This is a genomic window from Actinoplanes sp. NPDC026670 (assembly GCF_040638175.1).
In the GTDB taxonomy this organism is placed as follows: domain Bacteria; phylum Actinomycetota; class Actinomycetes; order Mycobacteriales; family Micromonosporaceae; genus Actinoplanes.
Map to the genome: position 1 here is coordinate 1 of NZ_JBEZXU010000065.1, position 56109 is coordinate 56109.

Below are 56109 nucleotides of genomic sequence, written 5' to 3' on the forward strand. Positions count from 1 at the left end.
GCGTGCTGGTGCCCACCGCTACGGGCCCACCCCTCGCCGGGTACCACCGGCAACTGCAACGCGCGGTGGAACGCGGCGAGCTCAGCCCCGCCAGCGACGTGCCGGTCATCGCCTATGTGCTGTTCCAGGCCGTGGTCATGTGGGAGCCGGCGCACGGCAGCCCGCCGTCGGACCCGGATCTGTCCCGGATCCTGACGGCGGTGCTCACACCTACGGCTTGACCGGCCGATATTCGACGTGTCGCCCCTGACGGGCGTCCAGCCGCTCGCCGTCCGGGAAGACGATCTCCGCGGTGGCGCCCGCGGGCACCTCGACCTCGACGAGCAGGTCCCCGTCCGCCAGCCGCCAGCTCACCGTGATGAGACCCTGTGGGCTATCGAACGTGCCCCGTGCCCAGCCGATCCGCTCGTCCGGCACGGGCGCGACGACGAAACGTTCCCACGCGATGGAGCCGGGCGCCTGCCGCAGACCCAGGGTGTGGGTGTGCAGGAAACGGATCACCGCGCCTTTGCTGTAGTGGTTGAGCGAGGCGGTCGCGGTGCCGTCGGCGCTGACCCCGTCCCAGTCCTCCCAGATCGTGGTGGCGCCGCGGTCGAGCATGCCCAGCCACGACGGTGAGGTGCGCTGGAACAGCAGGTCGTAGGCGACGTCGGCGTGACCGGTGTCGGCGAGCACCGGCAGCAGGTCGGCGGTGGACAGGAACCCGGTGCCCAGATGCGTTCCGGCGGCACGGATCAGCGTGACCAGCTCGCCGGCGAACGTTGCCCTCAACTCGGGCGGCACCAGGCCGAAGGCGAGAGCCCGGACGTAGAAGGCCTGCCTGCGTTGGCCGCCGTCGAGGAACTCCGTCTGCCAGGCAGCGCGAACCTGCTCGGCGATGCCGGCGTACCGGATAGCCTCCTCGTCGCGGCCCAGCTCAGCCGCGACCTGGGCCAGGGTCCGGACCGAGCGGTATAGGTACGCCGTCCCGACCTCTCCCTTGTCGGCCATGAACCATGCCATCGGGTTGGCGGCGGGCCCCGGGTCGCCGGGTTCCAGCCACTCACCCCAGTGGAAGGATCCGTCCCAGAGGTACTGCTCGTGCGGCAGCGGCTCGGCGCTGCGCTCGACCCGGGACGGGTGCCGGGCGTCGCGGGCCTTGCCCAGCGCCCACTCGACCCACCGGACTATGGCGTCGACGTTCTCGGCCAGAACTTGGCGGTCACCGTAAGTCTCGTAGAGCACCCAGGGCACCGTGACGATGGCGTCGCCCCAGCCGGCGGAGCCGGTGATGTGGCCGGCCTCCGGGTTGTCGATCACCTTGAGGCGGGCGTGGTCGGGGGAGGTGTTGACGATGCGGCCGTCGGCGAGCTGGTCGTCGCGCACCGAACGCAGCCATTTGCGGCTGAAGCCGTCGACGTCGTACAGACGGGCTGCGGTGGGAGCGAAGACTTGATAGTCGCCGGTCCAGCCGAGTCGCTCGCGGGTGGGGCAGTCGGTGGGGACGTCGACGGCGTTGCTGCGGAAACTCCAGTCGGCGATCTCGTGCAGCCGGTTGATGTCGTCGTCGCCGCAGGTGAACGTGGCGGTGCGCGGCAGGTCGGTATGCACCACCTGCATGACCAGAGCATGCGGGTCCAGGGGTACGTCTCCCCGGCTGATCCGGGCGTACCGGAAGCCGTGCACGGTGTGCCGGGGCTCGAACACATCCCCGGGTGTTCCGGCGGAGACGACCTGGTCGCGTTGCACGAACGGGATCGGCGGCTGTCCCGGCTTTGCGCTGTCCAGGTGCGAGGTGGTGAGGTCGCCGGTGGCGTCGAGATGCTCGCCGTGGTCGATGACGGTACGGGTGCCGGCCGGGCCGAGGTCGGACAGCCGGATCCAGCCGGCGGCGTTCTGGCCGAAGTCGGCGATCCACGAGCCGTTCGCGTGGCGCTGGAGCGAGCGTGGGCGCAGCTGCTCGATCCGGCGCACCGGCGGGGCGGTTGAGACGTCGACGGGCGGGGCGGTGACCGCGTCGACGAGCACCGGCGCCGGTGCCGGCGCGGCGTAGGTGAAGTCGGTGGTCTGCCCGTTCATCAGGTCCGCGGCCGTGACGGCGCTGGGCTGGGAGGTCCAGTCACCGCCGGACCGTACGACCTGCGTACGGCCGTCGGTGTAGCGCAGGTGCAGCTCCACGCGGGCGGCGGTGCGCTCGCCCCACGCGCCGGGTTTGCGCCAGGTGCCGTTCATGCCGCGGTACCAGCCGTCGGACAGCAGCACCTCGACGGTGTTGTCGCCGGGATGCAGGGCGGCGGTGACGTCGTAGGCCTGGGCGTACAGGGTGTCGGCGTAGGAGGTGGCGCCGGGGGTGAGCTCGGCGTCGCCGGCGCGGTCGCTGTTGACGAAGGCCTCGTAGACGCCGAGCGCGGTGGCGTAGAGCCGGGCGCGCGCCACCTCACCGGTCACCTCGAAACGGCCGTGCAGCGTGTAGGCGGGTCGCTGCCCGAGCGGTGGCGTGGTGGTTTCGGCGGGGGAGATCCAGGATGCGGTCCAGTCCTCGTCGAGCAGACCCACCTCGAAGGTGTGCCAGGGCGAGTCGCCGACCTGCCATTGGACCGTCTGGCCGCTGGTCAGGTCGCGCCAAGGCCAGGCGACGAACAGGTGTTGCGACACGGTGGCGGCCGGCATCGCGACGCCGTCGACGCGGGCGTGCGCATGCCAAGTGCTGCCGCGACCGGGTTTCCAGGACAGCAGGGGCCGGGCCGAGGGCGCGTCGATGCTCAGGTCGTAGGGAGTGGTCACCGTGAAGTCTCCTCGATCGGTACGGGGGTGCCACGGGTGACGCCGTTGGTGTTGAACGTGTCGACGGCGACCCAGTAGGCGTGTCCCGCATTGAGTGAACGCAGGTCGAGTGCGGTGGCGCCGTCGACCTGCCAGCAGTGGTAGAGCTTGTCCGGGGCCAGCCCGTAGCGGACGTTGTAGCCGCGTGCCCCTGCGGCGGCCGGCCAGCTGATGTGTGCGGTGAGCGGGTCGGTGCGCCGGGCGGACGCCCGCGCCGCGGCCGGCAATGGGCCGGTGCCGAGCCCGAAGACCCGCAGCCCGGTGACGGCGAAGGCGGTGCCGAGCGGATGCCGGCCGCCGGTGACCCGAACGAACCGCAACGGCTGCGGCTCGGCCAGCACGACGAGGTCGTGTGAGCGGCCGTCGCTGGTGGCGTCGCGCAGCGGCGTCCACGTCGTGCCGTCGGCGGAGCCTTCCAGCAGAAACGGTGCGGCGACATCGCCGGTGTCGATGAATCGGTGTCCGAGCAGCCCTTTCTGGCCGGGGTCGGACGGTGCGGGCGGGTCGCCGGGGCCGTCTTCGATCGGGTTGACCTGGATGGCGTGGGTGAGGCTGTCGGCCGGTAGTGCGACGGTCAGCCATTCACCGGGCTCCGTGGTGGCCGCTTTCCACCAGGTGCGGATGTCCTCGGTGACGGCCAGGTGGGCGGGGTGCGCCGGGTCGGTGCTTGAGGCGGTCACCGCGCAGCCGGCCGACAGCAGCATCCAGCGGCCGGTCAGCGACCACGGGTCGGCTGGTGCGTCAGGCAGCGCCAGCGGGTAGTCGGCGAACTCTTGGTTGCAGAAGAACACCCCGTCGTCGTCGAAACCGGCCGGGAACAGGCCGAGGCGCCGTTCGAAGTCGTGGTGCACCGAGATCCGCATGGTCGCCGCGTGCCACCAGTTGCCGTGCTCATCTTGAAACGTCGATCCGTGCCCGGCGCCGGTGACGAAGCCGCCCGGTTTGCTGGAGAACGGGGAGTGCGGTTCGTACTCGAACGGGCCGAGTGGGGAATTGCCGATGTAGGTGCCGTCGGCGTAGCCGTTGAACTGTGTCGCTGGTGCTGCGTACTGCAGCTGGTAGCGGCCCGCGTGTTTGACCATCCAGGCGCCTTCGATGAACGGGCGGCGGCCGAACATCAGGCGCATGACGAATGGACGCTTGATCCGTTCGGGGTCGAAGTCCTCGGCGGGCCGTTCCCAGCCGTGCTGGTCCGGTCGGCCGCCGATGAGCGCGACCGGTTTGCCGATGCGGCGCAGGGTGGCCCGGTCGAGTTCGACCCCGCGGATCGGGGCGTTCGCCGAGCAGCCCTCGTACAGGTAGACGCGGCCGTCGTCGTCTTGGAACAGGTTCGGGTCCCAGAACGCGACCTCGCCGGGGATCACTTCCCAGTCTCCGGCTTTGGGGCCGGCGCTGCGGTAGAAGTCGCATGGCTTACCGCGCCGGGAGGCGCAGACGACGAGCCGGCCGTCGATCTCCCGTACGTCCGGGGCGTAGTCGTAGACCGGCAGGCCGGGCGTGGCAACGAACTCCCAGGTGTGCAGGTCGCCCGAGTGCCAGAAGCCACCGGACATGGACGCGAACAGGTAGTAGCGGTCCCGGTAGCGGACCACCGACGGGTCGGCCGCCTCCCGGAAGACCCGTCGGCGCCGGCCGTTGACGACCTGCTGCACGCGGTAGGACAGGTCGATCGGGTTACAGATCAGCAGGGTCACGGCAGACCCCGGCGTAGCTGGGTCAGGCAACTGGTCAGCAGGTCGGCCAGATCCGTGTCGGTGGTGCTCTGCGCCCAGTGGGCCACCGAGGTGCTGATCGCGGTGACAGCCGCGCCGGCGAGCAGGTTCGCGAAGGTGGCGGTGTGCACTTCCGTGCTGGTCCGTTCGTTGATGGCCCGGGCCAGGGAGAGCCGGCTGTGCTCCAGCACCACCAGGTTCTGCGCCAGCATGGCCGGGTTGTCGCCGATCACCCGCATGAGAGTGGCGAAGACGGTGCGGTCGCCGCACATCTGCGCGACTGCCGGCGGCAGTACCGCCAGCAGACAGTCCCAGATCGGCTCTTGTGCGGGGCGGGCCCGGATCTGGTCGGCCAGGGTCAGATGCTGCTGGGCGAGTTCGTCGAGGATCGCCTCCTCGCGGTTGCGGAAGTGGTACCGGAAGGTTCGCGGCGCCATGTCGGCGGCCGCGGACACCGATTCGGGTGTCACCGCGTCCAGGCCCTGTTCCAGCATCATCGACCACGCGGTGCGGCTCAGCGTCGCCCTGGTCGCCGCCTTCTTGCGTTCCCGAAGTCCCGGCTGGGTCACGGCATCGCCCTTTCTCGCAGGTACCGCACCGACTCCCCGATCGCGGTGAGCGGGTCGGCCGCGTGATCGAACTCGATCACGTGCAGGGGTACGTTGCCAGCCACGTCCAGAGCCGCGGCCACGCCCAGTTCACCGGCACCGACCGGCCGCTGCCCGAGCAGTACGGCGTCGTAGCTCGCCGCCGACACGAACGGGTCGGCGACAACCGAGCCGTCCTTCACGTGCACCGCGTGGACCCGGGACCCGAGCCGCTGCAGCAGTGCGGGAAGGTCCTGCCCGGCGAGCGCCGCCCAGTAAAGGTCGACCTCGAGCAGCACCGACTCGTCGAGCAGGGAGACGAAGTATTCGTATGCGCTGACATCGTCGAAGCGCTGGTGGAACTCGAAGGAATGGTTGTGGTGGCCCACGCGCAGTCCGAAGCCGGCCGCTGTCTCGGCGGCGGCATTGAGCCGGGCGGCGGTGGCCGCCACGTCTGCGGGCGTGCGCCAGCGTTGCGGTGACGTCATCGGGTCGAAGACGACATGGGCACCTACGGCCCGCGCCGCCTCTAAGGCGATCGCGGGTGGCGGCAGCGGCACGAGATGCCCCTGGTACTCGATCTGGTCGGACAGCAGCGGCGCGTGCGCGGTGGGTGCCGCGAGGCCGTGTCGGGCGAGGGCAGCTGCCAGTTCGTCGGGCCGGTCGAACACCGTATAGGGCTCGACAGCGTCGATGCCGAGAGCCGCCAGCCGGGCGAGTGTGCCGTCGAGGTCGGCGGCGAGCTGGTCGCGCACGCTGTAGAGCTGCACTGACAGCCGAGGGCTGCGGGCAGCGTGTTCTGTCATGCCCCCACCATCGCTCTTGGTTGCAAAATTTGCAACTTTGCCGTGGAGGCAAGCATTATCGGGTGATGGTCGACAACAAGCGGCAACCGATTGACCGGCTCGCCGGCCCACGGCTCAGATGAACGCCATGAGCCCCCTTCTCTCCCGCACCACGCCGGGTGATCGGCCGGAGCGGATCGTGCACCTCGGTCTCGGCGCGTTCCACCGCGCTCATCAGGCCTGGTACACCGACCGCGCCGCAGACGCCGCCGACTGGGGCATCGTCGCGTTCACCGGCCGTAGCGCCGGGCTCGCCGAGCGGTTGACCGCGCAGCAGGGCGTCTACACGCTCGTCGAACGAGCGCGGGAGGGCGACCGGTTCGCCACCGTCGCCAGCATCGTGCGGGCCGTTCCCGGCACCGACACCCGGGAACTCACCCGGATGCTGGGCCATCCGCGGACGGCGCTGTTCACCCTTACGGTCACCGAGGCGGCCTACCGGCTGGCGCCGGGCGGCGGCCCCGACCTGTCCGATCCCGCGGTGGTCGCCGACATCGAACTGCTGAGAGCGTCATTGCGGGTACGGGCGGAGCACGGCGCCACGGCTCCCGGCACGGTGCTCGGCCGTACCCTGATGGGTTTGGAAGCGCGCCGCCGGGCCGCCGCGCCGCCGCTCGCGATCGTGCCGTGCGACAACCTCGCCGCGAACGGCGAAGCCGTGCGGCTCGCCCTGGAGACGCTCGCCGAACAGGTCTCACCCGAACTGCGTGACTGGCTGCCCACCGGCGTCTCGGTGGTCTCCACGTCGGTCGACCGGATCACCCCGCGCGTCACCGCGGAGGAGACCGCCAGGGTGCAGGCGGCGACCGGGGCGCGAGACGAGGCGCCGGTGGTCACCGAGCCGTTCTCCGACTGGGCGCTCTGCGGCGACTTCCCGTCCGGCCGGCCGGCGTGGGAAAGCGCCGGAGCACGGTTCGTCGCCGAAATCGGCCCGTGGGAGACCCGCAAGTTGTGGCTGCTCAACGGCGCCCACACGCTGCTCGCCGCCGCCGGCCGCGGGCGGGGACACACCACCGTCGCGCAGGCCTTCACCGATCCGGCCTGCCGCGCCGAGGTCGAGGCGCTCTGGGACGAAGCCGCCCGTCACCTGCCTGATCTGGAGATCGACGACTACCGCAAGGCCCTCGCCGAGCGGTTCACCAACCCCCGCATCGAGCACCGCCTGGCACAGATCGCCGAGGACGCGCTCACCAAGCTGCGGCTGCGCATCGTCCCGGTCGCCCGGCTCGAACGCGCCGCCGGCCGACCCGCCACCGGGTGCGCGACAGCGATCGCCGCCTCCGGCTTCGACCTGACCGAGATCGACCCGCGGCTCGCCGCGGACGACGCCTTCCGCACCACCGTGCAACAGATGAGGACCCTGCGATGACCACCTTTCCCGACGGCTTCCTCTGGGGCGCGGCCACCGCGCCGCACCAGATCGAGGGCAACAACGTCAACAGCGACTTCTGGGCGGCCGAGGGCGCGATGCCCGGCATGGAACGCAGCGGCGACGCCTGCGACAGCTACCACCGCTACGCCGAGGACATGCGCCTACTCGCCGACGCCGGCCTGAACTCCTACCGGTTCGGCATCGAATGGGCGCGCATCGAACCCGAGCCCGGCCTGATCTCCCGGGCCGAACTCGCCCACTACCGGCGCATGATCGACATCGCCCTCGACCTCGGGCTGACGCCGGTCGTCACCCTGCACCACTTCACCAACCCGCGCTGGTTCGCCGCCGAGGGCGGCTGGATGGGGGAGCGGGCGATCGACCGGTTCCGCGCCTACGCCGAGACCGTCACCGGCATCCTCGACGGGGTGCCGTGGGTCTGCACCATGAACGAACCCAACATGCTCGCCATCATGACGATGATGGCCCGGCTCGCCGCCTCCGGCGAGTGGCAGAGCCCGACCGTCGACACCGGCGAGCGCCCGGTGCTGCCCAGCCCGGACCCTGCGATCGGCCACCGGCTGGTCGAGGCCCACCACGCCGTCCGCGACATCGTCCGGGAGCGGACCGGCGCCAAGGTCGGCTGGACCATCGCCAACCAGGCCCTGGTGGCCCGGCCCGGCGGTGAGGAGAAACTGCGCGAGGTCCGGTACGCCCGGGAGGACCTGTACTTGGACGGCGCCAAGGGCGACGACTTCGTCGGCGTGCAGTCCTACTCCAGCATGTGGGTGAACGAGAACGGCATCGAGCCGCACCCGGTGCACCCGGACAACACCCTGGTCGGCACCGCATGTCGGCCGGACGCGCTCGCCATGGCGGTCCGCCACACCTGGGAGCGCACCGAAGGCGTGCCGATCGTGGTCACCGAGAACGGCATGGCCACCAATGACGACGAGCGCCGCATCGCGTACACGAAGGCAGCTCTGGAAGGCCTCGCCGAGACCGTCGCCGATGGTGTGGACGTGCGCGGCTACCTGCACTGGAGCCTGCTCGACAACTACGAATGGGGCCACTGGGCGCCCACCTTCGGGCTGATCGCCGTCGACCGCGAGACGTTCGTGCGCACCCCCAAACCGAGCCTGGCCTGGCTCGGATCCGTCGCCCGCCGGAACGGACTCTGACATGCTCAAGCCCCGCCCCACCCCCACCCGCGAGCAGATCAGCCTCGACGGGCTCTGGCACTTCTCGGTCGGCGACGCGTTCGACCCGGACACCACGCTCGAAGCGGCCGTCCCGGCCAGCTACAACGACCTGTTCACCGACCCGGCGATCCGCGACCATGTCGGCTGGGCCTGGTACCGGCGCACCGTCCGGGTGCCGCGCGGCTGGACCGGAGAGCGGATCCTGGTACGCGTGGAGGCCGCCACCCACCACGGCCGCGTCTACGTCGGCGACACCTTGGTGGCCGAGCACGTCGGCGGGTACACCCCGTTCGATGCCGACATCACCGATCTGGTCACCGCCGGCGCCGAGTTCCGGCTGACCATCGGCGTCAACAACGAGCTCACCGAAGCCACCATTCCGCCGGGCACCATCACCGTCGACCAGGCCGGCCGCAAACGGCAGCAGTACCAGCACGACTTCTACAACTACGCCGGTCTGCACCGCTCGGTCTGGCTGCACAGCGTCCCGGAGGTGCACGTTACCGACGTGACTGTCGTGACCGACCTCGACGGCATGGTGCACTACGAGGTCGAGCCGGCATCAGCGCGGGTGCGGATCCTAGATGCGTCGGGGGCGCAGGTCGCGGTCGGAGCCGATGGGGTCGCGAAGATCGAGAACCCGACGCTGTGGCAGCCCGGCGCCGGTTACCTTTACACGCTCGAAGCCTCGATCGACGGCCACGACATCTACGAACAACCCTTCGGGGTACGCACGGTCGAGGTCCGCGGCACCGACTTCCTCATCAACGGCGAGCCGTTCTACTTCACCGGATTCGGCAAGCACGAGGACACACCCGTGCGCGGCAAGGGCCACGACGACGCGTATCTCGTGCACGACTTCCAGCTGCTCGACTGGATCGGCGCCAACTCGTTCCGGACGTCGCACTACCCGTACGCCGAAGAGGTCATGGATTTCGCCGACCGGCACGGCATCGTCGTCATCGACGAGACCGCCGCCGTCGGCCTCAACCTGGCCGTCGTCTCGGGGCTGACCGGCGCCCCGCCCAGGCAGACGTTCTCGCCGGAGACGTTCGGTGACGACACCCGCGATGCGCACGCCCAAGCCATCCGCGAGCTGATCGCGCGGGACAAGAACCACCCGAGTGTCGTCATGTGGTCGCTGACCAACGAGCCCGCCTCCAACGAGGACGGGGCCCGCGAGTATTTCGAGCCGCTGGTGAAGCTGGCACGCACGCTCGATCCGACCCGGCCGCTGACCTATTCGGCGGTCATGTTCGCTGCCGCAGCCAACGATCAGATCGCCGACCTGTTCGACGTGCTGTCGATCAACCGCTACTACGGCTGGTACATCGCCACCGGTGACCTGGCCACCGCCGAGCAGTACCTCGAGCAGGATCTGCGGGGCTGGCTGGCCCGGTTCGGTAAACCGATCATGATGAGTGAGTACGGCGCCGACACCCAGGCAGGCCTGCACTCGATCTGGGACACCCCGTGGACCGAGGAATACCAGTCGGCGTTCCTGGCCATGCACCACCGCGTCTTCGACCGCATCGACGGGTTCGTCGGCGAACACGTCTGGAACTTCGCCGATTTCCAGACCTCACACGGCATCCACCGCGTCGACGGCAACAAGAAGGGTGTGTTCACCCGCGACCGCCGCCCCAAGGCCGCCGCCCAGGAGCTGCGCCGCCGCTGGCGCGAACTGGGCCACCGCAAACCGGCCTGATCGATCCACCGGCGGCGCGGGACCCCCTCGCCCGTGCCGCCGGCCGGCCACCTGATCAAGGAGCTCTTCATGTCGCAGGCCATCGTGGTGATGGGAGTGTCCGGGAGCGGCAAGTCCACCATCGGAACTCTGCTCGCCGCAGCCGTCCCCGGTGCTGTCTTCATCGACGCCGACGACCTGCACCCGGCGGCCAACAAGACCATGATGGCGGCCGGTATCCCTCTCACCGACCAGGACCGGGAGCCGTGGCTGCACACGTGCGCCGTCACGGTCGCCGCCGAACGCGCGGCCGGCCGTCCGGTCGTGCTGGCCTGCTCGGCGCTGCGCCGCCGCTACCGCGACCTGCTCACCGCGGGCGCCGGCCCGCTGCACTTCGTCCACCTGCGCGCCGGCACCGAGTTGCTCACCGACCGGCTGACCGCCCGGCAGGGGCACTTCATGCCGGCCGGGCTGCTGAACTCGCAGCTGGAGACATTGGAAGAGCTCGAACCCGATGAGACGGGCATCGTCGTCGACGTCCACGCCGCGCCCGCAGAAGTGGTCCAGCGGCTGCTCGCACGATGGGACCGCCGTCAGCCAAGCGCCAGCTTGCCGCCGGGGGCATAACCCGCGGCAGCCGCGGCTGACAGGGCTTCCTGCAACACCACACGCTCGGGCAGCCCCAAGCCACGGGCGAGCTCGGCGACGTCGTCGAACTCGGGCATGGCCTGGACGATCACACCGTGGCGGTGGCCTACCTTGACCGGGATCGACCTGTCGCGGACCTGCACCGTCACGAAGAGCCGGTCCAGCACGGTCTTGCGCCTCGGTGATGCGCGGATGCCGAGCGTGCTGGTGTGCTCGAACATGTGGTCCCGCAGGCGATCCGCCCGGTCCGGCGCGCAGAGCACGTTGAGCGTGTGCGCGGGGCGGCCCTTCTTCATCACGATCGGCGCCAGCCACGCGTCCGCGGCGCCGCGCTCCATCAGGCCGGTGAGCACACCCGGCCACAGCCGCGGATCGAGGTCATCGACGTTGCATTCCAGCAGCACGGCCTGCTCAGTCCCGGCATCGGCCGCCATTCCCACGCCGGTCAGGGGCGCAACGCTGATCAGGACGCGTACGACGTTGGCCCGGTCCGGGCGGTCCCGTCCGCCGGCGCCCACGCCGACGGTGTCGAGCGTCATCGGGGGAAGGTCCTCGCACACCGGGGCGAGGGCCCGGATCAGCGCCATGCCGGTCGGGGTGGCCAGTTCACCCGGGCCGCCGGCCGACACCTGCCAGCCGCGCGCGAGTTCCGCGACGGCCGGCACCGGCACCGGCAACCGGCCGTGGGCTCCCCGGACGTGGCCGGAGCCGACGGCGACCGGACCGCAGGAGACCGAGGTGACATCGAGGTCGTGCAGCGCCGCGCACACGCCGACCACATCGGCGATGGCGTCGAGCGCACCCACCTCATGAAAGTGCACATCGCCGGCGGTGACGCCGTGCACTCGCGCTTCGGCCTCGGCCAGGCGGGCGAAGACGGCTGTGGCCCGCTCACGTACCGCGGTGGGAAGGTCGGCGCCGGCCAGCAGGGTCCGGATCGACGCCCATGTGCGGTGCGGCGGGCTCTCGGCGTGAGCGTCGACGTGAGCCTTGCAGGCGCGCAGACCCGCCCGGGTGACCTCAGTCGTGCTGACGCGCACCGATTCCGGCACCACCACGTCGATCGCTGACTGCACCGCGCCGATGTGGGCGCCCGCGTCGAGCAGCGCTGCGAGCAGCATGTCACCGGCAACCCCGGCGGACGCGTCGATCCAGGCGCGCCGGCTCACGATGCTGGGTCCGCGGCGATCTGGGCGGCCAGGTGACCGGCCCCGTAGCCGTTGTCGATGTTCACCACGGCGACCCCCGGCGCGCAGGCGTTCAGCATGGTCAGCAGCGGCGCCAGACCGCCGAACGCCGCGCCGTAGCCGACCGAGGTCGGCAGGCCCACGACAGGTGCCGCGACCAGGCCCGCGACGACGCTGGGCAGAGCCCCGTCCATCCCGGCGGCCACCACCACCGCCCGGGCCCGGCGCAGCAGGTCGACACGGGCCAGGATCCGGTGCAGCCCGGCGACTCCGACGTCGACCACCAGTTCGGTGGGGCGGCCCAGGTAACGGGCGGTCAGTTCGGCCTCCCGGGCGGCGCGCAGGTCGGAGGTGCCGGCGGCGACCACCACGACCAGGCCACCGGTGGCCGGTGGGACAGTAAGCGGCCAGGCCAGCAGGGCGGCGTCGGGTTCATGGCGGGCGTCCGGCAGCTCGGCCAGGACCGCGGCGGCATGGTCCTGGTCGGCCCGGGTGAACAGGGTGACCACGTCGGGGCGCTCGCGGACCGCGGCGGCGATGCCGGCGACCTGTGCCGGGGTCTTGCCCGCGCAGTAGACGGCTTCCGGGTAGCCGCGCCGGGCGGTCCGGTCCCAATCGAGATCGGCGTAGCCGAGGCTGTCAGACACCGGCGATCTGCACCAGCGGCAGGGTGAACGCGCCGGACTGGATGCCGGCGACGTCCAGCGCGGCGAACCGGAACCCCGCATCGAGGACGGCGGCGTGTACGGCATCACGCATCGGGCCGCTGACCGCTGTGGGTAGGTCGTCCGGTGGTAGTTCGATGCGGGCGACGTCGCCGTGGTGACGCACGCGCAGGTCGGTGAAGCCGAGCCGCCGCAGGCCGGCTTCGGCCCGCTCGATCTGCGCGAGCTTCGCCGGAGTCACGTCGCTGAAGTGCGGTATCCGCGACGCCAGGCACGGCGCGGCGGGCTTGGCGGCGCTGGAAAGACCACAGGCGGCGGCGAGGCGGCGCACGTCCGTCTTGGCGAGGCCGAGCTCGGCCAATGGCCGCAGCACCCGGTGTGCGGCCGCCGCTCGGGCGCCGGGCCGGTCGGAACGGCGCGCGTCGTCGGCGTTCTCCCCGTACGCGACCGCGTCCACCCGGTACTCGGCGAGAACGTCGTCGCTGATGCGCGTGAACAGCTCGTCCTTGCAGTGGAAACATCGGTCCGGGCCGTTGCGCTGGTAAGCCGCCCGGTCACCTTCGTAGGTCACCACTTCGACAACCGGAACCCCGATATGCCGGGCGGTGTCGTGCGCGACGGCCCGTTCGTGTCCCGGCAGACTCGGCGAAACCCCGAGCACAGCGATCACCCGATCCCGGCCCAGCGCCCGTGCCGCGAGCGCCAGCAACAGCGATGAGTCGACACCACCGGAAAAGGCCACCGCCAGCCGGTCGACTCCGGTCAGCAGCTCGCCGAGCCGGCCGATCATGACCTCGACCTCCGTGCCGCCCATTCTTGATCCTCCTCCGTCGCCGGTTCCCAGCTCACCGCACTCACCGCAGGCTGGCAAGCGGTTGCCAAATGTTGCGCTGCGAGATAGCGTCGCGCTCCCGGGAAACAAGGGGGAAACATGGCGGATGCGGGGGCGAAGTCTCCGACCATCTACGACGTGGCCCGTGCCGCCGGTGTCGCCTCCTCCACGGTGTCGCGGGCGTTCGCCCGGCCCGGCCGGGTCAACGCCGAAACCGCCGAACGTATCCGGGTGGTCGCCGCGGAACTCGGCTACCGTACGAACCCGCTCGCCCGCGCCCTGCCCACGGGCCGCACGTCGATGATCAGCCTGGTCATCTCGGACGTGACGAATCCGTTCTACAACGAGATCATCCGCGGCGCGCAGGCGGCGGCGACCGAGGCCGGCTACACGACGCTGCTCACCGACGCGCAGGAGTCCGGCGCCAAGGAACGCGAAGCCTTGGAACGGGCCGTCTCCCTGGTCGACGGGATCGTGCTGGCCACCTCACGGATGTCGGACTCGGCGATCCGGATGATCGCCAAGCAGCGGCCGGTGATCGTACTCAACCGGGCTGTCGCCGACGTGCCGAGCGTGGTCACCGACAACCCGCGCGGTATGCGCAGGGCCGTGGAACATCTCGGCGAACTCGGTCATGAGCGGATCACCTACGTGGCCGGGCCGGAAGCCTCCTGGGCCGACGGCACCCGCTGGCGGGCTCTGCGCGAAGCCGTCCACGACCTGGACCTGCACGCCCACCGGATCGGCCCGTACGAACCGACCGTGGCCGGCGGGGCGGCGGCGATGGCCGACCTGGCCCGGCACCCCACTTCCGCGGTGATCGCCTATAACGACCTGATGGCGATCGGTCTGATCCGCGCGCTGACCGCGGCCGGGGCGCGGGTGCCCGAGGATGTCAGCGTCGTCGGTTTCGACAACATCTTCGCCGCCGAGCTCGTCACCCCGGCTCTGACCACGGTCGCCGCGCCATTACACGCGATGGGGCAGACCGCGGTGCGTAACCTGCTGGCCCTCACCCGCGGTGCGCGACCGACCTCGCATGGGCCGGTCAGCCTGCCCGCTCAGTTGGTGGTGCGGGCGTCGACCGCTCACCGCAGGCGGAACAACACCTCCCCGGCCTGGGGCACCACGAAGGTTTCCGGGGCGCCGGCCAGAGCCTCCACGTCGACCGCCGCTGGATCGAGGTAGTCGAGGTTCGCCGCCCGGACCACCGGCTCGGGGATGCCGGTGGCGAGGGTGACGGTGACGCGGGGACGTTCACCGTGGTCCGGATCCCAGGTGCCGGCGCCGCGAAGGTGGGTGGAGTGCGCGAGGACTCCCCAGTGGTGGCCGGCGAATCGGTCCCACTGCTTCACGAAGTAGTCGCGGCAGTGGTAGCCGAGTTGTTCGATCTCCGGGTGCATCTGCGAGATCCGGGTGATGTGCGGTGCATAGATGATCACCTGGCCGCCGTCGGCGACGATCGGCTCGACCTTGTAGAAGCCTTTCGCGCCCGTCCACATGTCGTCGTACTTCTCCGGGATGATCGACAGCACCCGCCGCACCGGCGTGTCCAGGTAGCGGACGTGAGTCTGCGCCGAAACGTCCGCGCATGCCGCCCACGCCTGCTCGGTCGGCCCGAACGCCGCCGCGTGCAGTGCACCCGTGCCGGACTGCACGACCAGGCACAACGCCAGCCGGCGGGCCGGGATCAGAGCGGCGGCCTCGTCTATCAGCGCCCGGACCGGGGTGAGCCCGCGGGTGCCGATGATCGCGGCGCTGCTGATCAGCGCGCCCAGCCAATGCGAGAAGCCGATGATCTCCTGCCCGGCGACCCCTGGAAAGAAATACTTGTTGCCGCCGGAGAAGCCGACCACCTCGTGCGGGAACACCGGCCCGATCACCAGGCACACGTCGTGCTCCACCACGGCCCGGTTCAGGGTGACGTCGACCGGCTGCCGCATCCGGCCCTCTGACAGCTGCGCCACCCGCTCGGCGGTGATGCCGCCGAGTGAGACCAGCGTCTCGGGCAGCCACCACTCGTGGTTACGCACCTCAAAGCCCGGATAGGGGCCACCGAGGTGCCGGTCCAACTGCTCCGGTGTCATCGGTGCATGCGTGCCGAGCGCGATCAGGACCGTGACCGCGGCGGCTCGCCCGTCCAGGGCCTCGTGCACGGCGCCCAGCAACAGCGGGAGCGGGCAGCTCCGGGTGGCATCCGGCACGATCACGCACACCCGCTGGCCGGCGAGGTCCTCGTCCGCGAGCCTGGCCAGCACGAACGCGCGTACCTGAGCGTCAGTGAGGACCTGCCCGGCGGCGCCGATGATGTTCTCCATGAGCGCACCGTGCGCTCATAGCCGGTCCGGCCGCAACAACGCCGTGCAACAGATGGCAACTCTTTGCCACGCGGCCGAAACAATCCGCACGCTCAGCGGCATGGCAACGGACCCCACCCTGAACCCGCACCCCGACCGGCTGCTGCCCGCCGCGGAGCCGGCCCGGTCGATCGCGCGGCGTCTCTACCAGACGGTCCGCGACCTGCCGATCATCTCCCCGCACGGCCACGTCGACCCCCGCATCCTCGCCGACAACACCCCGTTCACCGACCCCACCGCCCTGTTCCTGCAGCCCGACCACTATGTGACCCGGCTGTTGCATGCCGGGGGTGTGCCGCTCAGCGACCTCGGTGTCGGGCAAGGAACGCTGCCCGAACCGCAGGCCCGCGCGGCGTGGCGGCTGCTCTGCGCCAACTGGGGGCTGCTGGCCGGCACCCCCGTGCGGTACTGGCTGGAGACCGAGCTGTTCGAGGTCTTCGGCGTCACCCGCCGGCCCAGCGCGGCCACCGCCGACGCCATCTACGACCAGATCGCCACCGCGCTGACCCGCGACAGCCACCGCCCCCGGGCGCTGCTCGACCACTTCAAGATCGACTTCCTGGCGACCACCGACGACCCCGCCGACTCCCTCGACGCGCACGCCACGCTGGCCGCCGCCCCGGACCTGACGACGCGCATCGTCCCGACGTTCCGGCCCGACCGTTTCCTGGAGCCGGCCCGCCCCGACTGGATCGCCGCCGTGAAGGAGCTCGGGGAAGCCGCCGACCTCGACACCGGCTCCTATCCCGGCTTCCTCGCCGCCCTCGAGCAGCGGCGGCGGGTATTCCGGGCGCACGGGGCGGTGTCCACCGACCACAGCCACGCCGACGCGGTCGCCGAACCCGCCGACGATGCCGCCGGCCTCTACCGCAGGGCACTGACCGGCGAGATCACCGCAGCCGAGGCGACCGCGTTCCGCCGTCACATGATCTTCGAGATGGCCCGCATGTCCTGCGACGACGGCCTGGTCATGACCCTGCACCCGGCCATCCGCCGCAACCACCACCCGCCCACTCTCGCCGCGTTCGGCGCCGACACCGGCCACGACATCCCCACCACCGTCGAGTTCACCCGCGCATTGCAGCCGCTGCTGGCCCGGTACGGCACCCACCCGGGGTTCCACCTCGTGCTGTTCACCACCGACGCCAGCGTCTACAGCCGGGAGATCGCCCCGCTCGCCGGCTTCTACCCCTCGGTCTACGCCGGCGCGCCGTGGTGGTTCCTCGACAGCCCGTCCGCCATCCGTTCCTTCCAGCAGGCGGTCACCGAGATCGCCGGATTCTCCCGGCTGTCCGGCTTCATCGACGACACCCGAGCGTTCTGCTCCATCCCGGCCCGCCACGACATGGCCCGCCGCCTCGACGCCGGTCACCTCGCCGAACTCGTCGCCGCCCACCGGCTCGACGAGGACGAGGCCCTCGACATCCTCACCAGCCTGGTGACCACGCAGCCCACGCACGTCTTCAAGCTCTGAAAATCGCAGGAGACACATATGAAAATAGCCGCCAAGACGGTGGTGGTCACCGGCGCCGGCAGTGGCATCGGCCGGGAGGTCGCGCTCGAAGCGGTACGCCGCGGAGCACGGGTCGCCGCCGTCGACCTCAACCCGGACACCCTTTCCGTCACCGCCCGGCTCGCCGACGGCCGCCTGTCCACGCACGTCGCCGACATCACCGACCGCACCGCCGTGCAGGAACTACCCGCGAAGGTGGAAGCCGAGCACGGTGGTCCCGCCGATGCTCTGGTGCACTGCGCCGGCATCATCCAGCCGTTCGTCACGCTCACCGATCTCGACTACGACGCGATCGACCGGGTCTTCGCCGTCAACTGGCAGGGCACACTGCACCTGGCCAAGACGTTCCTGCCCGTGCTGCACAGCCGACCCGAGGCCCACCTGGTGAACATCTCCAGCATGGGCGGTTTCCTGCCCGTGCCCGGACAGATCATCTACGGGGCCTCCAAAGCGGCGGTCAAACTGCTCACCGAAGGCCTGCACGCCGAATGCGCCGGCACGAACGTCCACGTCACCGTGGCCTTCCCCGGAGCTGTGGCCACCAACATCTCCGCCAACTCCGGCGTGGCACTCCCCGCGGCCGGCGGTGACTCGACAGCCGCAAACCACACCATCACCACACCCCAGCGCGCCGCCCGCGAGATCCTCGACGGGGTCGAGGCCAACGCCTACCGCGTACTGGTCGGCCGGGACGCCCGGCTGATGGACCGGATGTACCGCCTGAGCCCGCAGCGGGCCGCCCGCCTGATCACCAGCAAGATGCAGGAGTTGATCAAAAGATGACCGTGGAATCAGCACCCAGCGGGCCGGCCGGCGTCGACGAGTCGCAGCCGCTGACCAAGGTCAGCGGACGCTACATCTTCTGGATGATGGCCGCCAACTTCGGCGTCTCCATGGCCTTCATCGTGCCGATCGCGTTCTCCCTCGCGGTCCGCATCGACGAACTGGCTCCTGGGCGAGAAGAGGTCCTCGGCTACGTCACCGGCACGGCCCAGGCCGTGTTCCTGATCCTCAGCCCACTCGTCGGTGTATGGAGTGACCGCACCCGCAGCCGGTTCGGCCGCCGCCGGCCCCTCATGCTCGCCGGCGCGGTACTCGGCCTGGCCGCCCTGGTCGCCATCGCGGTCGCACCGACCCTGCTGCTCGTGGGCGCCGCCTGGATCCTGGCGATGCTCGGCTGGGCCACGGTCTCGCAGCTCATCCTCAGCATGCAGGCCGACCGCATCCCGGAGGAACAGCGGGGCAGAATCTCCGGCTTCACCGGCCTGACCGGCCAGATCGCCCCGATCCTCGGTGTCGGCGTGACATCGCTGGTCAGTGGCAGCACGTTCCTCGTCTTCGTGCTGCCAGGCCTGATCGGCGCGGCCCTGCTCGCCGGGTTCCTCGTTGCGGGCAAGGAACCGGACAGCCGCTCGCTGCCCGCCCCCGCCCCGGTGTCGGCACGCAGCCTGCTGTCCAGCTACGTCTTCGACCCCCGTAAGCACCCCGACTTCGGGTGGAACTGGCTGGGCCGCCTCGCCTTCTTCATGGGCCTGTACTTCAACACCACCTTCAGCACCTTCTTCTACGCCCAGCGACTCGACCTGCCGGTGCGCGAGGTGGCCGGCACGGTCGCCCTGATCGGGGTGATCGGTGTCCTCGCCGCGGCGGCCGGAGCGCTCGGCGGTGGCTACCTGTCGGACAAACTGCGGCGACGGCGGCTGTTCGCCCTCATCGGCTCCCTGTTCTTCGTCGTCGGCGCGATCGTCGAAGCCTTCGCCTACTCGTTCCCCATGCTGCTCATCGGATCGGTGCTCATGCAGCTGGCCATCGCCTTCTTCAGCGCCGTCGACCAGGCGATCGTGCTGGCCGTGCTGCCCAGCCGCGAGGAAGCCGGCCGCTACATCGCCGTGGTCCAGTTCGCGCACAAGCTGCCGAGTGCCATCGCGCCGCTGCTCGCCCCGTTCATCATCGCCATCGGCGCCAGCGGCGGCGAGAAGAACTACACCCTGCTCTACCTGACCGGTGCGGTCCTCGCACTGATCGGCGGGCTCATCGTATTCACCCGCATCAAGTCCGTACGCTGACATCCACGCCGTGCGTGGCGTGGCCGGGGACGACCCAGCCACGCCACTGTCGGCACGGTGTTCAGTCGTCCTGGACGGTGATCGCCAGCGCGGGACAGACCGCAGCCGCCTGACGCACATCACCGGCCAGCGCCGCAGGCGGTTGCGCATCCAGCAGGACGGCGATGCCGTCCTCATCCCGCTGATCGAACACGTCTTCGGCGGCGACGACGCACTGGCCGGACGCCACGCACTTCTCCTGGTCGAGTACGACCCTCATGAGTTCCTCTTCTCTCGATGTGCCGGTGCCGTCGGGCTACCAGGTAACGGGCAGTTCGTACACGCCGTAGACCGCGCCGTCGTGCTTGAACGGGAGCTCGTCCACCGGGGCGGCCAGGCGAAGGCCCGGAATCCGGCGGTAGAGGGTGCCGAAGACGACCTGCAGTTCCATCCGCGCGAGCGGCTGCCCGAGACACTGGTGCACGCCGAAGCCGAAGGCGATGTGGTGCCGGGCGTCCCGGTCGACGTCCAGCCGGTCCGGATCGGCGAAGACCGCCGGATCCCGGTTGCCGATCTCGGTGGGCATCAGGATGCCGTCACCGGCACGGATCGTCTGCCCGTTGATCTCGATGTCGGCGGTGGCGACCCGGCTACGGCCGTTGTGGGTGATGTTGAGATAACGCAGCAGCTCCTCGACTGCGGAGGCGACGACCTTCGGGTCGCCGGCGTCGCGGATCCGGACGAGCTGATCGGGGTGCTCCAACAGGGCCACGGTGCCCAGAGCGATCATGTTCGCCGTCGTCTCATGCCCGGCCAGCAACAGCAGCGTCGCGATGCCGGCGGCGTCGGAACGGGTCAGCTCACCCGCGGCAATCCGCGGCACCAGACCCGACAGCACATCCCCGGCCGGCTCAGCGATCTTCTGCTCGATCAGGGCATGCAGGTATTCGTAGAGCGCCTTGAAGGCGGCACCCCGCTGCTGCGGTGTCACCGCGAGACTGATCAGGTCCTTGCTGTTCTGCTGGAAGAAGTCGTGGTCGTCATAGGGCACACCGAGCAGGTCCGAGATCACCAGAGACGGCACCGGCAACGCGAACGCCTCGACCAGGTCGACCGGCTTCGGCCCGGCGAGCATGTCGTCGATGAGCGTGTCGACGATGCGCTGCACCGCCGGGCGCATCGCCTCGATCCGCTTCACCATGAACGGGGCGGTGACCATGCGCCGCAGCCGGGCGTGTTCGGGATCGTCCATCAGGATGAACCCGAACGACGCGTTGCCCTGATCGGCGTTGCGCGTCGGGCTGGGATAGCCGGGACGGCTCGCGTCGGCGCTGACCCGAGGGTCGGCCAGCACACGCCGCTGGTCGTCATAGCGGGTGACCACCCACGGAGTGGACCCGTCCCAGATCCTTCTGCGGGTCAGCGATCCGTGCTGCTGAAGGTCCTTGAGGCCGGGCGCCGGGTCGAACGGACATCCAGCGGCGCGGGGCATCGGGAATTCGGGTTCCGCCGCAGGTGTCGTGGCGTCGCCGGAGAAAGCTGTGGTCATGGTTTCCTTTCCGTGTGGTTGCCCTGCTGGAGAGGGCGTCGTTCAGGTAAGGACGGCTGGGGTGTGCACGCCGTGCCCGGGCCCGAGAAGCTGCCGGTGCAGGCGGGTCTGTTTGGGCATGTTCCAGCCGAGGACCGCGACGGGTCTGCCGTTGCGCTGGTAGAGCACGACGAAACGGCCACCGGCCAGGTCACCGTCGAGGACGCTCACGTCCGCATCGGGTGCCGGCGTCCCGTACACCTGGATCTTGATCCCGAATTGGTCGGTCCAGAAGTAGGGCACCGGGGTGTACACCGCCCCCGCGCCGAGAATGTTCGCCGCCACGAGGTCGGCCTGTTCGCCGGCGTTGGTCCGGTTCTCCAGCCGCACCGTGGCCGCCAGCGTCTCGTGATACCAGCGGCACACATTCCGTCCGCGGCCCGGCATTGCGCGTCGCAGACCACGCCGTCGTCGAGAACGAGGCCGCTGCCGGTCAGCCAGCCGGTCGCCGGAGCCGCACCGAAGGCGACGACGGCCACATCCGCCGGCAGAACCTCACCGGACTCCAGACGTACGCCCGTCACCCGGGCCGACTCGGATGTCAGAGCGCTGACCGCGGCGCCGGCCCGTATCCGTACCCCTCTGCTGGTATGCAGCTCACCGAGGAGCCGGCCGACCAACGGACCCAGCTGCGCGCCCATCGGCGTCGTCTGCGGCCCGAGCAGGGTGACCTCGTGCCCCATTTCCCGTGCGGTGGCTGCCACCTCCGTGCCGAGCACCCCGTCGCCGACCACAGCTACCCGCCGTGCGCCCGCAAGATCAGCGCGCAACGCCAGGGCGTCATCCAGGGTGCGCAGAACGTGTGCTCCGCCGGTGGTGGCCTGCCCTGGCAACGTCCGCGGCTGAGCACCCGTCGCCAAGACGATCGCCTCCGCGCTCAGGCGTCGCCCCGACGCCGTCACGACGCACCGCTCGGCGGTGTCGAGCGTCATGGCGGGATCGTCGAGCAGGAACGTCGCGTCAAGCGCGGACAGCGCTTCGGCGGGACGCAGGTGGGCTCGGGCCTGCTCCCAGGCGCCGGAGAGAACCTGCTTCGACAGAGGAGGACGATCGTACGGCGGATGTCGCTCCGCGCCGAGCACGGTCACCGGTCCCGGGTACCCACGCCGCCGCAGGCTGGCCAGGGTGGAAAGTCCTGCGGCGCTGGCGCCGATCACCAGAACGTCGGCGGGCGTACTCACGTGTCAGTCCGGCAGAGGACGCTCATAGGCGGTGCCGGCACCGGATCCACCAGAGACGTGTCAACGGGCCATCCCCGCGCCGCGGGCCACCGCCAATCAGCGATCAAGGCCGAACCAAGTTGATCCGTTGTCATGTACCCAGCGTCCAGTTCGCCGGAACTGTCGGGCAAAGGGTTGCCATGTGTTGCACTGCGAAGTTCCGCAAGCCGGGCCACGGCGATGAGTCGCGGCTCTACCCGCGATGCGACAATCGGCGCCGTGCCGAACCGCGACTCAGGTGAGAAGCAGACGCGCCGTCGCGGGCTGGTACTCGAGGAGGCGATCCTGGACGCCGCCTGGACCGAACTGGCCGAACGTGGGTGGTCCGGCTTCACCGTCGAGGGCGTAGCGACGCGATCCGGTGCCGCGAAGTCGGTGATCTACCGGCGGTGGAGTGGGCGCGTCGAACTGGCTCAGGCTCTGCTGGCCCGGGCACAGGCGACAGCCCTGGGCACCCTGCAATCCCGCGGCGACCTGCGCACCGACCTGCTGACGATTCTGCAGGACATGACCCGGTTCATGCGCGGGCCATTCGGTGACGCCTCCCGGGGCATCGCCATCGAAGGCGACCCGAGTCAGCACGCCAGTGTCTTCAGCGGCAAGATCCTGGTAGCGGCGGTCGGTGAGCTGATCGAGCAGGCACGCGCCCGCGGCGAAATCACCGGATCGCCTTCCTCGCTGGCGCTCAACATCGGCCATGCCGTCGTGATGTGGGAGTTCACCCACACCCGCCGGCCACCGACGAGCGACGACCTCGCGCAGCTCGTCGACACGATATGGCTGCCGGCGATCCGGCACTCATCGACCTGACGAACCATGGGCACCGGGACCTTCACGGGTCCGGCGCCCACGGTTCGCCGGACAACTACGGCCGCAGCACCGTATCCCGGTACGGCGTCAGCACGACAGGACCCAGCAGCCCGGCGCGCTGCCAGTCCGGCGTCTGGTAGTTGCTGTCTCCGGTCGTGCGGACCGCGTTGAACATCGTCGTGGCCACCCGCACGGCGATCGTGTTGGTACCCGGCCGCAGCCTTCGGCCCAGATCGATCCGGCCGCGGTCGGACTGGTTGACCACCACGGGCATCCCGTTGACGGTGACCGTGACGGTGTCGAGGACGTCGCCAAGTGCCAGGTAGGCGCCGTCGCTGCTTCGCCAGGTGGCCGGCAGCTCGACCGTCGCGGTGTAGGTGCCGATACCGGAGGACCGGCTGAGGTCGACCGCCCCGGTGATCTCCCGCCAGGACGGCAGCCTGCCGTCCGCGCCGGCGGTCAGCGCGACGCTCGGCTGGTCGGTCTTCACCGTCGTGTACTGGTTCTCGCCCGGCGTCCAGGTCTGTGCCCGCAGGTTCCACGACGTCAGGGCCTGGCTGGGGGTCAGGTCGCTGACATCGGTGTCCCGGGTTGTCCCGTCGCTCAGCTTGGTCGTGTAACGGCCGTCGCGGTCGGCGCGGACCGTCACCGGGCCGGCGCCGGCCGCGATGATCTCGCCGGTGCTGGTCAGCGCATGCACCGCGGGAGCGGCGCCCAGCCGGGCCGATGGTGGGGCGAGTGCGAGGATGACCTTGTCGTACGCCGGGATGTGCACGCGCACCGTGACGCCGGTCCGGGTGCTTGTGTACCCGCCCACTGCGGTGATCTTGCCGGTCCACGTGTCGAGTAGGTAGGGCGTGCCGCTCCCGGTCAGGGTCAGCTCGGTGACGACCGTGTTCGCCGACCGGTTGTACACGTAGTCGTAGGTGGCGTTGTGCGTCGCGCGGCGCACGAGCCCGAGTGCCGCGGTCGGCTCCTTCGGCGTGACAGCCGGCCGGATCCCGGCCGCGGCGAGCGCGGCGGGCAGACTGCTCTCCTGGGCGACCTGGGTCACCGTGCGCTGCGCGAGCAGCTCGGCGACGGCACGCGGGAGCCGCGCACGGTCGGGGTCTGCTCCGGTGGTGGTGCTCGGCGCGGCGCCGATCACGAAGATCCGTAGACCCTTCTTCGCCAACGCGAGCAACCCCCTGATGTCGGCAACCGAGATCGTCGTCTGGTTGTTGAGCACCAGGGCGCGGTAGCCGAATTCGTGAACGGACATGTCGCCGAGGATTCCCGGCGTCAGGTACTCGTAGGTGTAGCCGGCGCTCGATGTCGCGGAGTCTGTCCCGAGGAGGTGCTGCGTGGGCTGCTGGGCGCCGACGCTGTTGCCGGCGAGTCCGAGGTCCTCGTAGTAGACAGCCAGATCCGACACACTGCGCCCCTGGCGCAGGACCAGCTGCGTACGCGCCAGGGAGGCGTTGATCGCGGCGTAGTCGGCCCAATTGGCCTGCCGCGGACCGAACTCGTCGTTGACGTTGAGGACACCGAAGATGTCCCACGGGTGGTATCCCGGCCATGATCCGTCACGGCCGGCCGCGCCGACCCCGGCGGGCGCGTCCCGATAGGGATACCCGTGCCAGACGAGCTGGTTCACACCGCCGGCATAGGCCTTGTTGATGCTGTCGAGCAGCCCCTGGGAGTACTTGCCGCCGACCTGGGTCCCGTCACCGCCCTGACCGTACTGGCCACCGATGTTCGGACCGGCCACGCTGGAGCGGTAGTTGCCGAAGAACGCCGCGCAGCACTCGGTCGAGATGATGTTCTTTCCGGCGGCATGAGCACCACCGGCAAGGACGCGATAGTCCTGCTCGGCGCCGACCGGGTTCGGGCTACCGAAGTTGAGGGACTCGCCCTCGGCGATACCGGCGGCCGCAGCCGCGTCCCCGGACGCGATCGGTGTGCCGTACGACTGGACCCGGAACTGCAGGCCGTGGCTGAGTGCCCAGCGCTGCATCGCAGCGACGTACTCGGTGGTGTACAGATCGCTCAGCGTCCGACGGTAGTCCTCACGAACCTGTGGGCCGACGCCCACCAGTTCGAAAGCCGGTGTCCCGGTCCCCTGCAGGCCGGCTCCGGCGAGGGCCGGCAGCAGCAGCGTCGGGTCGTAGCCGCGAAGCTTCTCGAAGGACCGCAGGAAACTCCACGTCCACTTCTGAGAGTTCCCGAGCTCGAGAGAATCCTCGAAGATCGCCCCGCCGCCGATGCGTTCAAGGTTGCGTCGGACCTCGCGGGTAAGAACCCTGTCGTCCCAGAACTTCGTCTGGATCTGTACGCCGCCGCGGTTCCAGTGGTCGACCACGTAGTTCGGCTGCGTCGCCGTATAGCCGCCGCTCTGCGCGATGAGCCCGGACGCCGTCTGGAGCAGGTCGATGACAACCCACGGGTTCCCGTTGCCCGCGGGGAAGGTGTACGTGAGTCCGCCACCGCTGGACACTCGGCCTGTCACATCCGCCACGGACGACGCGTCGAGCGAGACCGCACCGGAGCCACCGGCGGCGCAGGCAGTCGTGCACTGCGCGACAAGGGTCTTGATGCGGGTAGTGCGCGCCACGTCGACCACGGTTGCGCCGATCGCGTGTGCGGCCGCTACTCGGGAGACCGCAAGGGTGCCGCAGTCCGCGGTGCGGTCTCCGAGGCCGATGACGGTCACCTTGTCGGTGGACGTCCCGGTGCCGACCGTGATGGTGTCGCCGGCCGCGAACCCGCCGAGACTCTGCACGCGCAAGACACGGTCACCGGTCGCCGCGGGGGCACAGAGCTTCGTCGTCACCGACGGCGGTGCCGTCACGGGCGCGGGCAGCGCACCGGTGCGCGTGCTGCCCGCGGCGTTGAACTCCCGCCCGAAGATCAGCTGTTGCTCTGCCTGCGGCTGGTTGAAGCTGTTCAGCGTCGGCACGGTCGGGGGATAGGCCGGGCCGAGGTTCTGGTCGACGGTGAGCCCCAGATCAGCGGCCTCGTCGGTGATGACCTCCATCTTGTGCGCCCACGAGGGGGTGCCCCAGCCGTATTGCGCCAGGAAGGCGTTCGTCTGGTTACCGGCACCCGCAACGATGAACGGCGACACCTCGACACCGCCGGCCCCACCGGCCGCGATGTCGCGCAGTTCCCGGCGCAGTTCGTTGTCGTCGGTGTAGGCAAGTGGCATCCACCAGCGGTACATCGGTTTCACGCTCATCGGGGGTGCTGCGAAAGTATCCGCCGACAGCGGGGCAGCACGGCCGGGAACCTGCTCTGCAGATACGGCTGCGGCTTGAGAGCCGCCTGGTCCACCCGTAACGAGGACGGTCGACGCCAGCAAAGTGGCGGTCGCGAGGACCGCTCGACCGCGCCGTGATAGCTGACGCTCGTTTCGATTCGGAGACATACCGCTCCTTGAATGAAAGGTTTCAAGTGGTGGGGGTCACACTAGAGCGGCAGGCGGCGCGAAGCAACGGTCAGTTGCTTATCTAATGCGCGCTGTCGGGATCCCGGATCGGCCGCTGGGTGTCACCCGCGGCTTATGCTGCCGTCATGGACGAAGCACGGCGCCGGTTCACGATCACCGCCGAAGTGCTGGTCGAGGTCACCGATGCGGCTATCTTGCGCAGGGCGGTGCTCGAACGGGTCGCCGAGGCCGGGTTCGTCGCTGACGGCGACCGTAGTGCCGATCAGGTTCGGGCTGCTGAACGCGACGCCGTGCACGCCGATGATGCGGCGGCCCTGGACTGGGTTCTCTACGCTGATGCGATCGTCGAGAACGTAGTGGGCGTCGAGGTGGTCGGCTCGACAGTGTCCATCGGCGAGGAAGATGCGACTGGTGCCGGTGCTGGAGGACTGCCGGGCTTGCTGCCCTGTTCCCCGTCGGTCAATGCGGGGCGGACCACTGCGACGACTGCTCCGGCTTCCAGATGACGCCCCGGGCGGCGGCGATCCTGTGCAATGCCACTTGGCTTAAGTTGATCTTGCTGGGTGGTGGGTGACGGGATAGAAGCGGATCGTTGCTGGTCCGGTGTGGCCGGGTCGCCGGTTCCGTGACGGTGTGGTGCCGGTTCTGGGCGGTGTCACTGTTTGCGGGCGAGGCCGGCCCAGTAGTAGGCGGCGTGTGGGTTGTCCACTGGCTCGTCGGGCCGCCATGCCGATACCGGGACGACACTGGGCTCCAGCAGCTGCCAGTCGCCGAAGAACTCCTCGACCGCCGCGCGTGTGCGGGCGACCAGTGTCATGCCCGCTGTGGTGGCCGCGTCCACCGCCGTGGTCATCTCGTGGGGGTTGAAGTCGGCGGTCGGGTGCGTGATCGCCAGGCAGCTGCCGGAGGGCAGGGCGTCGCGTAGCTGTGCCACCGCGGTCCAGGGGTCGTCGGTGTCGGTGAGTTGCATGAGTACAGCGGTGAGGGTGACACCGACCGGGCGGGTCAGATCGAGGGTGTCGTGCAGTGCCGGTGCGGTCAGGATCGTGGCGGGTTCGCGTAGGTCGGCTCTGAGGTCGGCGATGCGGCCGTCGGGGTGGCTGAGCATCAGTGCGCGGATGTGGGTCAGGACGAGAGGGTCGTTGTCGACGTAGGCGATCCGGCAGGACGGGTCGATTCTCTGGGTGATTTCGTGCAGGTTCGGTGACCGGGGGATGCCGGCGCCGATGTCCAGGAACTGGCGGATGCCTTCGTCGAGCATGTGGCGGGCTACCCGATGCGTGAACAGGCGGTTCTGCCAGGTCATGGCTCGAATGCCGGGGGCGGCGTGGATCATGGCGTCGCCGACGGCTCGGTCGGCGGAAAAGTTGTCCTTGCCGCCCAGCCAGTAGTCGTAGACGCGAGCGGAATGCGGCACGGTGGTGTCGAGCAGGGTCGGCGAGACCGTTGTGGTGGTGTCGTCGGTCATGACCGCCCCGGTTCTGCCAGGCCGCTGGTGTTCCAGGCTTGCTCGACGGCGGACGCCTTCAGCGGGTCGGGTGTGCCGTGTGTCTCCAACTGCCGGGCGCAGACCGGCCGGTGCTCGGCGGTGAGCCGGACCGAGGCCGCCGATCCCGGCACGATGATCGGCTCCAACAGCGGTTCCAGCGACGGTGCGATGCGCCGGGCCTGGGCGAGCAATTCATCGGCGTCGCGGTGGAGTCGGCAGCCGACGAGGACCTGGGCATAGGCGACGGCGATCCGTGCGCCCTGTCGCGGGTTTCGGATGCGGGTACGGGTCCATTCCTGCCAGGTGCGGTTGGTGTGCCAGAGCGCCTGCCCGCAGCGGCCACCGTGATGGAGGCTGGCGGCCAGCCGCAGCCGTAACCGGACGGTGAACGCGCCGTCGCCGAGGCCGGCGGCCCGCTGCTGCTGCCAGATGTCGGCCAGGACGGCACCGGCCAGCCGGAAGTCCCCATGTTCGTGGGCGACCTGGCCGAGCACGTCACCGGCCAACAGGCGCCGCTCGGCGTCGCCGCAGCCGCTGGCGGACGCGTACGCGAACCGGGCGGACGCCAATCCCCAGGCCGGACTCTCGGCGGTGGCCGGTGATAGGTGATGCAGCAGCAGGATCGCGTCGATGAGCCATGGATCGCTGGTGCGGCCGGTCACGTCAACCGCCGACAGCCGACGCTCGAGCAGGGCGCGGGCGTGGGCGATCCGGCGCTCACCGAGCAGCCGGCGCGCGCTCAGCAGCACCATCTCCCACTCTTGCGGACAAGCGGAATCATCCCGGGCAACGGGCCTGCGGCGCAGCCATTGCGGTTGGGCGGCGAGGCGGCGCAGCCGTGCCACGTCGTCGGCGTTCACGAGGACCTCCGGGAAGCGACGGCAGGCCGGCAAACACCTGCCGGAGCCTCGGCGAGGATCAGTCGGGCCAGGCAGTCCGGATCGGGTGAGTCGGTGAAGGCGAGCAGGGTGCCGCCGGGTATCGGCGGTAACGCCGCACGCGTGGCGGCGTTGACGGCGACGCTCGGCGTACGCACGGCCGTCAACGCCCATTCGGCCACGACGACGTCTTCGGTCGTCAGGCCCGGTCGTCGCAATAGCCGGGTGAAGGCGTCGGCACCCGCCGCCGGGCTGACGGCTGCCAACAGCGACGCGTTCAGGGCCTGAGCGTAGAACAGCCGCCGCCGGTCACCGGCGACGTACTGGTCGACCGCCGCCGCGTGATAGCGGCGGCAGGCCTGCACCGCTTGCGGTGCCCGTGCCGCCACACAGAGATGCGCGTTGACCGCCAACACCGTCGCGACCAGCTCCGGCTCCACCACCGGCAACCACCCCATCATCGCCCACGCTGCCGCGCACGCCCGCCCGGCCTGCTCGAACCGTCCGGCCAGCAGACAGGTCTCGGCAGACAGCACCAACCGCCTGACATCTGTGGCCTCTGTGGCGCGCACGAGCCCCGCCGCCACCGTGCAGCCCGGCCGCCGTCGCTGTCGCTGCCATGGATGGTGCAGGAACCCCGTGTACAGGTCGTCAGGGTCGGACAAGGCCACGATGTTGCTCCTTCTACTGGTAGGGCTCTGTACCGCTCTGGTGACGGCACGGGTTGAACGATGCTGGAGGCGTCCCCCTCGCCGCCCGGGCCATCGCTACGGCGGATCGCTGACAAACGTCCGAGCACGGTGCTGCTCAAGCCGCCGGCTCGCTTGTAGTTCGACCTCGACGCACGGCCATGGCAACCCGCAGGTGCATCGTGGGCGGCCCAAGATTCGTCTCCACATGCACGCGCGCCGCGAATGCGTCACCTCCACTCGCCGCGGTGTACGGCGAGAACGACATCACTGTTCGGCACGCGGGTGTCCAGCGACTTCAGATTGTCCGTGGCTGCCCAGCGTGGTGGACTGGCCTGACACGACGTCATCGCCGGGCCGTCTCGAACAGCCCTCGCTCACCGACGCGGACGGCACCGATGATCTCCGGATGCGTCGCCCCCGGCCGTCGAGTTGGTAGACGCAGCGAACGCGAGAAGATCACCACGGCGGACTCCCTTCGCCAGCACGGTCCCGGAACACCGCAGGCCAGGCAGCGCCCGGTCCCGCTCCCTGTCACGTGTTCGTCCAAGACCGCCTGAGCTTCTGCCAGCAGACGATCGGCAGACGTCGCGTAGTACGTGTGTCCTGCCATCTCCGCCCTCTCTCACGATGTAGAGGCGCACGATTCATGTCGCATGACCGAGTGGCCGACCCGCAACCCAACTGGCCTATGCCACTTGAATGGATTGTGGCATAGGCCAGTTGCGATCGGCAACGGTCGGTGCGGTCTACTCACCCGAGTGGCGACGCCTCGACGATCACGCCACCGGGTAGGTCGACTCGAAAGCCCAGCGCTCAGGCGGGTACACGGCCTCGGTGAATTCCAGCGGCCGGTCCTCGCCGTCGTACACCACGTGGCGTACCAGCATCACCGCCGATGGCTGCGGCAACCTCAGCACATCACGCTCGACGCTTGTGGCCAGCCGGGAACTCATCTCGTCGCGGGCGTATCGCGCCTGACGGCCGGATGCTTGCTCGACGTAGGCCAGCGTGCCGGCGCGGATGCGTTCACGGATCAGCAGGTTTGGCGCCTGCCCGCCCATCCTGCCCGCGTACCAGGCCGTGGAGAGCTCGACCGGAGCATCATCGGCATAGATCAATCGCTGACGACGCACCACCTGATCTCCGGTGGTGAGGCCGAGTGCCTCCGCGACATGGGCTGGGGCGATGTCATAGTCGGCGGACAGGATCACCGCACGCTCGTTCGCTGGATAGATCTTCCCGGTATCCCTCGCCCGGGAGTACCGCTCCCGAGCCAAGCGGTTGGGTCTCATGCGGTCACGCACATACGTGCCCGAACCCTGCCGACTCTCCACGAAACCCTGCTGTCGCAGCGCGTCCAGAGCTCGTGCGGCGGTCGGTCGGGCGACCGCCCACTCGACGGCGATCTGCCGTTCCGACGGCACCTCATCGCCAGGACCCAGATCACCGCGCAGGATCTGATCGCGAACATGGTTGGCGATCTGCATGTACTTGGGCAGGACCCGCTGAATCTCCGGCAACTCGCTACCTTCTACGACTGGCATAGCCCGCTGGCCACTGCGCTGAGTATGTCATCGATAGGCTGAAACGATGGGAACGCTCCTGGTCGCCGCCGGCGGCGGCGGCGACGCCATCGCGGCAGCAGCCCTGTCAGCGCTCGCCCCGGACGACGCCGTGGGCATAGCGACTATGGCCTGGGACCGGCTGATCATCGACCCCTTGCCCGGCCCCCGCAGCGCAGCCGACTTCCGTGCCCTGCGTGCCCGTCAAGGCTGGTGGCAGGTGACCCCACACAGCCGACCCATCGCCCCGGCCGGATCTACACTGCCACGCCTTGCTGCCGAGATCCCGCTGCCCTTGGTACTGCTGGACCCGACCCGCGGTGCCTACGGCATGCGACAACAGATCCAGAACGCCGCGACAGAGCTGCGTGCCGATCACATCCGCCTGGTCGACGTAGGCGGCGATCTGCTCGGCCGGCCCGGCGACACCGGCCTGCGAAGCCCGTTCGCCGACGCACTCACCGCGGCCAGCTGTGTGACACTTCCCGCCAAAGCATGGATCGCCGGCCCGGGACTCGACGGTGAACTGACCGAGGATCTCGTGTGGCACCGAGCCGCTAAGCGTGCCACAGTGCACACCCTCGGCCTCGAAATCTGGAAACCCTACCTTCCCGTCCTCGACTGGCATCCGACCGAGGCCACAGCCCTGCTAGCGTCGGCGACCCAGGCCCTACGCGGAACGGTCGAGATCCGCGACGCCGGACTACCCGTGCACCTCACCGACCGGAGCCCGACCGTCCTCGAGATCGACCTGACCGCCGTCGCCGACATCAATCCGCTCGTTCCCGTGCTGACCAGAACCGATTCCCTCGCCGAGGCGGAACATCAGGCCGTACAGGCCATGGGAGCGACCGAACTCCAAGCCGAAAGAGCTAAAGCAGCCGCCAAGACCGAGCGGTTTCAACCCCCAGCTGGTGACGCGCTCGCTTCGCTACCCGAATGGGAGATAGCGGCGCGACACCGCAACATCGACTTCGTCACCTACCGGCGCATCGCTGAAGCACTCGGCCACACCGATGTGCCAACTATCAAGACCCTTCTCGCCGCTCGTCATCCGCACCGAGCCGTCGGCCTGCTCTGGGCGGTTACCGACGGACTCGATCGCCCGCACCACTGAATTCACCTCGAAACGCGAAGCACCCTCCCTGTCCGGGGACCGTCTTGGCGTCCACCGCGGCCGCCAGGGCCACACAGAACTCCTCCATGGGATTACCCCGGTCTCCTCACCGGACGGCCGCCGTTATGCATCGTCACCCCTGACGCGGGACCACGAGAAACAGACCACTGCGTTCTGAGCAGGGCTCCGGGTCGCGTGTCCGGGCGCTTGTCATTCCGGGCCACACAGAGTTACACACACCGATGCCAGCGTCTATGCCGCACTGGTGTGGCATAGACGCGTCTGCATGAATCGCGCAGACTTCTCGGGAAGGGCTGGTTTCCCTATCTGTACTGGCCAAACATCCACGGCGGGCACGGTGTAGCAGCGGGACTCGACCGCACCAGCGATAGGAGTATGTCTGTGCCATCGCCGAGTGAAGGACCACGTCTGCTCTCGCTGGCTGCCACGATCGCCCATCAGACGATCATGGCGATCGAGCGGGGCGAGGCCGCCACCAGCACCGAGGGTGCGCTCGTCGTGCAGGTCATCGCCTTCGTCCGGCACGGCGCTGATCTCGGCGTACTCGACGAGGTATTGATTGCGACCCGTGACCGCCTGAGCCGGCCCGGTCGTGGTCCGGCCGACCGGACCCGATCCACCCTGGACTGGATCGACCTGATCTACCCGGTACTGCTCGCCGGACATCCCGTTCCGCCGCGGCTCGACGCCCTGCTGGCTGCACCGGACCCCGGAACCGAAGCGGATGCGACACGTCGGGAGGCACTCGGTGAGGCGGCGTTCCGGCAGATGGCCGCCGCCCAGCGCCGGGGGGACGGCGAACAGGAACTCGCGTGGCAGCGGCTGGCGCACGAGAACGGCCACCCGCTGGCGGTAGCGGTCTTTGTCCGGCGACGCCCGATGGTCGACCTGTCCGTTCGCGGCCGCGATCCCCGGATCGCGGCGTTGCTGAACGTCAGCGGGGTCGCCGCCGGCTATCTCTACCTGGGCCGGTGGAAAAGGGCCGTGGCTGCCCTCGTGGCGACCGCCCTCGTGCTCTGGTTCGCTGCCACGCACAGCGCCTCGCAGAGTCCCGGTCTCTGGATCGCGGTCGCAGTGCTGGGCGTCGGCGCCACCACCTTCGACGCGTGGCGGCTGGCCCGGCCGCCGCACGCCATGGCCGTGCGTGGCCCGCTGCCACGTCGGCCGGTGGTGACCGCAGCGACGCTGGTGCTGCTGATCTTCGCAGGGTTCCTCGGCTACCAGGCGGCCGGCCGGTCGGCCCTGGCCGACGCGCGCGCCGCCCACGCGGCGGGCGACTGTCCGGCGGCGCTGGACAGGTACGCGAGCGTCCAAGCCCGCTACGAACTCACCCTCACGTCCGTCACCGCCGACGCCCGTGTGGACCAACGTGAGTGCCGGGACCTGCTGGATGCCGAGTCCTCATCAGATCCCGGGTGGTTCGACGCGCAGTTGGACAGATACCCGGCCGGGTTGCTGGTCGCGCGGGCTCGAGCCGGCCGCGCGGAGGCGTACCTGCAGCGCGGCAAGTCCTACAACAAGATGGCGGCCGAACAGGCCGACGGAGTCGATGCTGCGGAACTGCGGCGCAAGGCCTTCGCCGACTTCGAGAAGGTCGTGACCGGCCATCCTGGCACCGCTCAGGCCGCCGCGGTCGCGTCCGAACTCGACACCGCCTACGCCTCGGTGATCGCTGAAGCACAAGGGCAGCCGTGCCCGGCCGTCGCGGAGCTGACCTACCTGGGCACGGTGTCGCTGCCGCAGGCGAAGGCGGGAGCCGCCCGGGCCCGTGCCGCCCGTCCTGATGCGCTGTACAACTGCGGGTTGAAAGAGATCGCCGGCCGCGAGTACGACTCGGCCATCGGGTATCTGGACCGGTTCATCACCGACTACCCGCGCGACAGCCGGGTGGCGCAGGCCCGGCAGAAGCGGATCGCCGCCGAGGTGGCCAAGGTCCGGGCCGGCGCAACCGGTGACATCGCCCCGCTGGAACGCACCGGCGACGGCCCCGCCGGCACCGCCATCGTGCAGGTGGTCAACGACTCGCCGTACGCGCTGGAGATCCTCTACAGCGGACCGGTCGCCGGTCAGCTCACCGTCCCGGCCTGCCCAACCTGCCAGGTGCGCACGACGGCCCTGATGAATCGATACTTCGGTACGACGTGCGGCGGCGCCGGCGTACCCGCCAAGACCATCCGGCTCAAGCCCGGCAACTATCAGGTCGTCGTCCGAACCTCCGCAAGCGATGGACCGCGACCGTACTCCGGATCATGGAAGCTGGCGGGCGGCGCCAGCTACGACAACTGCTACTACGCCAGCCGAGCATTCTGAACGACTGCAGATCGTCGACGCGCTGGTAGCCGGCCGGGCCGATCCGGGTCACTGCGGTGGGCGCGGGCGTGGCGGGTATTCGTCGACCAGGGTGCGGACGTCGTCCACAGGCTCGTCGATGGCGGTCCACTTGGCGCGGATGCGGGTGAGGTAGGAACGGACGGTGGGAATGGTGACACCCATACGGCGGGCGGTGGCGGCGAGGGTGCTGCCGGTGCCGTACAGGTAGAGGGCGCGGGCCTCCTGCGGCGACAACTCGGGCGGGTCGTCGTTGATGATGCTCATCAGCTCGGCGGTGAGTGCCAGTTGTCCGCCGTGGACGCTGCGGATGGCGTCGGCGAGTTTGGCGGCGTCGTCGTCTTTGATGAGGTAGCCGCTGGCGCCGGCGCGAACGGTGGCGCGCACGTGGCGCCGCTCGCCGTGCACCGAGAAGACCAGGACCCGTACGCCGCCAGCGCGAAGTTTCGTCACGTTGGCGGCCGGCTCGGTGTCGTCCTCGAGCCGCAGGTCGAGCAGGACGACATCGGCCTGGGGTGCGGAGGCGAGGTGTTCGGAGACGGTGGTGGCGGTGTGCACGAGTTGGATGTCGCCGGTGTCGGCCAGAACGGCGCGCAGGCCGGCGGGCACCAGCTTGTCGTTGTCGACGACCGCGACCCGGATCATGCCGGCCACCGCAGGTCGACGCGGGTGCCCTGACCGGGATAGCTGTCCACGGTGGCGGTGCCACCGACCTCGCGCATCCGCGCGGTGATGGAGTGCCGGATGCCGTAGCCGGGTGGCGTCGCGTCGGGGTCGAAGCCCTTGCCCTGGTCGACGACGGCGACCGTGACGGTGGGGCTAGGCCGCCGGTCGGTGAGGGCGGTCAGCCTCGCCCGGGTGCTTCCAGCGTGGACGGCGACGTTCGCGAGGGCCTCACCGGCCGCATGCCGGAAGGCGTGCACCACCGGGGCGGGCAACTCGTCGGGCAGGTTGGCGAAGTGATATTCCACCCGGAGGCCCTGCAACGCGCTGTCGTTGCCGGCCTCGACGAGGGCCAGGGACAGTTCGGTGAGCGTGCCGTCGGGGTGGTCCGGGGTGGTGCCGCGCAGCACGTTGGCACTGATCGCGGCCTGGCTGCGTACCCGCGGATCGGGATGGCCGGCCGGGCCGGGCCCGGAGATCGCGGTCAACAGGCGCAGCGGGCCGTCGTGCAGTGCCCGGTGCCGGCGCAACTGCTCGTGGAAGTGGCGCATCCGCTCCTCGGCCTCGCCGCGGCGCACGGCCAGGCGTTCCCGGGCGGCGGCCACCTGCTCGGTGGCCGCGTCGACCGCGTCGGCGAGAGCACGCAGGCGGCGGATGAACAGACAGCAGCACGCGGCGGTGACCACCTGCCAGCCGATGATGTTCGCCGTGGACGCCACGTCGGCGCGGTCGGATGCCGGCCACTGGGCCAGGGCGAATGCCACTGCCAGCGTCAAGCACCCGGCGGTGGTGGCGCGCACGGAGGCGGTGGCCAGGGCCACGGTGACCGCGGCCGAGACACCGACCGGTTCGAAGTCGGGCACGGCCACCGTCGCGAACGCATCGTCGTGCAGTGCCCACGGCAGGACCGCCACGGCGACGGCGGTGACCGCGATGTCAGCGGTCAGCACACCGCCCGGGATCGATTCACGCACCGCGACCACAGGCAGGAACACCGCGCTCCACAGGGCGACCGCGAGGTAGGTGGCCATGGCGAGCAGGCGGTTCGCGTACCCGTCAGCCTGGGCCAGCGACGCGATACTGAGACCCACCATGACCAGGGCGCCGACGCGCGACAGCAGGATCACGCCGGTGGTGATGGCCCGGATCTGCTGGTGCAGGTCGACCGCCCGCGGCAGGGCCACGTCACCGTTCGGCTCGCTGTCCACGCCCGCAGCATTCCACGCGGCGCGGCACCGGTCCATGCCGCACACGTGCGGCATGGACCGGTGTGACCGCGCCCCCACACACTCGACACAGGAGTCGATGCAAGGGGGCGTTCGCGTTGTACGAAGCCGGCATCCAGAGCCATCCAGAACCCGCCCAGCCCGTACGGCCGCGTCAGGCCACCATGGCCGCCGTCCTGCTGGCCATGTTCGGCGGGCTGGGGTTCCTGTACGCGTTCCTGCTGATGTCAGCCGTCAGCGACTCGTCGGATCACGGCCAGTCGGTGTCGGCCGTGCTCTACGTCCTGATCTACGTCCAGTTCGCGCTCTCGGCAGCGCAGGTGATCTGCGGTGTGCTGGTCTGGCAGGGGCGGAACTGGGCCCGGGTGCTGGCGATCGTGCTGTGCTCGATCAACATTCTGGGTGCTGTGGTGTCCCTGTTCTCCGGGGCCGTGTTCCAGGCGATCGCCGCCATCGGTGTCAACGCCGCCATGCTCCGCCTGCTCAGCGGCTACGAGGTTCAGGTCTGGTGCTCCAGGTAGCCGTGGCACGGCACGACCTTCGCCTTCATGCTGGTCAGCGCGCCGTACGCCGCAGCCGCGCCCACCGTGGCCTGCTGCATCCCTGATGACGGTGCGGTGCTCCGGTTGGCCTGACCGGTGCTTTCGATGACATGGTGGCGCCAGCGAACTCGACGATGTGGTGGGGCCTCGGGAGCGTAACCGGGGACGCCGGCGTCAGCGGCTCTCGGACTTGGGGGCGGCGCGCATGCCGATGTAGCAGACCCTGGTGCCGGTGGTCAGCGTGGAGAACACGACGGGCATGTACTCGTCGCTGAACGACGGCCCCGCCCCGGAGGCCGCGAAGACCGTCCCGGTGACCGGCTGCAGGTCCATGTCCAGGGGCGGAGACATGTGGGCCATCTCGTCCACGAACTCGTACCGCAGGTGGGGTGTGCCGTCGTCCTTGCGGGAGACGGTGATGACGACGCCCGCTCGCCGGTAGGTGCCGAGCAGCGGGGTGAGATCCACCGGCGGTGGTACGGGCGCGGGGGCGAACGGTGCCGGCATGGTGACGCCGGCGAGCTCGGCCAGCAGCTCCCGGAACAGGTCGCTGTAGAGCAGCCGGGCCCCACCGCCGTTGGTCATCAGGACCAGGGCCAGATTCGCCTGCGGTACGACACGCAGGTAGGCGTACTGACCGACGGCGGCACCGTCGTGGCCGAATCCGGTGATGCCGTTCCAGTCGTAGAGCGTCCAGCCCAGGCCCCAGCCGTCGGCGCTGACCGTCCACTTGTCGGGCACGTCGACCTCACGCTGCTGCATCGCGGCCACAGCAGCGGGGGACAGGATGCCGGCCCCGCCGTCGAGGTGCATGCGTGCGAAGCGGGCCATGTCACCGGCGGTGACGATGACCCGTCCGGCCGGGCCGGCCGAACGGGGCATCAGATCCCAGGCCGGGGCCGGCGCGCCGTCGAGGTGACTCATGGCGGTGCGGAACCGGAGCGCCTCTTCCGGCAGGGTCATCGACTGTTGCAGGCCGAGCGGCTCGAACAGCAGGTTTTTCAGGGCCTGGTCCCAGGTGAGGCCGGTGATCTTCTCGATGACACGGCCGAGGACGACGAAACCGATGCCGCCGTACGAGACGGCGGTGCCGGGCGGGCAGTCCAGGGCCACCTCGCGGGCGGCGGTGACGTAGTTGGCGAGGCAGTCGTCACCGCGGCCGCCGTCGAAGTTGAAGTCGGTGGTCACGCCGCCGGTGTGCGACAGCAGCTGCCGGGGTGTGATGGTTTTGGTGGCGTCGGGATCGGGGGTGGCGAACTCCGGCAGGACGTTCACCACCGGCGCGTCCAGGTCCAGCTTGCCCTCGTCGGCCAGGCGCATGACCAGGGTGGCGGTGTAGACCTTGGCGATCGATCCGGACAGGAACACCGAGTCCGGGGTCACCTCCACCCCGGTCCCGAGATGCAGCACTCCGCTGGCCAGCTCGTGGACCTGACAGCCGACGGCCACGGCCAGGCCCGCGCCGGGAACGTTGTGGGCACGGCGCAGCTCGTCGAACCGCTGCTGCCAGCGGGCGGTGTCGAACGGCGCGTTCTTCGTCTCGATCACGATGTCTCCTCATGCCGATGTGTCGATGCGTCGAACGTAGGTTTTCGTTTCCGCACCCCGCAACGGCTCACGTCGGAATCAGGAGCCATATCAAGCGTTTTACTGGGCATCTTTGCAATGACCTGCGCGTTAATGCACGACTGTGGTCCCAACGGTTGCAAAGGTGCCGGGTGCACGACACAGTGGACCGATGCCAGGGAGCAGGCTGACGCCCGGGGAACGACGACAGATCGAAAAGGCCCTTTCCGCCGGTACGGGATTCGCCGCGATCGGACGGCAGTTGAACCGGCCGGCGTCCACGGTCAGCCGGGAGGTCAGCCGCAACGGGGGAGCGGCGCAGTACCGGGCCGACCACGCCCAGCACGCCACCGACTGGCGGGCACACCGCTCACCAGCCGAAACGAGCGCCCCAGCGGAGGCGGATTCGGGGGCCGCGGACGCTTTCGCGGACGACTTCGTGCAGGTGATGGTGCGTACCGGGTTGCCGTCGATGGCGGCTCGTGTCCTGGTCCGTCTGATGGTCACCGACACCGCCACGGCGACCGCTGCGCAACTCGCCGAACGGCTGCGGGTCTCGCGGGCGGCGGTGTCCCGGGCAGTCGGCTACCTGGAGACCCTCGCGATGATCCGCCGGGAGCGTCCGGCCGGGCACCGCCGGGAGCACTACGTGGTCGACGACGGCATGTGGCTGGGCACGCTGGCCGACACCATCCGAACCAACACGATGTGGGCCGAGACCGCCCGCCAGGGATCCGAACTGCTCGGACGCGACAGCCCCGCCGGGGTCCGGTTGCACCGGCTCGCCGTGTTCTTCGCCGACCTGAACGGCCACGTGACCGGAGCGGCCCAGGTCGCCGCCGACGCGGTGACGGTCGCGGCGGCCCTGGCCTGCGCCGGTCGCCCGCTGGCGCCGCGCCCGCTCGCCCGGGCGTTGCGATGGCCCGCCGACCGGCTGCGTCAGGCGATCCGATTCGCTGCCGAGAACCCGGCCGTCACCGGCCCCCTCACCCTCCGTACGGACGCGGACGGCCTGATCCTCGTAGCCGCGAACCGCGACCGGCTGACCAGCGCACAACTGGCCGCACTCGACGCACCCTGAGCCAGCGCGACTGCGCCCGGTCGATCCGATCTTCCAGGGCGTCTTGACCTCAAGTTCGGTTGAGTTCGTAGCGTCCCTGGCATGTCTGACACTGATGAGATCACGCAACGGGTGATGCTGGACGATCCGGCGGCGCGTACGACTGCGGACAACGTCGCCGCGGAACTGGCGGCGCAGCTGCAACGAGGCGGGGATGCGTTGGACGCCGACGTCTACGACGCCTGGTTCGCCGCCGACATCCTCTGGGGCAGCCCGTACGGGGCCACGCTGGCGGGTTTTCCGGAGTTGAACGCGATCCACCATCGGTTGATGGGCCAGGGTACTGCGCCGGCCGCGCCTGTTGTGCCGGCCTCGCGGTTCGAGGTGGTGTCGGTTCTGGCGCCCGCGCCCGGAGTGGTGGTGACGCATATCCGCCGGCAGGCGCTCACGGCGGGCGGCTTCTCCGAGATGGCCCTCTACGTGCTCGTCGAACGCGAAGGCCGGTGGTGGCTGGCGGCCGCTCAGAACACGCCGATCAGGCAATCAGCCGGCCCGAGCGTGGACAGCGTCGAGAGCGGTGATCACCACCAGTAGTTGTCCTGCGGCAGGTAGGGAGTCTCCAGTTCGGCGGTCTCGTCCTCGGTCAGACGCAGCTGGAGAGCAGCGACGGCGTCCTGCAGGTGGTGCGGCTTGGTGGCGCCCACGATCGGGCAGGACACGACCGGTTTGGACAGCACCCAGGCCAGTGCCACCTGGGCCATCGCGACGCCGCGCGCCTCGGCGATCTTCTGGATCGCGTGCACCACCGGCTCGTCGACGTCGCGGTCGAACGCCTTGGCCACGTTGTCCGACGACGATCTGGTCGTCTGCTGACCCCACGGCCGCGTCGCCCGGCCTTTGGCCAGCGGTGAGTACGGGGTCAGGCCGACGCCCTGATCGAGGCACATGGGGATCATGTCCCGTTCTTCCTCGCGTTTGAGCACGTTGTACTGATCCTGCATCGCCGAGAACGTCGTCCACCCGTTCACCACGGCGGCGTGTTGTGCCTTCGCGAACTGCCAGGCCCACATCGATGACGCGCCCAGATAGCGCACCTTGCCGGCCCGGACCAGGTCGTCGAGGGCCTGCATGGTCTCCTCGACCGGGGTCTCCGGGTCGAACCGGTGGATGTAGTAGACGTCGATGTAGTCGGTGCCCAGCCGGCGCAGCGATGCGTCGGCCTGTTCCAGGATGGCCTTGCGGGACAGGCCGCTGCCGCCGGGGCCGTCGTGCATCCTCCCGCTGACCTTGGTGGCCAGCACGATCTCCTCACGCCGGGAGAATCGGGTGATCGCCCGGCCGACGAACTCCTCCGAGGTGCCGCCCTGGTAGACGTTCGCGGTGTCCCAGAACGTCACGCCCAGCTCGGCGGCCTGCCGGAAGAACGGCGCTGCGGCCTCCTCGTCCAAGGTCCACTGATGCATGCCGGCTGCGGCCTGGCCGTAGCTCATGCACCCCAGGCCGATACGGCTCACCTTCAGCCCGGTCCGGCCCAGCCGCGTGAACTCCACCGCAGCTCCTCCTCCAGCAACCGGCACGGCACCACGCGCGCCGCGCCCACGCCGCCCAGCGTCGCACGCGAAGCCCGGCGTCACCGGCAGAGCGTTGTCGGCTCCGAGAGTGACGGGGTGGCACGCACCACCGTGGCGAATGATTGACGCTACAACTATTGGATCCTAGCTTGGTGGGCGAGAGATATTTGACTCGTCAAGAAAGAGGTGTCGGCCATGGGCATCGGTTCCGTCCGGCTCCACTACACCAAGATGTTCGGCATGGTCGTGGCCGCCGGGAGCATCGCGTGAGCGCCGCGCCGGTCGTCGCCACCGCGGGCTCGACCGATCCGGACGCGCCGCTGGTGGTCCTGCTGCACGGTCGTGGCTCCCACGAGCGGGAGATCATCGGTCTGGCCGAGCACCTTCCGGACGGTCCCGCCTATGCGGCGGTGCGCGCGCCGATCGCCGAGGGCGGCGGTTATGCGTGGTTCGCCAACCGGGGGATCGGCCGCCCGGTCGCCGAGTCGCTGCGCACCACGATGGACTGGTTCCGCGGCTGGCTCGACGAGGTTGCCAAGCCCGGACGCCCGGTGGTGCTGATCGGCTTCAGCGGGGGAGCGGCGTTCGCCGGTGGCCTGCTGCTCGACGACCCGGACCGCTATGCGGGCGCCGCGATCCTTTACGGGACCCTGCCGTTCGACGCGGGCGTGCCGGCCACCGCGGGCCGCCTCACCGGGGTGCCGGTCCTGGTCGCGCAGGGCGACCACGACACCGTCATCCCGCGGGAGCTGCTGGACCGGACCTGGAACTATCTGAACGACGAGTCCGGGGCGTCGGTGACCGCGCGGCGTGACCCGGTCGGCCACGGCATCGCGGCTGCGGCGCTGCAGGCCCTGGCCGGCTGGCTGCCGAATCGATGACCTCCCCACCTGTCGCGTCGCGCCGAAACTCCGGGCAAAAACCGACCAGCACACCCTGTGGTCGCCGTCCCAGCAGCGGGGCACCAGGGCAGGGTGCCCCGCTGCGGGCGGACCACGAGGGGGCGGGTAGCCGACGCGGCCTGGTCGCCGTGATCAGCCGACGGTGACAGCGGTGCACGTGACCGCTGGTGGGGTGTTGCTACCGCTCCAGGAGCCGAGCAGGCCGAAGGTCGTGTTCGCTCCGGCGTCCAGGGCGCCGTTGTGGGCGGCGTTGCGGACGGTCACCGTCGAATCGGCGGCACTCATCGTGCCGTTCCAGAGCTGGCTGACCCGCTGACCGTTCGCGAACGTCAGCGTGACGGTCCAGCCGTTGATCCGCCTCGTTCCGGCGGTCACCCGGACCTCGCCCTGGAAGCCGCCGGTCCACTGCCCGACCTGGGTCCACGTCGCGGTGCACGCACCCGCGGGCGGCACAGACGGGGACGGGGGTGTCGACGGTGAGGTGGCGCCGCCCCACGCCGACGCGCCGTCCAGCCAGGCCGCGCGCTGGGTCATCCAGGTGCGCATCACCTGTACCTGACCGGCCCAGGTCGGCGTGGTGTCGGTGATGAACGGCCCGACCATCCGGCTGCCCAGGTTCGGCCAGCGCTGGAAGTTGCGTTGTGCGGCGGCGGTCAGCGGTGCGGCCAGCGCGTCCACCCGGCTGGTCAGCGAGGTGGTGGAGAGCAGGCCGCGGCGCAGCGACTGCCACCGGGTCTTGAGGTCGTTCTGGAACGCCGGGTCGGCGAGCAGGATCTGGAACCAGTCGTTGGCCTGCGGGCTGCGGGTCTGCTGGTACTGCCAGCCGGCGGTCTGCTCGTTGGCGAAGTAGCCGCCGACACCGAAGGTCAGGTCGTAGTCCCACAGCGGGCCGGCCACGATCGGGCCTTCCCGGTCCTTGTAGAAGTAGGTGCTGCGCAGGTAGGAGTCCATCTCCCGGCTGAGTTCGTTGAGAATGATCAGGTCGGCCCAGGAGCCGACGTTGATCCAGGTGCGGTAGCCGGTCTGCGGGTCGGTGAGCCGCGGGCTGTGCAGCATGTCGTGGAACTGCTGGAGGTACTGCGTCAGCCAGGCGCGCTGCGGGGTGTTCAGCGGGGACGGGTCCTCGACTTCGAGGAAGTTCCAGCAGGTCGCGGCGGCGCCGGTGCAGGTGAGCGTGGGTTCCTCGGCGGCCAGCCATTCGAATTTGAAGATGTAGCCGCCGGCGATCTTCGGCAGTGTGGTGTCGTCCTCATCGAGCTGCTTGAGGTCGAGCCGGTCCTTGCTGTTCTTGATCGTCTCGACCAGCATGTAGACGCCCTGGTAGTCGGCGGCCGCCACCGGCGTGGCGTCGGTGTTCAGGTAGAGCTCGACGAAGCGGTAGCGCGGTGTCGCCAGGCCCATCTCCCGGCCGAGGTCGTAGATCAGGGCCTCGCGGATCAGCGACTTGTCACTGAACGGCCCGCGCAGCACCCAGTCGGAGTCGGCCGGCATGCCGAGCACCGGGTGGTCGGCGTCGTCGTCGGTGTCGTCGCGGAACTCCAGCCGGTAGGGCGCCTTGTCGAACATGGCCGACGACTGGCCGCGCAGGTGGATGCCGGTGCGGGTGGCGACGGCCGGTGCGGCGGACAACGAGGTCCGGCCGGCTGTGGTGTCGAAGACCATCGCGGCGGCGTCCATGGAGTCACGGCCCGGTTTGCCCTTGCCGTAGTTGTCGATCAGCAGCAGCGGCAGGTCGTGCTGGGTGTCCACGGCGCGAGCCACGTAGAGCGCGGTGCCCGGGGTGCCGGTGGCCGTACCGTTGAGGAAGGCCTGTGCCCGCAGTTGGGTGGTGCCGGTCAGGGTCAGCGGCCGGCCGGGGTAGAGCGGTGAGGCGGCCGCCGGCCGGGTGCCGTCAGTGGTGTAGTGGATGTCGGCACCGGTGATCGCGGTGCCCAGCGCCACCGATACCGAGCCCTGGAAGGTGCCGCTGGGCACCGAGAACGTGATGTCCCCGGCGAGCTCGTCGGCGGCCGCGGTGGCGGGGACGCCGGTCGTGGTGAGCAGCATCGCCAGGATGGCCAGGGTGACGGTCCGGATCGTGTGCCTACCCATGGAGCAGGTCCTCTCTGCTGAGGGTGAAGTGCTGTCGAAGGACCCGGCGCCACGGCGCCGCCGGCAGGTCGGCGCGGAGCGCGGCGAGACCGGTGGCGTACTTGGAGATGGCGACGGGACGGTGGCCGTGGCGCCACAGCCGGCGGTCGGCCTCGGCGGCGGTCGTGCCGGTTTTCGTCTCCACGATCGCGACGCCGGGCAGCCGCAGCTCGCGGCCGTCGGCGATCCAGCGCAGGCCGGTGTCCACGGTGACCCGGCTGTCGCCTGGCATGAGCAGGGCGAACCGCAGATAGGCGGTGCGCAGGGTGGGGGTGAGGCCGGCGCGGTCGGTGGGCGGCAGGCCGTGCCGGGCGAAGACGTCGTCGAGGAAGGCGAGCCCGGCGTCGGTCGGGTGCGGCTGTCCGGGCACGTGCGGCGCCCGGTACTTGACGGTGCTGCCGCGCGGTCCCGGCACCTTCGCCTCCAGCCAGCAGGAGCCGGAGTCCACGTACGTCCGGGTTCTGATCTTGAAACGGCGCCGGTGGCGGTACGCGGTGCGCAGATAGCTGACCAGGTCGGGGGTGTCGAAGTAGAGCGATTCGTAGGTGAAGTGCCGGATCCCGTCGATCTCCAGGACCCGGGCTGCCGGCGCGAGCTCGGCGAGCAGGCGGCGCGCGTCGCCGGCCGGCAGGAGGTACTTGCGGTCGAACCGGCACTGCAGGGCGGCCCGCTGATCCATCTCGGCCAGGCTGACCGCGGGTAACGCGCCGAGCGTGTCGAACGCGACGTCCGCGGTCATCGCTGCCTCGCGTAGGTCGGCGGGCTGACCGGGGCGATCAGCTTGCCGGGCCGGCCGGCGTAGCGGACGTCGACCACGGTGGAGTCGTTGATCAGGTCGACCCGCAGCAGCCGGCCGGAGTAGACCTTGGCGCCGAGCAGGTCCTCGAGCCGGCGGATCAGCTCGTCCTCATCGGTCACGATCGTGTCGAGGACGATGATCTGCTGACGGTAACGGCCCAGCACCCACCGGTTGTCGACGAGCGCCAGCACCACGAGGATCAGGGCCATCAGCGCGATGTTGCGCCAGATGGAGGTGGTCTCCAGGGCGCCCAGCAGGCCCAGCGCGAGTGCGGAGAAGAAGTAGGCGACCTCGTGCTGGTCCAGTTCGGTGGACCGTAGCCGGATGATGGACAGCACGCCGAACAACGCGAACCCCAGCCCGAGGCCCGCCCCGGCGCCGCTGGTGCGCAGCGCGTCGGCCACGGCGAGGACCCCGATGTTGACGGCGAAGTAGGCCACCACCAGGTCGCGGCGCCGGTGCCGCGGGAAGTAGAGCCCGAACACCAGCACGGTGACGGCCAGAAGTTCGGCCCCGAGTAGGGCGAATTCGGACATGCTGCGGTCCTCCTCCGAACGAAGATCGGTCCGGAAGTTTCGGTGAACATCCGGAACTTCGACCGAAGGCTAGGGTTAATATTCGATGAATATCAATGTCTGCTCACGGGGTGGGCATGCGGATGATCGGCTTGATCCCAATACGTTCCACCGGCGTAACCCGATGTTCGACTGGGATCATGGCCGGAAGTTTCGGTCGGGTGACGCGATCAGTGGAGAGCGGGAGCGCCCTCTCGACGTGACGGCCGCTCCTGGCCCGGCGCCAGCGCTGCCCGGTCGGTGCCTGCCTAACCACCGTGACGGTGAACGAGGCCGCGCATGAGGTTGCCCGGGGGCTCCGGTGGGCCGACAAGGCAGGGCCTTCCGGGCTTGAGTGGTCACGTCTGCGAGCGGCGCTGTGATCAACCCGGCCGGGTCCCTGGTCCCCGTCGGACTGAACACCGGCCGCCGCGCGCTCGGGGAGGGGCCCGTACTTGGTCTGACCCGAGAAATGGTGAACGGATCTCAAGTGAGACCGGGACCCCCCGATCAGTTGTGGGTCAGTCCGCAGCGCCTAACGAGGATTCAGAGGATCACATGGGGTACGTTCTCGTCGCCGTCGCGACGGCAGCTGTGGTCGGAGCGGGGTTTGTCGGTGCCGCCGCCCCTGCACAAGCTCAGTTCGACACCCGTGCTACCGCCGCGTCCGATACGAGCACGATCAAGCGCGGGGCCGCTGAGGTCCGGCCCGCCGCGATCGAACGGGAGTTGTACCTGACGCCACCCGATATCGGGGACTCTCGCTGTAAGAACGGAACCCTGGGGTACTTCATCTCACTCGCCGCTCTGCCGAATGTGGCTCGTTCGATGATCTTCAAGGTCGCTGTACCGGGGCGTGGCACCGTGACCTTCGACGACCTCGAGGTCCACCACGATGCCGGCAAGGCGTGGTATTCGGCGTGCGTCTCCAAGACCCGCTACAAGGTCATCGCTCGCTCCAAGCGCCTCAAGGTCACCGGCAGTGACTACGAAACCGGCCGCAAAGTCACGCCGCGCATGGTCAAGGTTTACCTAGGCGACTGCTGACGGCTCTGCCGACACAAGCGGCAGCGCCGTCCGTGCACCTGTGACTGCGCAGGGACCCCCACCGGATTCGTACGCCGTCGATGGGACACCAACCTGGATTTGGCGAGGACCAGTCGTTCACTGCAGGGCGGCGTCGCTGGCCTGCAGTTTACGCATCAGGGACGGCGGCTCGATGGCATACGAGGTGTCCGGGGACGCGGCCAGATGGTTGAGCGACGCCCGTACTTCCGGAAGTGCCGCGGCCAGGATCGCCTGAAGCGTCTTTCGCGCGTGGGCCGGCAACCTCAGGCCGTGACGACGATTCCGGAGCAGATACACGTCGAGGACGAGTCTGGTCGTGTCGGCGGGAAAATCCCCGGTCCAGACCCCGTACCGGACCGCCATCCTGTACGCCACGGCCAGCGAGACCGGTGCGGTGTCAGCTGCGGGCAACTGCGGTACGGCGATGGCGAGCGCTCCGGCCGCGTCCGCCAGTGACGGCGTTGTCGCAGCCAGAGCAAGCAATGCCTGGGGCGCAGATCGATCCGCCGCACCAGCCCTGGTGAATAGCGGGAGGACACGCCCGCAAGCTCCAGGCCGGGGAAGTATTCGAGCAGCAGCCGGTGATGGCAGGCGAGCACGTCGAGCGCCCACCCGCCGGCTGGTTCGTCGACTGGGCCGCCTACGTCACCAGCGCCTGCGACAGGACAATCGGAGGGCTCCCGCCGAACACCGCCTGGACCAGGCGGATCTACTGACGAGCGACCCGGCTCCTGACAGTCCAAGAGGCAACGCGGGGCATGACTCACTTCAGAAAGATCATCGTGGCTCAGGAATCTGGACGATCTTCGGAAGCGGTCATGCCCGCCCTGCTGCGCCAACCAGCTGGGCCTTTCTACCTCAGTTCACTCAAGTCGGGCACCTTCACGACCGTAGCGGATCCCGGTCAACGACCCCTGCTGGCGGGCGATCACGTTTGTTGGCGTGTCCGCTGGAGCGAACTTGCGAAGTGGCACGAACCGTGCCTCGATCACCGTCGCTCTCCAGCGGATGCCTGGCTCGTTCTGCAATCTGGGTTACGGGCAACGCCGGCCCAGTCGTAGCCGGCCGGTGAGCTGTCGGTGGGCCGGTCGGGACACCAAGCCGCGGTCGGGACCACGCCGGGGCTGACCACCTGCCAGTCACCGAACAGGGCACGGACCTGGTCGTACGTACGCGGGGTGAAGATGATTCCGGCGTCGCCGGTGATGGCCTCGACGGCAGCGGCCGCACTGTCGTGATCGGCGGTGGGATGGCTGATGGCCAGATAGCTCCCCGGCGGCGCCCACTCTCGGAGCCGGCCGACGATGCCCCACGGGTCGTCCCGGTCGGTGAGCAGCATCAGAACTGACGAGCACACGATTCCCACCGGCTCGGCGAGGTCAATAGTGGCGACTTCTCTGCTGGTCAGAACCTCGTCGATGGCGCGGATGTCGGCGTCGACCACACCGCAGTACCCCGACGGGTCACTGATCAGCAGGGCTCTGGCGTGGGCGATGACGAGCGGGTCGTTGTCGACATGAACGATCCGGCTTTCCGGGGCGATCTGTTGCACCTGTTCGTGGAGATTGGGCGCGTGTGGCAAGCCGACGCCGAGGTCCAGGAACTGGCGAATCCCTTCGCGCGCCAGAAAGTCGACGACCCGCAGCATCCACTGCCGACCGGCGTGCACCATCCACCGCATGTCCGGCGCGGCGTCGATGACGCGCTGCGCGAGAACCCGGTCGGCGGCGAAGTTGTCCTTGCCACCGAGCCAGCAGTTGTAGACGCGCGCCGTGTTCGGGACCTTGTCGTCCAGCACACGGTCGTACCGAGTGTTCGCTGCTTCGCGCCGGTTTCCGCCTTGCGCGTCAGGCGGCGTCACCGCGGTCATCGGGGCGCCGTCGCGTCGTCCGAAGTCAGCGGGGAAGGGTCGAGCCAGCCGAGGATGCGCTCGTAGATCGCGCTGTCACGGAGGCTGGTGCGATGCCCGCCGGCGCGGTCGTCGATCATGTCGATCACGCAGGACTCCAGGTAGAGCCGCAGCGATCGGCGATGCACCGTGCCCTGTTCGGCCAGCTCCACCTTGCCCGGCGCGCACGGCCACGGCGCGCCGCAGGCCAGACAATCCCACGACGGACGGCCGGGTTGATGTCGTGTCCTCGGGACCAGCATCATCGGCCGCCATTCGCACGGCGCCGCTGAGCCGGTGTGAGCGCCCCGGCCCGCCCGACCTGCTGGTAGCACTGCGTCGGGTGCGCCGACCAGTCCGGCGTACTCGCCGGGCGGGGCGGGGAAGGGCGGACGGGTACGTCGGCTGTGGTCATCGCGCCGCAGTGCGGACACCACCGGCTCTTGACCTTGAAGCTGATCAGACCGGCCAGAAATCCCACCAGGAGAGCGCTTGTCGCCGTTACCGCCAGCACACCGATTCACCTCCAGAACGAAGTTGTCTTGCCTTCCGGGAGAGGAGATGCATGCCGAGCTGTGGCATCGCGATTCTCGTGCGATTACGATCGCCGCCGGCACCGATGGGCGGAACCCCGGTTTGGCAGGCGACGAGACCGGAGACTTACCAGGAGGAGGTCTCTGACCTGCAGCTATTCGCGTTTTGTGAATGGTTGAATGCATTGCCACTGCTGCTGGCGGGCGTCGTTTGTGGCGTTTCCGCGCAGGAGTCGTGTGCACGGGCAGAAACGTGACGGCAGCCACGCATGGCGTAGTTGCTTGAAGGCCATCATGCGTACTGCCATGCTGAGTGATCAGTTCCGTCCGGGCATCGTCCATTAGCTGGACCCATGTCTGAGCACGTCGGAGGGAGGTGCCCTGGCGATGGCGGCCGAGCACGAAGCCGGGCAGGACAAGGCTGCCCTGGTCACCGCGGGACACCACCTCAACTCCGCGTCCGTGAACAAGCGGCCGGCGAATGAACTACTGCGTCAGGCCCGGCTCCGTCTCCCAGCGCCGTCTGGCTCGGGTCGGCCGATGTCTCGACGCGAACTTGCCGAGGCTGTAAACGAATACCTCTGGCGGACTCACGGGCGTAGAAGCGCAATCGACGCCGACTATGTCGGCAAGCTGGAACGCGGTGATTATCGCTGGCCTCAAGGCCTGTACCGTGAGGCGTTCCGTGTAGTCCTGGCCGTCACGGCTGATGCTTCGCTCGGATTCTTCGTGACTCGGCCGATGCCCTCGGCGGCGAAGCCGTTCGATGCGCCAAATGTCGAAGCGGGCAGCTCCGCGCACACTGCCGTCGGCGACTCGGGATGCGATCTGAAGATCGACGACCCGCCGTATCCTGGCGAGGATGTAATCGACGTCCTGGGTCGTATTCAAAAACTGAATCGGGCGGTAGATCCGATGCTGGTCGAGTACCTGCAGGGAAACCTGCGTCACACGTTGGCACAATATGAGTGCCTAGACCACGGCAGTCTCAACCCGGTTCTTGTAAAGCAGCGGTTGTGGATCGAAACGCTTCTCGACGAATGTGGCCACCCGAGGCAGCGGAAACAGCTTTATATGACCGCGGCGGCCACGGCTGGCCTACTCGGCTACATTGCCGTTGGCCGAGGTGCGTTCCCGTTGGCTCGGGCCTACTGTCTCGAAGCATTTCAGCTCGGCGAGTTCGCGGATGACACTAACCTTCAGGCATGGGCGTGCGGGCTGCAGAGTTTTTGTGAATATTATGCCCAGGATTATCGGGAAGCATTGCGTCTAGCGCAGTATGGCCTTACCTTCGCTCAGGGCGGTCCACAAAGCGTGCGGTTGACCATCAACGGAGCGGCAAGAGCAATGGGAAAGCTCCAAGATGCCGAGGGAGTCCGTCGGGCAGTCGGTGAGGCTTACGAACTGATGGCACAGAACGACGTGCCCGTCGGGGTTCCATCCAGCATCGCGTTGGAGTGCTACAGCGCTGCTCAAACCGCGGGCAACGCGGCCACCGCCTATGTGGCGCTCGGGCTTCCTGAGCAAGTTCAAAGCTACGTCGACCTAGCGCTGCCCGACATCGCCAAGTCCAGCTCGCCGTGGAGCCGTTCGCTTGTCTTGATCGATTTGGCTTCCTCGTACGTGCGGTCAGGCAGCCCTGACCTGGACCGTGCCGCGGAAGTTGCCACCGAAGCACTCGGCGTCCCCGGCTGCCGTCCGATTATTTCGGTTCAGCAGCGTGTATCGGAGCTCATTCGCGACGCGTCTGAGCGGTGGGGTGAATGTAGGCAGGTCGAATCGATTCGTGACGCCGCTGCCGCGATGAAGGCCGTTTTATGACCGACTCGAATATAGTGGATGGGTATGAGGTGAAGATTATCGAGGAGGAGTTTGAAAAGTTTCGGAAGATTCAGATTCTGACAAACCATTGGGCACGTCCTGTCGGGCGTCCCGCTTATTACTGGTACTTGACGTTCGATGATTTTGCGGGCCTGCATGACCTGGCTGTTCGCGCTCAGGCGGCGATTTCGTCTCCGTACTACGATCTGACGCCGTCTAGCGACCTGCACCTCACGCTAGACCGGATCGGATTTCAAGACGAGGTTAGCGGATCGGATTTGAATAGAATCGAAGCCGCTGCCTCTCGCGGATGCCGGGAAATCGCGCCGTTCGACATCACGATCGGAGCGCTGGGCGGTACGCCCGGAGCGATCGGATTTACAGCATACCCGGATCGGCCAATCCGGGACCTCCGAGAAGAGCTACGCGTCGCGACATTGTCGGCCTTCCCGTCCGCGCAAGTCAAGGACACTTTCTTCCATGCGCACGTCGCTATCGCCTACTGCAATTCGAGTGATATCCCCGCTGCAAATACCGTTGCGGCCGTCGAACGCATCAGAGCTGCGGCGAGCATTGCGGCGACTATCACAGAGGTGGCACTGGTGTCCCTCAAGCGTCAGCCGCAGTCATACGAGTGGACCACAGTCCTGCGTATCCCCCTGACCGGAACGCGGTATGGGCGACGTCAGCCCGGCCGGTGAGCCACCAACTCGCCTACCCGACCCGACCCTGGTATTCGGTACCGACTTCCCGCTCGGCTCACCGCACGCCTCCGACATCCCATTCAAGTTCGACACCCTGAGCCAGGACTCCCTGCCGGGGCAACTGGCGACCGCACGGCACATGAGCGCAGGGTGGGCTGGTTTCGCCCACACCCCGGGCACCCGAACGCGCCCGGCACGCCGCGGTGGCCCGCCTACACCCGCCGGGACCGCGCCACCATGTGGAACGACGCCACCTGCCGCATCGTCAACGACCCGGACCAGAAGAACGCCTGTACTGGAACAGCCGCACATGACGGACACTGCCGATTCCGGGACCCCGGAATCGGCAGCCGCCTCGGAACAGGGTCGCCGCCGACGACGCGATCAGGAAGGATGCCGTCGTGAGCTATCCGTCGCCCCTGCCTGACCCGGGAACGGACACCGTCCACCGCTACGTGATCACGACGCGAGCGGACGACGAGGGTCGAAGCGCCAGATACCTGGACCTGCTGCACGGTAACTTCATCAGCCGACCCGACGCAGATCCGGCTGAGTTCATCAGCGATCTGAAAAACGATGCCCAGCGGATCAGCGACGCTGAGCTCACCTTTCTGCTGCAAATCGATGGCCTTCCGGAATGGCGGACGCGGCTCACCGCAACCTGGCTCATCGGTCTCAGCCAACGAACCCGATTCCGCGAAAGCCTCGGCGAGCTACTGCTGGAAAGCCGGCTCTGCTTCAGCGGCCAGGGCTACTGCGTCGCGCTGGCGGCCTTCGGCACTCAGCGCGACGCAGAACTTCTGACTGGCTACCTCGATCACTACCTGCCACAGGTCGAGCTGCGCTACGACCAGGACTGGGCACTCGGCGCGCTCCTGCACCTGGACAGCAGTCTCGGCACCCACCACGCCGACCGATACCTGGCACCCGACGGACTCTGGGACACCTGGAACAAGCGCTATCCGGCAGGCCAGACAGACCCGGCCAGATACCAGCACCTCGTCGCCACAGCAGTTGGCTTGTGACGTCGAGCCGGCGGAGAAGGGGACAACGGCTGAGTTGGCCGAACCGGGTCCGCCTAGAGTCGAGCCAAGGCGGCGCGAAACTCCCGGCCGGGGCGAGGATTTCACTCCGTTTTGAGCGTCCCGGCCGGGAGTTTCGCGCCGCCGAACGTATCGATCCGGCGGTTTCAATCGCGCCCGGCGATCAGCCCTGGGCCGTGGCGTAATCGGGGCCGGTCGCGGCCTGCCGCACCTGGAAGGTGCGCCACTGGTTGCCTTCGGTGCTCAGCCGTCCCGGCGTGGTCCGCAGCGTGATGCTGAACGAGTCCTCGGGGGCGTCGGTCAGAATGGCGATCAAATCGCGGGCCATCTCGTCGGCCTCGGACAGCCGTCGGGCCTGGGTGTGGGCGAACTTGAGTCCGGGCACCGTGAGCGCCCACCAGCGGCCGGAGCGCGTCGCCACCACCTCGTAGTCGATCATCGCCGTAGGGTACGGACCCGCGCCCTTCACCGCGCAAGGCCATAAGCTGCGCGTCCGCGATCCCGGCGATCAGTCGGCGGTGATGTGCGTCACTCCGGGACGGCGAAACAACCGATTCAGGAGGGTATCGACCGATATTGCTGTGCACTTTTCGTGGGTCCCGGCTTACCCGCTCCCGCGGTGCCGGACACCGCAGCGATTACCGCGGTCCGGCCGTTCTTGGCCTCCTCCGCAAGATCATCAAGCTTGGCGAGTACGGTGTCCCGCCCGGTGAAGCCGATCACCCCGCCGGGCGGCTGACGTGGAATCGCACGAACCACCGGAACCTGGTCGCCGCGCCGCTCCTCCTCCACCCGGTCACGGGCGGTGGCCGGCACCCGCGTCTCGGCCGGCGTCGCGCTGAGCAACTGCACCAGGATGTGAACCGGTCGGTGGGCGGCAGCACCTTGCCGGTGAAGTAGGCCCCGATGATCCCGTGCGACCAGCCCGTCTCCGCGGCCAGCTCCCGGTACGTCGTCGACGGCTCACCACTGCGGTGCGCCTGGCGCCGACGCAGCCAGCGCAGCCGCTAGGCCAGATCAGCGATGGTCGTCACGTCGTCGAGCGATTGCTGCCGACTGCCGTCCGACTCCGTTGCCACGTCGCGTCGCCCATCCCCCCGAAGCAGGCCAGCAATATATCCGAGCCGCGGCCCGCGGGGGGCCAACGGCCAGCCCGCTCAGCTGACGGCGAGCAGCGTCGACGTGAAGACGATGTACCAGCCCGCGCCTCCACACGAGCCCCGCGAACTTCCGTGATTCCTGAATCCGGGCGCGCACCCTATGTCAGTATTTGACCGAGGTGCGTCAACCTGCGGGGGTGTTCGATGCGCGTAACGGTAGCTGTTGCTGTCGTACTACGAGCGTTCCTCGATGATCCGGCAGAGCAACGCTACGGCTACGACCTGATGAAGCAGACAGGTTTCGGCTCGGGCAAGCTCTATCCGATCCTCGATCGGCTGGAAAAGGCCGGATGGCTGGAGCGATCACACGAGAACGCGGACCCGGCCGTGCTCGGACGCCCTGCACGGGTGCACTACCGCCTGACCGGCGTCGGAACGCGCGCCGCGACACTTGAGCTGGCCGCTCTCAACGACCGCTTGCGCCGTCCGCAGCGACGATCGGTGCGCCTGTTCCCGGGTTGGAGCGCCTGATGGGCGGCCTGTTGTCAGGCTTCATTCTGTTCAGCGCGGGCGTTATTGGGGCCGTCGTCGGAGACATGGTCAGCGACGAGGTGCGCCAGCGCCTGGACCGTCTGCCCCTCAGCTTGATCCGCCTCTGCTGCCGCCGCTTGCCCGAACCGATCCGGAGCGACCGGGCGGACGAATGGTCCGCCGAGTTGGCCGCCATTCTGGCCAAGCGTGGCTCGGCAAAGCTTCCGATCACGCGCCTGGTCGTGGGTGTCCGGTTCGCGCTGGGCCTGGTCACCGCTACGCCAGCGCTCCGGCGTGCGGCCCTGACCCGCCGCGGCCGTACCAGCGACCCGCGCTTGGCCGTCACCGCCAGCGCCGTCATTGCGATCGCTTCGATTCTGCCGATTCTGGCTGCCGTGATCGGTACCGAAATCCCGATCGTCATCGTCATGTGCGGCTTTCTGGTTCTTACCGCCCGAATCATCCTGGCCGCGGTAAAGCATAGGAATCGACAGTCCTGGTTTGCTGTACTCGCGCTACTGCCTTTTGCCGCGTTCGGCACTTTAGAGCTGGTGGTGAATTGGCTACAGCTGTGGTGGCTGGATTCCGTCGTCGGTGACGCCGCCTACACAGCCGTCGCTACTGCGCTTCTGCTTCAACCGTTTCTGGCGTACCACTTCATCGCCACGCTGCGACCAGCACCAGGCGGCCGCAGAGTCCTCGCGGTCGGCGCGGTGTTCGCCGTGATCAACATCGCGAACTTCACACTTCAAGCCAGCGAAGGATTAGCAATCGCAATGTTCGGTTGCGCCATCCTGCTGGGTCTTGTCGGAGGAATCCTCACCATGCTGCGCAGTTTCTGGTCTTTGGGCCAGGACTTGCGCTTCCAGCAGATGCTCAACGGAATGGCGGCGACCCTGTCCGGGATCGCCCTCACCGGACTCACTTTTGGCATCAGCATCGAACTCGTGTCCTGGGACGTGGCCGTCCTGGCGGGTGGCGTGGCTGCGACGACGGCAGCGTTCGCCTACCTGGCAATTGTCGCGCCGCCCAAGTGGCTACGCGTGCCCTGGGCCCAGAGGGAAGAAGCCAACCCCGCAACGCCCTGAGCCTCGATCCCGGGCGCTTCAGAAGGCGACGCAGCGGAACACCAGCCGGATCGATCTTCCGGCCACGCAGGCGCCAGGATGGCGGCCAGGTCGCTCCGAGCAGCGCGCCCGCGGGGAACACCCACTTAGCAAAATGTCCGCCGCCGACCGTTCTGCCTCAGCGCGCTGGTGGGGCCGCCACACGCGATGCCGATGCTCACATCGACGCCGGCACCGACCGCTCCGTCGGAGCCGGTAAGCCGATAGGTGTCACACAACCGATCGCGGATCCGCCAGGGCATCGACATCGACGACGACGCGGTCGCCGCCGAGGTCGGCCATCGCTGGCGCAACCCGATCTGGCGCCACGACGACGGATCGTTCGCCGAATGGCGACCGCGAACGCCGGCCTGATGCACGGTGCCCGGTGGACATCGCTGCACGCGGCCCACCGGGAATGGCTCTGGTGCCGAGAGTTGGGCGGCGCCCGGTCGACCAATGGGAACGGTGAATCGCGGGGCCGCCGCTCCGCGGCCCCCGCTCCTATTTCACCGTCAGACGCACCACGGCTCGTTCGGATCGCAGGAATCGAGGTAGGCCGAGGAGGCCTTGTCGTTGCGGACCTGGCCACCGAAATTCGTCTTGGCGTACGGCTCGACGATCTGGTAACGGCCGCCGTAGTTGTTGTTCTCGAAGACGATCAGGTACTGGTCGGTGTTGTTGTGTACCGACGAGGCCTGGTCATTGAGGTTCAC

Annotated in this window: 54 protein-coding genes and 1 pseudogene (1 of these 55 only partly in view); 25 read left to right on the forward strand and 30 right to left on the reverse strand. The window is 69.0% G+C overall.

Annotation, left to right across the window (positions count from 1 at the left end):
- Positions 1-221 (forward strand): hypothetical protein (locus AB0E94_RS41355; protein ID WP_360338049.1); only part of this gene is annotated, 221 nt, incomplete at its 5' end.
- On the opposite strand, the gene AB0E94_RS41360 is transcribed toward AB0E94_RS41355, so the two are convergent.
- The 4 genes from AB0E94_RS41360 to AB0E94_RS41375 are packed head-to-tail and all read right to left on the reverse strand — an operon-like array spanning position 211 to position 5907.
- Complete coding sequence (locus tag AB0E94_RS41360) at positions 211-2763, reverse strand: family 78 glycoside hydrolase catalytic domain (protein WP_360338052.1); 2553 nt, start codon at positions 2761-2763, stop codon at positions 211-213. The two genes, AB0E94_RS41355 and AB0E94_RS41360, sit on opposite strands and share 11 nt — an antisense overlap.
- Positions 2760-4496 carry a family 43 glycosylhydrolase gene (locus AB0E94_RS41365; protein ID WP_360338055.1) on the reverse strand — a complete coding sequence of 579 codons (1737 nt, stop codon included), beginning with the start codon at positions 4494-4496 and terminating at the stop codon, positions 2760-2762. The genes AB0E94_RS41360 and AB0E94_RS41365 overlap by 4 nt, the downstream gene beginning before the upstream one ends.
- Complete coding sequence (locus tag AB0E94_RS41370) at positions 4493-5083, reverse strand: TetR/AcrR family transcriptional regulator (protein ID WP_360338058.1); 591 nt, start codon at positions 5081-5083, stop codon at positions 4493-4495. The genes AB0E94_RS41365 and AB0E94_RS41370 overlap by 4 nt, the downstream gene beginning before the upstream one ends.
- Positions 5080-5907: a sugar phosphate isomerase/epimerase gene (locus AB0E94_RS41375; protein WP_360338061.1), complete on the reverse strand. Its 828-nt coding sequence runs from the start codon at positions 5905-5907 to the stop codon at positions 5080-5082. Before AB0E94_RS41375 ends, AB0E94_RS41370 begins: the two co-directional genes overlap by 4 nt.
- Positions 5908-6034: 127 nt before the next feature.
- On the opposite strand from AB0E94_RS41375, the gene AB0E94_RS41380 reads away from it, so the two are divergent.
- The 4 genes from AB0E94_RS41380 to AB0E94_RS41395 all read left to right on the forward strand — a co-directional run bounded on the left by AB0E94_RS41380 (position 6035) and on the right by AB0E94_RS41395 (position 10834).
- Positions 6035-7315 (forward strand): mannitol dehydrogenase family protein, encoded by a 1281-nt coding sequence (locus AB0E94_RS41380; RefSeq protein ID WP_360338064.1) that lies wholly within the window; start codon positions 6035-6037, stop codon positions 7313-7315.
- Positions 7312-8499: a family 1 glycosylhydrolase gene (locus AB0E94_RS41385; protein ID WP_360338067.1), complete on the forward strand. Its 1188-nt coding sequence runs from the start codon at positions 7312-7314 to the stop codon at positions 8497-8499. Before AB0E94_RS41380 ends, AB0E94_RS41385 begins: the two co-directional genes overlap by 4 nt.
- Before the next feature lies 1 nt (position 8500).
- Positions 8501-10228, forward strand: coding sequence for a beta-glucuronidase (uidA, locus tag AB0E94_RS41390; protein ID WP_360338070.1), 1728 nt, complete (start codon positions 8501-8503; stop codon positions 10226-10228).
- Positions 10229-10297: 69 nt separating this feature from the next.
- On the forward strand, positions 10298-10834 hold the full coding sequence (locus AB0E94_RS41395) for a gluconokinase (protein ID WP_360338073.1): 537 nt from the start codon (positions 10298-10300) through the stop codon (positions 10832-10834).
- Here AB0E94_RS41395 and larC read toward each other — a convergent pair.
- From larC to AB0E94_RS41410, 3 genes are read right to left on the reverse strand one after another with little or no spacing between them, the layout of a single operon-like run.
- Complete coding sequence (gene larC / locus AB0E94_RS41400; protein ID WP_360338076.1) at positions 10801-12024, reverse strand: nickel pincer cofactor biosynthesis protein LarC; 1224 nt, start codon at positions 12022-12024, stop codon at positions 10801-10803. The genes AB0E94_RS41395 and larC overlap by 34 nt on opposite strands.
- Entirely contained in the window at positions 12021-12689 is a 669-nt protein-coding gene (gene larB / locus AB0E94_RS41405) for a nickel pincer cofactor biosynthesis protein LarB (RefSeq protein ID WP_360338079.1), read from the reverse strand. Before larB ends, larC begins: the two co-directional genes overlap by 4 nt.
- Positions 12682-13521, reverse strand: a complete 840-nt coding sequence (locus AB0E94_RS41410) for an ATP-dependent sacrificial sulfur transferase LarE (RefSeq protein WP_360338082.1) — start codon at positions 13519-13521, stop codon at positions 12682-12684. Before AB0E94_RS41410 ends, larB begins: the two co-directional genes overlap by 8 nt.
- A 117-nt stretch (positions 13522-13638) precedes the next feature.
- On the opposite strand from AB0E94_RS41410, the gene AB0E94_RS41415 reads away from it, so the two are divergent.
- Positions 13639-14727 (forward strand): LacI family DNA-binding transcriptional regulator, encoded by a 1089-nt coding sequence (locus AB0E94_RS41415; protein WP_360338085.1) that lies wholly within the window; start codon positions 13639-13641, stop codon positions 14725-14727.
- Here the strand turns inward: AB0E94_RS41415 and AB0E94_RS41420 are convergent.
- A complete protein-coding gene (locus AB0E94_RS41420; RefSeq protein WP_360338088.1) occupies positions 14628-15857 on the reverse strand; it encodes a lactate racemase domain-containing protein in 1230 nt (409 codons plus the stop codon). The two genes, AB0E94_RS41415 and AB0E94_RS41420, sit on opposite strands and share 100 nt — an antisense overlap.
- A 100-nt stretch (positions 15858-15957) precedes the next feature.
- Here AB0E94_RS41420 and uxaC point away from each other — a divergent pair, with 100 nt between their 5' ends.
- Genes uxaC through AB0E94_RS41435 form a run of 3 tightly spaced genes read left to right on the forward strand, consistent with a single transcriptional unit; the run spans position 15958 to position 19475 of the window.
- Positions 15958-17370, forward strand: a complete 1413-nt coding sequence (gene uxaC, locus AB0E94_RS41425; protein ID WP_360338091.1) for a glucuronate isomerase — start codon at positions 15958-15960, stop codon at positions 17368-17370.
- Between the two features lie 18 nt (positions 17371-17388).
- On the forward strand, positions 17389-18192 hold the full coding sequence (locus AB0E94_RS41430) for an SDR family NAD(P)-dependent oxidoreductase (RefSeq protein ID WP_360338094.1): 804 nt from the start codon (positions 17389-17391) through the stop codon (positions 18190-18192).
- Positions 18189-19475 (forward strand): MFS transporter, encoded by a 1287-nt coding sequence (locus AB0E94_RS41435; RefSeq protein WP_360338097.1) that lies wholly within the window; start codon positions 18189-18191, stop codon positions 19473-19475. The genes AB0E94_RS41430 and AB0E94_RS41435 overlap by 4 nt, the downstream gene beginning before the upstream one ends.
- A 61-nt stretch (positions 19476-19536) precedes the next feature.
- On the opposite strand, the gene AB0E94_RS41440 is transcribed toward AB0E94_RS41435, so the two are convergent.
- The 4 genes and pseudogenes from AB0E94_RS41440 to AB0E94_RS41455 form a co-directional block, all read right to left on the reverse strand.
- The gene (locus tag AB0E94_RS41440; RefSeq protein WP_360338100.1) at positions 19537-19734 is read right to left on the reverse strand and encodes a ferredoxin; all 198 of its coding nucleotides are present in this window, start codon (positions 19732-19734) and stop codon (positions 19537-19539) included.
- A gap of 36 nt (positions 19735-19770) precedes the next feature.
- Positions 19771-21003: a cytochrome P450 gene (locus tag AB0E94_RS41445; protein WP_360338103.1), complete on the reverse strand. Its 1233-nt coding sequence runs from the start codon at positions 21001-21003 to the stop codon at positions 19771-19773.
- A gap of 42 nt (positions 21004-21045) precedes the next feature.
- Positions 21046-21408, reverse strand: coding sequence for an oxidoreductase C-terminal domain-containing protein (locus tag AB0E94_RS41450; RefSeq protein ID WP_360338106.1), 363 nt, complete (start codon positions 21406-21408; stop codon positions 21046-21048).
- A 59-nt stretch (positions 21409-21467) separates the two neighbouring features.
- A pseudogene (locus AB0E94_RS41455) lies at positions 21468-22223 on the reverse strand (NAD(P)/FAD-dependent oxidoreductase); the annotation flags it as partial.
- 258 nt (positions 22224-22481) lie between these two features.
- Here AB0E94_RS41455 and AB0E94_RS41460 point away from each other — a divergent pair.
- The gene (locus AB0E94_RS41460; RefSeq protein ID WP_360338109.1) at positions 22482-23072 is read left to right on the forward strand and encodes a TetR/AcrR family transcriptional regulator; all 591 of its coding nucleotides are present in this window, start codon (positions 22482-22484) and stop codon (positions 23070-23072) included.
- A gap of 55 nt (positions 23073-23127) precedes the next feature.
- On the opposite strand, the gene AB0E94_RS41465 is transcribed toward AB0E94_RS41460, so the two are convergent.
- The gene (locus AB0E94_RS41465; protein ID WP_360338112.1) at positions 23128-26289 is read right to left on the reverse strand and encodes a glycosyl hydrolase; all 3162 of its coding nucleotides are present in this window, start codon (positions 26287-26289) and stop codon (positions 23128-23130) included.
- 335 nt (positions 26290-26624) lie between these two features.
- On the opposite strand from AB0E94_RS41465, the gene AB0E94_RS41470 reads away from it, so the two are divergent.
- A complete protein-coding gene (locus AB0E94_RS41470; protein ID WP_360338115.1) occupies positions 26625-27005 on the forward strand; it encodes a hypothetical protein in 381 nt (126 codons plus the stop codon).
- Between the two features lie 149 nt (positions 27006-27154).
- Here the strand turns inward: AB0E94_RS41470 and AB0E94_RS41475 are convergent, their stop codons facing one another.
- From AB0E94_RS41475 to AB0E94_RS41490, 4 genes are all read right to left on the reverse strand, one after another.
- Positions 27155-27967, reverse strand: coding sequence for an SAM-dependent methyltransferase (locus tag AB0E94_RS41475; protein WP_360338118.1), 813 nt, complete (start codon positions 27965-27967; stop codon positions 27155-27157).
- On the reverse strand, positions 27964-28740 hold the full coding sequence (locus AB0E94_RS41480) for a hypothetical protein (protein ID WP_360338121.1): 777 nt from the start codon (positions 28738-28740) through the stop codon (positions 27964-27966). Before AB0E94_RS41480 ends, AB0E94_RS41475 begins: the two co-directional genes overlap by 4 nt.
- A gap of 104 nt (positions 28741-28844) precedes the next feature.
- Positions 28845-29537, reverse strand: a complete 693-nt coding sequence (locus tag AB0E94_RS41485; protein WP_360338124.1) for a hypothetical protein — start codon at positions 29535-29537, stop codon at positions 28845-28847.
- Positions 29538-30334: 797 nt separating this feature from the next.
- The gene (locus AB0E94_RS41490; RefSeq protein ID WP_360338127.1) at positions 30335-31078 is read right to left on the reverse strand and encodes a GntR family transcriptional regulator; all 744 of its coding nucleotides are present in this window, start codon (positions 31076-31078) and stop codon (positions 30335-30337) included.
- Positions 31079-31148: 70 nt separating this feature from the next.
- Here AB0E94_RS41490 and AB0E94_RS41495 point away from each other — a divergent pair, with 70 nt between their 5' ends.
- On the forward strand, positions 31149-32237 hold the full coding sequence (locus AB0E94_RS41495; RefSeq protein WP_360338130.1) for a DUF1152 domain-containing protein: 1089 nt from the start codon (positions 31149-31151) through the stop codon (positions 32235-32237).
- Between the two features lie 402 nt (positions 32238-32639).
- Positions 32640-34568, forward strand: a complete 1929-nt coding sequence (locus tag AB0E94_RS41500) for a hypothetical protein (RefSeq protein WP_360338133.1) — start codon at positions 32640-32642, stop codon at positions 34566-34568.
- A 48-nt stretch (positions 34569-34616) separates the two neighbouring features.
- Here AB0E94_RS41500 and AB0E94_RS41505 read toward each other — a convergent pair whose 3' ends face one another.
- Together AB0E94_RS41505 and AB0E94_RS41510 are read right to left on the reverse strand one after the other, a co-directional pair.
- A complete protein-coding gene (locus AB0E94_RS41505) occupies positions 34617-35231 on the reverse strand; it encodes a response regulator transcription factor (RefSeq protein WP_360338136.1) in 615 nt (204 codons plus the stop codon).
- On the reverse strand, positions 35228-36457 hold the full coding sequence (locus AB0E94_RS41510; protein ID WP_360338139.1) for an ATP-binding protein: 1230 nt from the start codon (positions 36455-36457) through the stop codon (positions 35228-35230). Before AB0E94_RS41510 ends, AB0E94_RS41505 begins: the two co-directional genes overlap by 4 nt.
- Before the next feature lie 182 nt (positions 36458-36639).
- Here AB0E94_RS41510 and AB0E94_RS41515 point away from each other — a divergent pair, with 182 nt between their 5' ends.
- Positions 36640-36996 carry a hypothetical protein gene (locus AB0E94_RS41515; RefSeq protein WP_360338142.1) on the forward strand — a complete coding sequence of 119 codons (357 nt, stop codon included), beginning with the start codon at positions 36640-36642 and terminating at the stop codon, positions 36994-36996.
- Between the two features lie 195 nt (positions 36997-37191).
- On the opposite strand, the gene AB0E94_RS41520 is transcribed toward AB0E94_RS41515, so the two are convergent.
- Positions 37192-38565: a serine hydrolase domain-containing protein gene (locus tag AB0E94_RS41520; RefSeq protein ID WP_360338145.1), complete on the reverse strand. Its 1374-nt coding sequence runs from the start codon at positions 38563-38565 to the stop codon at positions 37192-37194.
- Positions 38566-38755: 190 nt separating this feature from the next.
- Here AB0E94_RS41520 and AB0E94_RS41525 point away from each other — a divergent pair, with 190 nt between their 5' ends.
- Both AB0E94_RS41525 and AB0E94_RS41530 read left to right on the forward strand, forming a co-directional pair.
- Positions 38756-39664 carry a helix-turn-helix domain-containing protein gene (locus AB0E94_RS41525; protein ID WP_360338148.1) on the forward strand — a complete coding sequence of 303 codons (909 nt, stop codon included), beginning with the start codon at positions 38756-38758 and terminating at the stop codon, positions 39662-39664.
- 81 nt (positions 39665-39745) lie between these two features.
- Positions 39746-40237, forward strand: a complete 492-nt coding sequence (locus tag AB0E94_RS41530) for a DUF4440 domain-containing protein (protein ID WP_360338151.1) — start codon at positions 39746-39748, stop codon at positions 40235-40237.
- Here the strand turns inward: AB0E94_RS41530 and AB0E94_RS41535 are convergent.
- Entirely contained in the window at positions 40225-41193 is a 969-nt protein-coding gene (locus AB0E94_RS41535) for an aldo/keto reductase (protein ID WP_360338154.1), read from the reverse strand. The genes AB0E94_RS41530 and AB0E94_RS41535 overlap by 13 nt on opposite strands.
- A 287-nt stretch (positions 41194-41480) precedes the next feature.
- Between AB0E94_RS41535 and AB0E94_RS41540 the strand changes: the two genes are divergently transcribed.
- Positions 41481-42095: a hypothetical protein gene (locus AB0E94_RS41540; protein WP_360338157.1), complete on the forward strand. Its 615-nt coding sequence runs from the start codon at positions 41481-41483 to the stop codon at positions 42093-42095.
- Between the two features lie 153 nt (positions 42096-42248).
- On the opposite strand, the gene AB0E94_RS41545 is transcribed toward AB0E94_RS41540, so the two are convergent.
- Genes AB0E94_RS41545 through AB0E94_RS41555 form a run of 3 tightly spaced genes read right to left on the reverse strand, consistent with a single transcriptional unit; the run spans position 42249 to position 45581 of the window.
- Entirely contained in the window at positions 42249-44207 is a 1959-nt protein-coding gene (locus AB0E94_RS41545) for a CotH kinase family protein (RefSeq protein ID WP_360338160.1), read from the reverse strand.
- Positions 44200-44985 carry a polyphosphate polymerase domain-containing protein gene (locus tag AB0E94_RS41550; RefSeq protein WP_360338163.1) on the reverse strand — a complete coding sequence of 262 codons (786 nt, stop codon included), beginning with the start codon at positions 44983-44985 and terminating at the stop codon, positions 44200-44202. The genes AB0E94_RS41545 and AB0E94_RS41550 overlap by 8 nt, the downstream gene beginning before the upstream one ends.
- Complete coding sequence (locus AB0E94_RS41555; RefSeq protein ID WP_360338166.1) at positions 44982-45581, reverse strand: DUF4956 domain-containing protein; 600 nt, start codon at positions 45579-45581, stop codon at positions 44982-44984. The genes AB0E94_RS41550 and AB0E94_RS41555 overlap by 4 nt, the downstream gene beginning before the upstream one ends.
- A 576-nt stretch (positions 45582-46157) precedes the next feature.
- Here AB0E94_RS41555 and AB0E94_RS41560 point away from each other — a divergent pair.
- The gene (locus AB0E94_RS41560) at positions 46158-46646 is read left to right on the forward strand and encodes a hypothetical protein (protein WP_360338169.1); all 489 of its coding nucleotides are present in this window, start codon (positions 46158-46160) and stop codon (positions 46644-46646) included.
- 117 nt (positions 46647-46763) lie between these two features.
- Here AB0E94_RS41560 and AB0E94_RS41565 read toward each other — a convergent pair whose 3' ends face one another.
- Positions 46764-47150, reverse strand: a complete 387-nt coding sequence (locus tag AB0E94_RS41565) for a hypothetical protein (RefSeq protein ID WP_360338172.1) — start codon at positions 47148-47150, stop codon at positions 46764-46766.
- Between the two features lie 101 nt (positions 47151-47251).
- On the opposite strand from AB0E94_RS41565, the gene AB0E94_RS41570 reads away from it, so the two are divergent.
- Positions 47252-47383 (forward strand): hypothetical protein, encoded by a 132-nt coding sequence (locus AB0E94_RS41570; protein WP_360338175.1) that lies wholly within the window; start codon positions 47252-47254, stop codon positions 47381-47383.
- Between the two features lie 272 nt (positions 47384-47655).
- On the opposite strand, the gene AB0E94_RS41575 is transcribed toward AB0E94_RS41570, so the two are convergent.
- Complete coding sequence (locus AB0E94_RS41575; RefSeq protein ID WP_360338178.1) at positions 47656-48465, reverse strand: SAM-dependent methyltransferase; 810 nt, start codon at positions 48463-48465, stop codon at positions 47656-47658.
- Positions 48466-48533: 68 nt separating this feature from the next.
- Positions 48534-48821, reverse strand: a complete 288-nt coding sequence (locus AB0E94_RS41580) for a hypothetical protein (protein WP_360338181.1) — start codon at positions 48819-48821, stop codon at positions 48534-48536.
- 654 nt (positions 48822-49475) lie between these two features.
- On the opposite strand from AB0E94_RS41580, the gene AB0E94_RS41585 reads away from it, so the two are divergent.
- The 3 genes from AB0E94_RS41585 to AB0E94_RS41595 all read left to right on the forward strand — a co-directional run bounded on the left by AB0E94_RS41585 (position 49476) and on the right by AB0E94_RS41595 (position 52638).
- Positions 49476-50909: a hypothetical protein gene (locus tag AB0E94_RS41585; protein WP_360338184.1), complete on the forward strand. Its 1434-nt coding sequence runs from the start codon at positions 49476-49478 to the stop codon at positions 50907-50909.
- A 29-nt stretch (positions 50910-50938) separates the two neighbouring features.
- Entirely contained in the window at positions 50939-51610 is a 672-nt protein-coding gene (locus AB0E94_RS41590; RefSeq protein ID WP_360338187.1) for a 2'-5' RNA ligase family protein, read from the forward strand.
- Positions 51611-52014: 404 nt separating this feature from the next.
- Positions 52015-52638, forward strand: a complete 624-nt coding sequence (locus AB0E94_RS41595; protein ID WP_360338190.1) for a DUF6000 family protein — start codon at positions 52015-52017, stop codon at positions 52636-52638.
- Between the two features lie 181 nt (positions 52639-52819).
- Here AB0E94_RS41595 and AB0E94_RS41600 read toward each other — a convergent pair whose 3' ends face one another.
- Both AB0E94_RS41600 and AB0E94_RS41605 read right to left on the reverse strand, forming a co-directional pair.
- Positions 52820-53095: a hypothetical protein gene (locus tag AB0E94_RS41600; protein ID WP_360338193.1), complete on the reverse strand. Its 276-nt coding sequence runs from the start codon at positions 53093-53095 to the stop codon at positions 52820-52822.
- Positions 53096-53211: 116 nt separating this feature from the next.
- On the reverse strand, positions 53212-53502 hold the full coding sequence (locus AB0E94_RS41605; protein WP_360338196.1) for a hypothetical protein: 291 nt from the start codon (positions 53500-53502) through the stop codon (positions 53212-53214).
- A gap of 458 nt (positions 53503-53960) precedes the next feature.
- Between AB0E94_RS41605 and AB0E94_RS41610 the strand changes: the two genes are divergently transcribed.
- The 3 genes from AB0E94_RS41610 (at position 53961) to AB0E94_RS41620 (ending at position 55768) form a co-directional block, all read left to right on the forward strand.
- Positions 53961-54287 (forward strand): helix-turn-helix transcriptional regulator, encoded by a 327-nt coding sequence (locus AB0E94_RS41610; protein WP_360338199.1) that lies wholly within the window; start codon positions 53961-53963, stop codon positions 54285-54287.
- Entirely contained in the window at positions 54287-55375 is a 1089-nt protein-coding gene (locus AB0E94_RS41615) for a hypothetical protein (RefSeq protein ID WP_360338202.1), read from the forward strand. Before AB0E94_RS41610 ends, AB0E94_RS41615 begins: the two co-directional genes overlap by 1 nt.
- 246 nt (positions 55376-55621) lie before the next feature.
- Positions 55622-55768, forward strand: a complete 147-nt coding sequence (locus AB0E94_RS41620; protein WP_360338228.1) for a hypothetical protein — start codon at positions 55622-55624, stop codon at positions 55766-55768.
- A 140-nt stretch (positions 55769-55908) separates the two neighbouring features.
- On the opposite strand, the gene AB0E94_RS41625 is transcribed toward AB0E94_RS41620, so the two are convergent.
- Positions 55909-56109, reverse strand: partial view of a peptidase inhibitor family I36 protein gene (locus AB0E94_RS41625; RefSeq protein ID WP_360338205.1) — the 3' end only. Its footprint extends 225 nt past the window's final position; 201 of the gene's 426 nt are visible here — the last part of the coding sequence; its start codon lies beyond the right edge, outside the window — the gene reads right to left on this strand; the stop codon is at positions 55909-55911.

What these genes read in the sequence shown, in the direction of transcription:
- AB0E94_RS41430 (WP_360338094.1), top strand. Translation starts at nt 17,389, where the DNA reads ATGAAAATAGCCGCCAAGACGGTGGTGGTCACCGGCGCCGGCAGTGGC.
- AB0E94_RS41515 (WP_360338142.1), top strand. Translation starts at nt 36,640, where the DNA reads ATGGCCGCCGTCCTGCTGGCCATGTTCGGCGGGCTGGGGTTCCTGTAC.
- AB0E94_RS41420 (WP_360338088.1), bottom strand. Translation starts at nt 15,857, where the DNA reads ATGGAGAACATCATCGGCGCCGCCGGGCAGGTCCTCACTGACGCTCAG.
- AB0E94_RS41550 (WP_360338163.1), bottom strand. Translation starts at nt 44,985, where the DNA reads ATGACCGCGGACGTCGCGTTCGACACGCTCGGCGCGTTACCCGCGGTC.
- AB0E94_RS41560 (WP_360338169.1), top strand. Translation starts at nt 46,158, where the DNA reads ATGGGGTACGTTCTCGTCGCCGTCGCGACGGCAGCTGTGGTCGGAGCG.
- AB0E94_RS41495 (WP_360338130.1), top strand. Translation starts at nt 31,149, where the DNA reads ATGGGAACGCTCCTGGTCGCCGCCGGCGGCGGCGGCGACGCCATCGCG.
- AB0E94_RS41480 (WP_360338121.1), bottom strand. Translation starts at nt 28,740, where the DNA reads ATGGTGCTGCTGAGCGCGCGCCGGCTGCTCGGTGAGCGCCGGATCGCC.
- AB0E94_RS41470 (WP_360338115.1), top strand. Translation starts at nt 26,625, where the DNA reads ATGGACGAAGCACGGCGCCGGTTCACGATCACCGCCGAAGTGCTGGTC.
- AB0E94_RS41525 (WP_360338148.1), top strand. Translation starts at nt 38,756, where the DNA reads ATGCCAGGGAGCAGGCTGACGCCCGGGGAACGACGACAGATCGAAAAG.
- AB0E94_RS41385 (WP_360338067.1), top strand. Translation starts at nt 7,312, where the DNA reads ATGACCACCTTTCCCGACGGCTTCCTCTGGGGCGCGGCCACCGCGCCG.
- AB0E94_RS41545 (WP_360338160.1), bottom strand. Translation starts at nt 44,207, where the DNA reads ATGGGTAGGCACACGATCCGGACCGTCACCCTGGCCATCCTGGCGATG.
- uxaC (WP_360338091.1), top strand. Translation starts at nt 15,958, where the DNA reads ATGGCAACGGACCCCACCCTGAACCCGCACCCCGACCGGCTGCTGCCC.
- AB0E94_RS41600 (WP_360338193.1), bottom strand. Translation starts at nt 53,095, where the DNA reads ATGATCGACTACGAGGTGGTGGCGACGCGCTCCGGCCGCTGGTGGGCG.
- AB0E94_RS41415 (WP_360338085.1), top strand. Translation starts at nt 13,639, where the DNA reads ATGGCGGATGCGGGGGCGAAGTCTCCGACCATCTACGACGTGGCCCGT.
- AB0E94_RS41375 (WP_360338061.1), bottom strand. Translation starts at nt 5,907, where the DNA reads ATGACAGAACACGCTGCCCGCAGCCCTCGGCTGTCAGTGCAGCTCTAC.
- AB0E94_RS41410 (WP_360338082.1), bottom strand. Translation starts at nt 13,521, where the DNA reads ATGGGCGGCACGGAGGTCGAGGTCATGATCGGCCGGCTCGGCGAGCTG.
- AB0E94_RS41505 (WP_360338136.1), bottom strand. Translation starts at nt 35,231, where the DNA reads ATGATCCGGGTCGCGGTCGTCGACAACGACAAGCTGGTGCCCGCCGGC.
- AB0E94_RS41530 (WP_360338151.1), top strand. Translation starts at nt 39,746, where the DNA reads ATGTCTGACACTGATGAGATCACGCAACGGGTGATGCTGGACGATCCG.
- AB0E94_RS41445 (WP_360338103.1), bottom strand. Translation starts at nt 21,003, where the DNA reads ATGACCACAGCTTTCTCCGGCGACGCCACGACACCTGCGGCGGAACCC.
- AB0E94_RS41615 (WP_360338202.1), top strand. Translation starts at nt 54,287, where the DNA reads ATGGGCGGCCTGTTGTCAGGCTTCATTCTGTTCAGCGCGGGCGTTATT.
- AB0E94_RS41610 (WP_360338199.1), top strand. Translation starts at nt 53,961, where the DNA reads ATGCGCGTAACGGTAGCTGTTGCTGTCGTACTACGAGCGTTCCTCGAT.
- uidA (WP_360338070.1), top strand. Translation starts at nt 8,501, where the DNA reads ATGCTCAAGCCCCGCCCCACCCCCACCCGCGAGCAGATCAGCCTCGAC.
- AB0E94_RS41585 (WP_360338184.1), top strand. Translation starts at nt 49,476, where the DNA reads ATGGCGGCCGAGCACGAAGCCGGGCAGGACAAGGCTGCCCTGGTCACC.
- AB0E94_RS41465 (WP_360338112.1), bottom strand. Translation starts at nt 26,289, where the DNA reads ATGAGCGTGAAACCGATGTACCGCTGGTGGATGCCACTTGCCTACACC.
- AB0E94_RS41475 (WP_360338118.1), bottom strand. Translation starts at nt 27,967, where the DNA reads ATGACCGACGACACCACCACAACGGTCTCGCCGACCCTGCTCGACACC.
- AB0E94_RS41555 (WP_360338166.1), bottom strand. Translation starts at nt 45,581, where the DNA reads ATGTCCGAATTCGCCCTACTCGGGGCCGAACTTCTGGCCGTCACCGTG.
- AB0E94_RS41440 (WP_360338100.1), bottom strand. Translation starts at nt 19,734, where the DNA reads ATGAGGGTCGTACTCGACCAGGAGAAGTGCGTGGCGTCCGGCCAGTGC.
- AB0E94_RS41435 (WP_360338097.1), top strand. Translation starts at nt 18,189, where the DNA reads ATGACCGTGGAATCAGCACCCAGCGGGCCGGCCGGCGTCGACGAGTCG.
- AB0E94_RS41380 (WP_360338064.1), top strand. Translation starts at nt 6,035, where the DNA reads ATGAGCCCCCTTCTCTCCCGCACCACGCCGGGTGATCGGCCGGAGCGG.
- AB0E94_RS41395 (WP_360338073.1), top strand. Translation starts at nt 10,298, where the DNA reads ATGTCGCAGGCCATCGTGGTGATGGGAGTGTCCGGGAGCGGCAAGTCC.
- AB0E94_RS41580 (WP_360338181.1), bottom strand. Translation starts at nt 48,821, where the DNA reads ATGATGCTGGTCCCGAGGACACGACATCAACCCGGCCGTCCGTCGTGG.
- AB0E94_RS41570 (WP_360338175.1), top strand. Translation starts at nt 47,252, where the DNA reads ATGGCAGGCGAGCACGTCGAGCGCCCACCCGCCGGCTGGTTCGTCGAC.